Here is a 41,747-nt window from a genome sequence, read left to right as displayed (position 1 = left end):
AATCCCTTATCTTAATTCCTATCTTGATTCGGCAGAGTGACAAAAGAGGGGTATTTCTCACAAAATTTAACGACTAATCCATCATCACTGGCACAGAGCAAAAAACGGTGTTTGGAGATCGCCAGCGTAGAGCGATCTCCAATACTCAATAAACGAGCTTCTTGCCCAAACTGATAAAAACTGGTAAACATCACTTCAGTGTCCATACAAATGGGTGTGAGAGGCTCTGCTGCTGTTGTCTTCGTACCCGCTTCTAGATGATCTGAATCCAACAATTCCTGTGCAATATAGAGAGGAGCATAATAGTTGTTGAGCCAATCCCAATCCTCTAGATATTGGAAATCAATTAAAGCCGTCGCATCCAAAATCATTCCCTTCCAATCCCTGGATTCAGACAAGGCTATAAACCTCCAAATTTCGCCGATCTACCCGTAAGGACTCAATGGTTTGACCTAACAGCTCTGCCGCCTTTAACTCAGATATCTTTTCCTGTTTCAGAGCTTTTCCAATTAACATTTGATATCGTTGATTCAGCGGGAAATCACGATCCTGAAGCTGGGGTTCTAGTTCCATATCTTTGGTTAAAGTATGCCCTTTTTCTTGCTTATACCGCCAGTTTAGTTCTTTGATCATCGATCCATAGTCCTTAATTCCTAGCTCATCAAATCGCTTAAGAATCGTGGCATAGCTCACACGAAAATAAGCTTTCAGCTTCAGTAGATTATAATCCATATTCCGACAAGCTTGCTCAAATGCTAGGGGAGAGATTAACAAATGACTAGCAAAATAATCGGCCACTCTTTCTCGTGCTTTTTGGGCTTCAGTGTTTTCTGCGATCGGAGATGGATCTTGATATTCATCCCGATGAAAAATCAGATGTCCAATTTCATGGGCAAGGGTGAATAATTGACGCTCAATGGTAATCTGGTGAGTATTTACGAGTACAAATGCTCCTTGAGTCAGACTAAAAGCACTCAACCCAAAGAACCCTTTTTCTTCAATGGGTAAGCGTAAAATCTTTAGGCCAAGTTCTTCTACGGATTCAAATAAATTGGCAATGGGAGTATCTCCAATGCCTAAACGGGCGCGAAATGATTGAGCAACCTGTTGAATACGGTTTTCGTTATCTTCTACTCGATCGCAGGGAGTAGTTTCTGGTGCGTAAGGTGGGAGAGAGATCGCCGTTTCTAGGGCAGTATAGGTGGCGAGTAAGTTGTAGATTTTTGTGGCAAACGCCGGATTATTAGTAAAGCTAGAATGGGCACGAAAACAAAAATTACCCAGTTTTGAGGACGTTTCATCAACTGGGTTTAACAAGTCATCCAGAGTAACTCCCAGGTGTTTTGCTAACAAGGACAGGTGTTTACTATGGGGTAGAACTAGCCCTTGTTCATAGCTAACAATAGTTTCCACACTCAAGCCAACCCGTTGGGCTAAAGAGTCTTCTGATATCTGTAAGCCACGGCGATAGCGAGTTAAATTGTGAGCGATCGCTTCTTTCATCGATAACCCTCAGTGCCTCTAGTGTCTACATTGTAAACCTACCTCCAACCCTTCGTAGTGGGAAGAAACCGGGTTTCTACAAAAGTTGAGGCGACGAACGAGAGGATAAGCGAGAAACCCGGTTTCTAGTCATATAAAAAACCCGGTTGCCATAGCAACCGGGGGATGAAGACTAGAAACTATTCAATGTCGTAGACGGGGAATTAGTAATCGAAGTCACCACCCATACCTGCGCCCGCAGCCGCATTATCCTTGGGTTCGGGCTTGTCTACAACAATACATTCGGTAGTCAAGACCATGCCAGCGATAGAAGCCGCATTTTGCATGGCAGAGCGAGTAACCTTAGCGGGGTCAACAATACCGGCTTCAAAGAGATCGCCAAAACTGTTATCCGCAGCATTGTAGCCCACGTTGAAGTCTTTTTCTTTCACCCGTTCAGCGATAACTGCACCGTTTTGACCGGCATTTTCAGCAATCCGCATCAGAGGAGCAACCAGAGCTTGGCTGACGATTAAAGCACCTGTCAGTTCTTCGTTGCTCAGGTTAGCATTCGCCCATTCTTCTAAGCCAGGAGCGAGGTGAGCTAGAGTTGTACCGCCACCAGGAACGATACCTTCTTCAACCGCAGCTTTAGTCGCGTTGATAGCATCTTCGAGGCGCAGTTTGCGGTCTTTCATTTCGGTTTCGGTAGCCGCGCCGACTTTGATTACGGCAACGCCACCAGCGAGTTTCGCTAACCGCTCTTGCAGTTTTTCCTTGTCATAGGAAGAATCGGTTTCATCCATTTGACGGCGGATTTGTTCGCAACGGGCTTTAACGCCTTGTTCGTTGCCTTCAGCCACAATGGTGGTGTTGTCTTTGGTGAGGGTGATGCGGCGTGCTTTACCCAGTTGGTCGAGTTTGGTGCTGTCGATTTTGAGACCAGCATCTTCCGTGATCACTTGACCGCCAGTGAGTACCGCAATGTCTTCGAGCATCGCTTTACGGCGATCGCCGAAACCAGGCGCTTTAACCGCAGCGACATTCAGAATACCACGCAGACGGTTCACCACTAGAGTCGCTAGAGCTTCTTTTTCGATATCTTCAGCAATAATCAGTAGGGGTTTGCCAGAACGAGCCACTTGCTCTAGAACCGGTACGAGGTCTTGAACCAGGGTGATTTTCTTATCGGTTAGCAGGATATAAGGCTCATCAAGAACCGCTTCCATGCGCTCGGTATCGGTGGCGAAGTAGGGAGAGATATAGCCTTTATCGAAGCGCATCCCTTCGGTGATTTCCAGCTCGGTAGTCATGGATTTTCCTTCTTCTAAGGAAATGACCCCTTCTTTACCGACTTTATCCATGGCTTCAGCAATCATGGTGCCCACTTCTTCGTCGTTACCGGCGGAGATAGAGCCAACTTGGGCGATCGCTTTGGAGTCTTCGATTTGACGAGCATGACCAGCAATTCTATCTACCAAGAAACCGGTCGCTTTATCAATACCGCGCTTCAGGGCAATGGGATTAGCGCCAGCCGCCACGTTACGCAGACCCGCTTTGACCATGGCATGGGCTAATACGGTAGCGGTGGTGGTTCCGTCACCAGCAGCATCATTAGTTTTAGAAGCCGCTTGACGGATCAGGGAAACACCTGTGTTTTCCACATGATCTTCGAGTTCGATTTCTTTGGCAATGGTCACCCCATCATTAACGATTTGGGGAGCGCCAAACTTCTTCTCTAGAACCACATTCCGGCCTTTAGGCCCTAGGGTAACGGCTACTGCTTCAGCCAGAGTGTCCATTCCCTTTTCCAGGGCGCGACGAGCGTTTTCGTTATAGATGATGCGTTTTGCCATAGTGTTCTTAGATCCTTGATCGGTGTATAGAAATGGATAGGTTTATGTAGAGTAGGATTAGCAGTGAGCCAGTTAGCTTACTACAGCAAGGATGTCTTTTTCAGACAACAAAACATAGTCATCATTACCGAGTTTAATGTCGGTTCCAGCATATTTGGAGTAGAGAACCTTATCGCCAATTTTGACTTCTGGCTCTTGACGGGAACCATCTTCGTTGCGTTTGCCTGGGCCAACTTGGACAATTTCTCCCACTTGGGGTTTCTCTTTGGCGTTATCAGGCAGAATGATACCACCAGCGGTTTTTTCTTCAGCTTCGCTGACTTTAACAAAGACGCGATCGCCAAGGGGTTTAACTGTAGAAACACTCAGGGATACTGCTGCCATAGGAAAATCTTCTCCGATTTGATTGTAAAAAGTTAATCAGGTTTAAGGAACTGAGGGGCTATGTCAGTCGTTAGCACTCTCAACTCCTGAGTGCTAATGTAATCTGAGGCGAGCAACCCTTGCAACAGGCGAAACAGTACGGGTTACCGTACCCTAGGGTAGGGAGATGGGGGACGCAGGGATGGGGGGACGCGGGGACACGGAGATAGCTTACCTATTGCCTATTGCCTTTTGCCTTGCCGCTTTATTGGGTGAACATCCCGTGATAATCTGAAAGATGACATTCTTAAACTTAAATGCTTTAAGAATTATGCTGGTGAGAAAACAGGAAGCTCAACCGGATTAAGGCCCGATCGCCATCCTCTTAAGTGCCGGGATCAACTCCCTCGCATCCAGAGGAAATTGATTCGTCCCTAAAACCGTCTCTTCCCTTCCTGTACAACTCATAGGAAACCAGCGACTGTCCCCAGTCATATTCTTGAGCAGCAATCACAATAGGCGAAGATATGGTAGCTACATCAGAGCAAACAAGCGTTGGTAAAATTGTTCAAATCATTGGCCCGGTTATTGATGCAGAATTTCCCAGTGGCAAACTGCCCCAGGTCTATAATGCAATCCGAGTCGTTAAACAAAATGCAGATGGACAAGAGCGTTCTGTCACCTGCGAAGTACAACAACTTCTCGGTGGCAACCAAGTCCGTGCTGTGGCGATGAGCGCTACAGATGGACTCACACGAGGTATGGACATTGTTGACTTGGGTGCGCCGATTAGTGTGCCTGTAGGAAATGTCACCCTGGGACGGATCTTCAATGTCCTAGGAGATCCAGTGGATGAGAAAGGCCCGGTTACCAGCGAAGATACTTCTCCTATCCACCGGGAAGCTCCCAAACTCACTGACCTGGAAACTAAGCCCTCTATCTTTGAAACCGGTATTAAGGTGGTAGACCTCCTCGCTCCCTATCGTCGGGGTGGTAAAATCGGCCTCTTCGGTGGAGCGGGTGTGGGCAAAACCGTTATTATCATGGAGCTGATTAACAATATTGCTAAAGCCCATGGTGGTGTATCCGTATTCGGTGGTGTAGGCGAGCGCACCCGTGAAGGAAATGACCTCTACAACGAAATGGTTGAATCTGGGGTAATTAATGCGGAAAACTTGAGCGAGTCTAAGGTAGCTCTGGTTTATGGTCAGATGAATGAACCCCCCGGAGCAAGAATGCGGGTAGGTCTTTCTGCTCTGACGATGGCGGAATATTTCCGTGATGTGAGTAAGCAAGACGTACTGCTGTTTATCGATAACATTTTCCGGTTTGTACAAGCGGGTTCTGAAGTATCAGCGCTGCTCGGTCGGATGCCTTCGGCGGTAGGATATCAGCCGACGTTGGGTACGGAAATGGGTGAATTGCAAGAGCGGATTACTTCGACCCGTGAAGGTTCGATTACTTCGATTCAAGCGGTTTATGTTCCTGCGGATGACTTGACTGACCCTGCTCCAGCAACTACATTTGCTCACTTGGACGCAACCACGGTATTGTCTCGCGGTCTGGCTTCTAAGGGGATTTATCCAGCGGTCGATCCTCTGGGTTCTACCTCGACTATGCTACAACCGAGTGTTGTGGGTGACGATCACTATCAAACGGCTCGTGCAGTTCAGTCTACGCTGCAACGGTATAAAGAACTGCAAGATATTATTGCAATTTTGGGCTTGGATGAGTTGTCTGAAGATGACCGTTTGACGGTTGCTCGTGCCCGTAAAATTGAGCGTTTCCTATCTCAACCGTTCTTTGTGGCTGAGGTATTTACTGGTTCTCCGGGTCAGTATGTGAAGCTTGATGAGACGATCAAAGGCTTCAAGATGATTCTTTCTGGAGAGCTGGATCATATGCCTGAGCAGGCCTTCTATATGGTAGGCGATATTAGCCAGGCGATCGTCAAAGGGGAAAAATTGGCTGCTAAGGGTTAATCTCTAGCTTTCCGATCGTTAGGTTGGGTTGCATCCTGAGTGAACCCAACCTAAAAGTTAACGCTCAAAACTTCAAAAATAAGTTCTCAATCTAGAATTTCAATCAACTCATGACCCTAAAAGTTCGTGTTATTGCTTCTAATAAGACTGTCTGGGATGATGTGGCGGATGAGGTGATTTTACCGAGTACGACTGGACAACTGGGAATTCTCAGTGGTCACGCTCCCCTCTTGTCTGCTCTCGATATTGGTGTAATGCAAGTGCGCCCCCAATCTCAAAAAGAATGGTTACCCATTGCTTTGATGGGTGGCTTTGCTGAGGTAGATGATGATGAAGTGACCATCCTAGTGAATGGGGGAGCCTTGGGTGGCGATATTAATTTGGAAGAGGCTGAAAGTGCTTATCAAAAAGCCCAAGAGCGCCTGAGCAAAGTTAATGTTGATGACCGTCAAGAACAGTTTCAAGCGACCCAAGCCTTAAAGCGGGCGAGGGCAAAATTCCAAGCCGCTGGTGGCATGGTCAAGTTATAGAGAAATATCCTCAACCCTTAGTAAAATCTAAACCCTCCTCGGAACTAGAGGAGGGTTTTATTTTCTGGCGGAACATAAGTTTTAGGCGTTTGCCCCCCCAAGGTGACAGCCGAAAAAAAGCGGACTTTAAGGGAAAAGGGCTGACCCATGCCCCATTACCAGTAGGTTTCAACTGCTACCGGTAAAGACAACTTCTGGGAATTTGGCTTGAGCTTCTGACATCGGTCGTTTTTGACCTTCCTCTTGCCAGTAGTTAATCACTTCTGTTGCTTGGTTGAGGAGTCCAACTCGATCGGGCTCATCAATCCAGTGTTTCTCTTCGAGTTGATCTTTGAGTTGTTGCCAAGCGTCATTACGGGGCCAGAAAAAGTAGCAAGTCAATGGACTCAAGCCTTTCCCTACCACTTGATCGACGGTAATAGCAACGTTATCCTCTAACCAGAGAACTTTTAATTGAAATTTTGACAATCAAACCTCCAACGCTAGATTGGTTCAACAAATGTAATAGTCTATTATATCGCACTTTGAACCGTTCTGTTGAGCTAGGGTAAAATCAGCTAAAACAGGATAAGAGTGGTATGGAGGCAAGGGTATAACACTTCGAGAAGCCGCTTTGCGTCTACGATGTCCCCAAAGTTGGCTAATTCTCACCATTGACAAACAGCAAATTATCAATGAGGTAAAGGTAATGGGTAATTCGATACAGTGTTATAAACCATTGGTGTTGCCGCTTTGCCTTTTGGCATTGACTGTTGGCTCTCCTGGTCTAGCCATTCCCTTATCCTCACCCGTGTATGCGGTTACTCTACGAGATGGAATTACAGCCTTTGCGGGAGTACCTCGGTTAATCTCTGTTACTACCACCAATAACACCATTCGCGCTTGGAGTGCCGCCTATTACTTTACTATCGAACTCCCTGAAGATGCCAGTGAACCCCTCAAGAAGCTAGAAATAACTCAAACTCAAGGGTTTGATGTCCCTCGGTATGAGGCTCAACGGACAAGGGTTTTTGCGGGCGATCGCCGGAATCGGGGTAGATCGTTTAGCATAGAAGAAGTGGCGATCGCCCAGCGGACTCTTACCCTCATGTTAGAGGAACCCATCCCCCCTGGAACAACATTTACTGTTGGATTGTATCCCGTGAGAAATCCCAGTGTAACCGGCGTATATCTATTTGGAGTAACCGCCTTTCCCCACGGAGAAAAACCCCAAAAAGCCTTTCTTGGATTTGGCCGCCTCCATTTTTATCGAACCCCTTGGATTTAAAAGCCCGTTCTTCTAGGACAGCTTTTCTAGTTCTCTCATGTCAGGCTGCTAGTCACGGTGAACGGTCAAGACTCACGGTGGCTTTAGCCTCGTGAGTATATCAACCTCCCTATTTTTAATCCGGGTTAACTCTATCGACAAGTGGGGTGCATCATTAACGCACTCTACTCAAGCGATGGTTTACCTAGCCTTTTGTTAACATTTCTTTAATCATTGGGGATAACAGATGCATTTTCGTCAAAATTCAATCATGATGGAAGAATATGGAGCGGCTTGATATAGCGCTTCGCACTCTAGCAATAGGTAATAGCTTATATGGCTGAGAGTCTTAGGCTTCAAGCTGTACTTCATAGAAGAGAGAATCTGTATATATCCCACGTCTTTAAAACCCTACTTCAACCCTTGTATAATATAAACAGCAAATGACCATTCAAAAACATCAACCTCACCTGGAAGAGTCAAAACACCTGTGGGGGCTAACAGCGACAGAAGTTGAAGCGAGTCGCCAACGGTATGGACTCAACCTCCTCACCCCACCAGAACCAACGCCTTGGTGGAAACTTTATCTAGAAAAGTATGAAGACCCTATTATTCGGATTCTAATTGTGGCGGCACTGTTGGCCATGACCATTGGCTTTGTCGATGGAGAATATTTGGAAGGTCTGGGGATTCTGATCGCGATTTTTTTAGCGACTACAGTTTCGTTTATCAATGAGTTTAAGGCAACCCAAGAATTTAATATTCTCAACCAAGTCAATGATGAAGTCCCCATAACTGTAGTCCGCAATAGCATTTTTACTAAAGTCCCCAAAAAGGAGATTGTCGTTGGAGATGTGGTTTTACTTGAAGCCGGGGATGAAGTTCCTGCTGATGGTTTAGTTATTGGTGCAGTATCGTTTCAGATTAATGAGTCGAGCTTGACTGGGGAAACCCTACCCGTGACTAAGGTGACCTCTAAGCAGTTGGAGAAAGTGACGGTTAGTTCTACCGCCTATCCTCCAGATCGGGTGATGCGAGGAACTATCGTTGTAGATGGCCATGGCATTCTGGAGGTAATTGCCATCGGCGATCAAACAGAAATTGGACGCACTGCACGGGCGGCGGCTGGGCCAACAGAAGAAAAAACGCCCCTGAATCAACAACTCGATCGCCTGAGTCAGTTGATTGGGGTTTGTGGGTTGTTGATTGCTGTTTTAATTGATTCGGCCTTAATTGTACGCGGTATTTTGGCAGATGAATTTAATCTCAGTGGCCAACAGTGGTATGTGACCAGTTTAGTTATTCTGAGCGTGACGATCGCCTTAACTAAGGTTTGGTTACCCATTGTCTATCAAGGATTGAGCTTGATTAAACCCCAGATGAAATCCCCAGAATGGTTAGAAGATGAGGGTTTACTTGCATGGCTCAAAAGTTTGGCCATCGGAGTATTGGTGTTAGCGGGTGGATTGGGCATCGGTTGGTTGTTTAACTGGGTTCCGCCAACACCGCAAACTTGGATAACCGCAGAAGCGGCCACGTCCCTACTGATCTATTTTATGATTGCTGTAGCGGTGATTGTGGTGGCGGTTCCCGAAGGCTTACCCTTAAGTGTGGTTTTGAGTCTGGCTTATAGTATGCGACGCATGACCCGGCAAAATGCCCTGGTGCGGCAAATGCAAGCGTGTGAGACGATTGGGGCAACTACGGTGATCTGTTCTGATAAGACGGGAACCTTGACTCTGAATAAGATGCAAGTGAGTGAGGCTTGTTTTGGAGGAGACTTAGAGCTGATGGCTGAGGCGATCGCTATTAATAGTACCGCTAATTTACAGCGCAGTTGCAACCTTAATTTAGGCCAAGAAGAGGTTATACCGATTGGCGATCCCACTGAAGGAGCGCTGCTCTTATGGTTAGACGATCGGCAGCATAACTATGAACAAGAACGGGAAAGTTTTCGCACTTTAAACCAGTTAACTTTTTCCCCAGAACGGAAATATATGGCCACCTTGGGTTATTCTCGCCATCGCGCCAGCGATGCGGAGCCTTCTCGCCCAATTATTCACATTAAAGGCGCGCCAGAAATTGTGTTAGCCCAATGTAGCCATATTCTGACCGAAAAAGGGGTGCAGCCGATTCCCAGCCATAGCGCGATCGCCCAAAATATGCAAACCTACGAAGCCCATGGCATGAGACTGTTAGGATTTGCCTATCGGGATAACTTAACCCTCCCCTATCCTGAAGCAGAAATTGAGATTGAACGGCTCATGAGCCAACCCATGATTTGGTTAGGCTTTGTGGCTATTGCTGACCCCATTCGCCCCGATGTACCCAGAGCGATTAAAACCTGTCAACGGGCCCATGTGGGCGTTAAAATTGTCACTGGTGATAATCCCAACACCTCCAAATATATCGCTCGTCAAATTGGCTTAGTCACTGATGAGGATGGCCCAGAATGCTTTTTAACGGGTCAAGACTTTGCCCAACTTGACGACGAGGAAGCGCGAAGGGCTGTTCGGGACTTAAAAGTCCTCTCTCGTGCCCGTCCTGCCGACAAACAACGATTGGTAAAACTTTTACAAGAAAATGGCGAAGTCATCGCGGTTACCGGAGATGGCACTAACGACGCACCTGCCCTTAATCAAGCGCAAGTGGGATTAGCAATGGGTCAAGAAAGTACCTCAGTAGCCAAAGAAGCCAGTGATATTATTATCCTGGATCACTCCTTTAAGAGTATCGAAAATGCCGTCATGTGGGGGCGATCGCTCTATCAAAATATTCAAAAATTTATCCTGTTTCAGCTCACCATTAATGTGGCTGCCTGTGGCATTGCCCTACTCGGCCCCTTTATCAACATCAATTTACCCTTAACTGTCACCCAACTGTTATGGGTCAACCTCATTATGGATACCTTTGCCGCTCTCGCTTTGGCCACCGATCCCCCCAACCCGATGGTTATGCGCCATCCTCCTCGCAACCCGAAATCCTTTATCATCACGCCATCAATGGCTAAACAACTCTTATCGGTGGCCTTTGTCTTCCTGATCTTTTTTGTCGCCTTTCTGCTCTATATTCAGCAAGATGGAATGGTTGACCCCTATGAACTCTCCCTCTTCTTTACCACCTTTGTCATGGTCAACTGGTGGAATTTATTTAATGCTAAATGCTTTGGCTTAAAAGATTCCGTCTTCAAAAACTTACCCGATAATCCTGGCTTTTTAATTATTTCTGCGGTAATCCTGTTTGGACAAATTATCATTGTTCAATGGGGCGATGGTTTCTTTAGAACGGTTCCCCTCCATCTCCAGGATTGGTTAGTAATTTGGGGTGGAACCTCCATTATTCTTTGGGTGGGAGAACTCGGGCGATTATTGGCTCGTATCCGTAGCGAAATGGCACAAAATTAGGGGATGACACGGAGAAACGGGGACGCGGGGACGCGGAGAAGGGATAGTTTTATAGAATTTAGGCCTATCTGAAGGTCTCTGGATGCACAATCGGAGAAAATCATTCAATTGTAAGATCCCCCTATCTCCCTATCCCCCCATTACGCATTACCCATTACCGCGCGAAGCAATACATGACTGAAGTAGACGAAAAATTTCCTTTGAATTCTATTCTTCAACCTTTAATGGAAAAGGTGGGTTTAAACTCTTGGACAGCCTTGAGTCAAAGTTCAGGAGTGTCGATAAAACAATTGCGGCGCATCCGTCAAGGTAAAATCGACGATCTGAAAATGAGTACGTTGCGGCAATTAGCGACAGCGTTACACATTGGTGCGCCAGAATTGTTATCTGCTCTTGGACAATTGCCCGATCCAGTAACTGAATTGCGGCAAGAATACGATCGCCTTCAACTACAACTCAAACAACAACATCAAGAGCTAAAAGAGGGTTTTGAGCGAGAAAGTTTAGACCAGTTAGAATCTTGGTTGCGCTATTGGCCGATCGCCGTGGCTAAAGTGGAACAGCAAGCCAATATCAAACCCAGTAATTTGGTGAAACTGGTCAAACCCGTTGAGCATCTCGTGCAAAGTTGGGGGTTAGAAGCAATAGGAGCAGTTGGCGATCGCATTCCCTACGATCCTCAATGGCATCAACTCACCCAGGGAAGAGCCGAGCTAGGAAGCTTAGTTACTGTGGTGATGCCAGGATATCGCTATCAGCAAAAGTTGCTGTTTCGTGCGGAAGTATCCATCAGTTGAAAAGTGTATCGGGAGCATCAGAGTCAACTCTCTAAGTTGAGTTGAGCTACCCTCTCTCTATGTATCAGAAAGATTGATTGATACTAATCTATTGACAGTTTTTATTTACAATTTCAATTCAATCCAGGGATGATGGACACAGGCAATCCTCCCGCCGGGAAAGGGATCGGTTTGGGAGCGGTTGGGCGCGGCGATTAGATGGGTAACTTTTTCGACTTGGGCAAAGTTGGGGGCATGGGGTAGCCATTGCATCAGAAATTGGCGGATGACACGCCGTTGTAAGGATAGGGGCACGTCTGCGAGCAGTTGGCGGTTGAGTTTCGGTAAGTCGGGTTGACTAACTTGGGTATAAAGAGTTGTCGCGATGGATTCGAGATACTCAACATCGGCATCTAGGAGTTCGGCCGTGGTGGCGAGATGGGTTTGGACTTGGGGATTAATGGCTTCTAGGGCAGGGATGAGGTGCAATCTGATCTGGTTACGGGTGTAGCGGGTGTCTTGATTGGTGGAATCTTCCCAGATGGGGAGGTGGAAGTGTTGGCAAAATTGGGCGGTTTGCGATCGCCCAATTTCCAGCATCGGACGCACCAGTTGCACGTTTTCTGTCAGGGGACGCTGCCAAGTCGGAGCTGCGAGTCCATCGAGTCCACTGCCGCGAATCAGGTTATGCAGCAGGGTTTCGGCGCGATCGCTCTTGGTATGACCCGTCACAATCCTGGAAAACCCATGGGTTTCAGCTAGTGCTATCAAGGCATGATAACGCCAGGAACGGGCAGCAGCTTCCCCTTGAAGGGGCTGTTCTGCGGTTTTTTGATAAAATGAAAGGTTCCATTGCCCAGCCATCTCTGAGACCTGCTGGGCGTTGGCCGCCGAATCCGATCGCATTTGATGGTCGCAGTGGGCAACAGCTAAGTGCCATCTCCACTTGGGTTGCAAGTCTAGGAGCAGTTTCAGGAGGCAAACAGAATCTTGACCTCCCGAAACGGCTACCAACAAGGATTCTTGGGGGGGGAGCAGTTGGGGGCGCGATCGCAATGTCCCCTGGAACTTGGCATGTAAATCAGTCCAATCTGGTTTAGAAGAACCAGCCATAGGAATGCAACCCTTTGCCCAATAGATTAACGCCCATGTAGCACACCCAGACGACACAGAAACCAGCAGCGGCAAGAATGGCAGGACGGCGACCTTGCCAGCCTTTGGTAATGCGAGCATGGAGATAGGCAGCGAACACCAGCCAGGCGATCAAGGCCCAGGTTTCTTTGGGGTCCCAACTCCAGTACGATCCCCAAGCTTCATTCGCCCAAACTCCTCCAGCGATGATGCCGATAGTCAGTAAGGGAAAACCCAGTCCGATCATCCGGTAGCTGATATTGTCCAAAACTTGGGCAAGACTCAAGGTTTCTGGCGACCAAGTGGGAGTCGTTTCGAGGGCGATTCGCTCTAAAGTGGTAACCCCTTGACTCCGTTCGGCGATCGCGCTGCCATTGCTGCTGAACTGAACAGCAGGTAGATCGGAGACGGTTTCCATCTGATTCAGAGGCGTTTGGCGACGGTTGCCATTGCCGTAGGAGCTACCGGCAAGGCTCACGGCTTGACCTCGCGTGACGATTAAAAAGGCGATCGCTAACAGGGAACCCACCATCAAACAGGCATAGCTCAGAAGCATGACACTCACATGCATCATCAGCCAATTGGACTGAAGCGCTGGTACAAGGGGTTCCGCCACCTGCATCGTATCCGGTAAAGAGAGGGCAGCAAAGGCGGTAATGCCCATGGCAACGGGTGAAGCCACTGCACCCACCCACCGGGAACGGCTCAGATATTCAGCCAACAGATGGGTGGCGGTGAGTCCCCAAGCAATAAAAAATAGGGATTCGTAGAGGTTACTGAGGGGAAAGTATCCTGCTTCGATCCAACGAGCGCCAAGTAAGGAAGCAATAGAGAGATTGGCGATCGCCATCCCTGCGGTTCCCAAGGCAGGTAAATAGGGGATTCTCGGAAAGGCCATCCCGGACCAATAGAGTAACATGGTCACCAAAAGGACGGCAAAGCTTAGATTATCCAAGCTATTCTGGAGCGCGACCAGATCCATTATGTTGTATTTCTCCCAATATTAAGGTGTTCTCTTCTTTTAGATCCTATCGGAAATGGAGTCAATGATCAGCTCTCAAGCAATACGGTGCTTTCTTTGCCTCGCGCTCTCAGGTATGCGAGGCAATAGAGGAGGAAAAGTTTTCGCACCTACTTGTGTACTAAAGTTGATCGATTTGAGCGACAAGTCCAAATAATTCTTCAAACTCACAAGTATCTGCCAGAGTCTCTAAGGATTTAGCCAGACTTTCGTCGTAGTCTTCCAGTTCAATAATGAGCTGTAACATACAGCGCTTCGCGCTGCTATGAGGTACATTGTTGATCGTAGATTCGAGTTGTCATTGCGACCGCAGGGAAGCAATCGCCAAGATTTGGGGATTTTGCGATTGCTTCATTCCACTTGCGTGACCTTCGCAATGACTTATCTCAATGAAACTGTACTCCGTTACAGCGCTTTGCGCTGTATAGTCTAGATCTCCATTCAGGACAGCTTGTTGGAAGTTTTTGCACCAGCCTTGGGGCAGATGGCGTAACCGCTCCACAGTGAATGAGGAAATGATAGAGGTAGATTGATCGGACGTAGAAGTTTCGACAAATTCAACATGGAGATGTTTTTTTAGACGGTTAATAATGCGATCGGTCTTAAAGGGTTTCCCAATAAAATCATTACAACAGACGATCGACTGGTGTTATAACCCCAATATTGAACCAGGCCAACGATAGGAATTAACTGGAGCAAGCAGGGCACAATTAAAACAACTTGTAGAGGTATTTTTCGAGGTGAAATTTTAGAAACATACTTCACGATCAACTCTCTTCCCTCAGCAACGTTTTGATCGAGGTTTTGACATCCAGAGCGAGCGATATTACTTAGGGCGTAATCATTGGGTTTTAAGCCTATTACTGCCCTGGCTCCATCACCTAAAAAAATCAGGTTTAGATTAACTAAGTTATTCCTTTTGAATTGTTCTATCTATTCTGTCATAATTATGGTAAAATCACGATATGATTAAGAGAGCCACTAGATTCCTTGAGTAGCCCATCAAACCGTCAAGAAAATCATCTTAACCTAGCTCGTGCCAGTATTCGGCGATCGCTGGCCCAGTATAGCCCCTTGCTGCGTCAGAGTGCTACTCTGGCCGTTCAACCGGAACTGAAAATACTCAATGCTAACCTGGAAAAACTCGATCAAAATGTGATTCGGATTGCTGCATTTGGGTTAGTTAGTCGGGGGAAATCTGCGGTTTTGAATGGATTAGTCGGTCAAAAAATTTTGCCTACCGGCCCTATTCATGGGGTGACGCAATGGCCGCGATCGGTGCGCTGGATACCCCAGGGGCAAAGTAAAGTGCAAATTGAGTTAATCGATACACCTGGACTCGATGAAATTGGGGGAGAAGTGCGGGCAGATATGGCCAGGGAAGTAGCCCAACAAGCGGATTTAATTCTGTTTGTGGTAGCGGGAGATATTACCCAAACAGAATATGATGCCCTGCTGTTTTTAGTCCATACCCATAAACCGTTAATTTTAGTTTTTAATAAAATCGATTTATATCCCGATCCGGACTTAGAAGCGATTAGTTATAACCTGCAACAATTGGGGCAACCCCAAGAGTTAACACGACTGCTGACGACTCAGGAAATGGTACGGGTGGCTGCCGAACCGATGCCTAGACAAGTGCGAGTGGAATTACTAGACGGTGAAGTGCGGTATGAATGGGAATATCCTGCACCGCAAATTGAGGAATTGCGGGGAAAAATTTTGCAGGTACTCAATCGTGAAGGGCGATCGCTCCTTGCTCTCAATGCGTTAGTGCAAACCCAAGCAGCAGAAGCTAGAATTGCCCAAAAAACTTTAGATGTTCATCATCAACAGGCAGAAGCTCTGATTTGGCAGTATACCCGCTCCAAAGCCTTAGCTATTGCTGTTAATCCGATCGCCCTGTTAGACATTCCAGGAGGGGCGATCGCCGATTTAGCGCTGATTCGTGCCCTCAGTCGCTTATATGGCTTACCCCTGAACCGACATGAAGCTCGAAAACTCTGGAGAACCATGCTCTTGAGTTCTGGAGGCTTAGTGTTAGGAGAGGTGGCAACCCTCCTCCTGGGAATTGGTAAAGCTGCCGCCACCGTTGCCGGTGCCACTGGAGAAACTGCCAGTTTAATGGCTTGGATTCCTGGAGCGATTCTCCAAGGGGCGATCGCCGGTTATGGCGCGTATCAAGTCGGACAAATTACGCGCGTTTATCTCCAACAAGGCTGTACCTGGGGTAACTTAGGTCCCAGCCGTGTCATCCACCAAATTTTACAAGAACTTGACTCCCAAGCTATCCTCTACCGTCTCCGCCAGGAAATCGAGTCTTCCTTAGACTCCTTGTAGAATCTTGATATTTTCTAATTATATCGTCGATCGCGAAGCGATACTGAGTAATCTTGAAGGGAGCGATCGTTCTTCAGATTTCGCACTTTCTCAATCAGATTAAGGTAAAGCGGCGAATCCTCAGAGTGAGTAAAATCACTGGTAATATCGAGTCCCAACTCTATTGCTACGATCGCAGGGAATTAACCCAGAACAGCTATAAATAACGGTTAAATCTGAACGGTTTGTGTCCAAGTTCGATCGCCATAATTCACCTGAATGCTAACGATTTCTTGGGGTTCTGCGCTAAATTGCAGTTGTAATCCTCGATCTTGGGAACGGGATAGGGCGGTTAACAGAGGATTTTGGCGATCGCCGAGTAAAACAAACTCTACTCCTGGGGGTAATGTAGCTTGCTCTGCACTTGGATACAGTTGCAGACGAATATCCATCGATTCATCCACAGCAGCTTCAATTTCTACCACTAAGATCAGACTCAGATCGCCCACATCAATGGATTTTCCTTGACGAAGGGTTAAGGGAGATTGAGCCGATCTAAAGTTAAATCCCAGGGCTAAATCGGAACTCAAGAACTCTTCTATCGCTTGCCATCCAGGGGGAATAATTCCCGTTAACCACTCTCCTAATCGAATCATGGACGCTAAGGGATTAACTCGAGCGGACGCAGAGCGTAAATCAAATAAATGATCCAGTAAAGCTTCTAAGGATTGCAACTGGTCTAAATTCAGAATTTCATCCGTAACTTGGGGGACAAAACCAAGGATTGTGGCTTGGAGATCGCCCTCTGCTAGTTCCACAATTGCATAACCAATGCGATCGTGCCAAACCTCTAAAGGAATGGGGCAAACGGTATCACCTTTACGCACTGCTCGACATTCTAATTTTCCCACATTTACCACATCTAAATCGGCAAAATCTCCACCATATCGCATCACTGAATTCCAGCTATCACTCGCTTCTCGATCCGTTTCTATGCCCAACATTTGCAAACCATCATCAACCCCTAAAACCGCCAATGTATTCAGATAAACTTGCATCGCTTTTTCCCGTGTGGGTTGTTCCTGAGCAAATTGATGCGCCCATTGGCGATAGCGCTCTGGAATCGGAAGAATTAACAGATTTTCATTAATAATATCAATCATATTACCTATTACCCATGACCAGCGCGAAGCGCTAAAAATACCCTTGAGATTGAGCAAATTCCCGCAAGCGGGGCAAACATTGACGAGAATAAAAACGACTCAGGGTATTTTTATCCATCTTGAATTCTTGCCCTAAGTCTTTCCAAGGTGTTTCTGGGGGTAAACGGCGTAAAATTAACACTTGGCAGTTGACATCGGGGCGATCGCGCATATGAATCCGTCTTAACTTTCCCCCTGCATCAGTTTTAACCCAGTCATATATCTCTTCCAACACTCGAGGAATCGGAGAAGGAGCCGGTAAATCATCGATCGGATTGTATACTTCTCCCTCAAAAGTCCGATAGGCTTGCACTCTAGTTTTTTGTTGCTGAAATCCTTCAATCCGAAGATCTTGCAATCGATGCTTCAAATAAACATTAATCCAGGTAATAATTGTCCCTTTTTCAGCATCGTAAGCTACCCCCGTTGCCGCTTCACAGAGGTTACGACAGACATAAAACCAGGTTTGTTGGAGAGCATCCTCATAGTAAGGAACCGCTTCTTTCCACAATTTGCCAGAATATTGAATCCATTTCACCAGTTTAGCCAATCCTTTTTGCCGTTCTAAACTCAAAGAAGGCTGGGCACAGGTTTCCTGGATTAACTGTTGCAGTTTGGCGAACAAGGGAGCATTCTCCCCCGGCTGATTTTGATCCATTACACACCATCAAGGGTTTATCGTTTATCAAATGTTCCTAGTGTGTCATGAACCCTTCTGTTTATCTGTCATCTGTGTAAGCGCACTCACGGCATTTTGTTACAAATCTTCATATTAAATCCGCTTTCACCCTGGTCAGGCCCTTAAAGCACTCGATACACTAGGATAGAATCAAAATGATTTACTGCACACCTTGACGTTCAATTTAGACACTAATGAGTAGCATCAGTCTGCAAAAAGGCCAACGAATTTCTTTAGATAAAGTCGCCCCCAACTTACAAGCCGTATTTGTGGGTTTAGGATGGGATGTGAAAGCCACCGATACCGGTTATGATTTTGACTTAGATGCCTGCGCATTTCTGTTGGGAGAAAATGAGAAACTCATTTCCGATAAGCACTTCATTTTCTATAATAATAAGGTGAGTCCCGATACCCATAAGTCCATTGAACATATGGGCGATAATTTGACCGGAGAAGGAGAAGGTGATGATGAAGTAATCATTATCAATTTGCAAAAAGTGCCCCCAGAGGTTCATCGAATTGTTTTTACAGTAACCATTCATGAGGCCGAGAAGCGCAAACAGAATTTTGGTCAGGTAGAAAATGCCTATGTGCGCTTAGTGGATGTTTCTACTAAAAATGAATTACTCCGCTATCCTTTAGCCGAAGATTATTCCATTGAAACAGCATTAATTATGGCAGAACTCTATCGCCGTGATGGACAATGGCGCATGAATGCAGTAGGTTCTGGGTATCAAGGCGGTTTGCAAGCTCTGTTGGATCGGTATCTATAACTGAGGCTCGAAATTATGGGGATTAACCTAGAAAAGGGACAACGAATTTCCTTAGAAAAAATTGCTCCAGGCTTGAAAAGTTTGCTTTGTGGATTAGGTTGGGATGTGGCCGAATCCAAGGGGATATTGGGAGTTCTAAAAAGAGTCCCCAATCTGGATTTAGATGCATCGGTAATCTGCTTAGATGGGCAAAATAAGCTTAAGGAAGCTATGGATGTGGTCTATTTTGGAAACTTGCGCCATTCTTCAGGAGCAGTAACCCACTTGGGCGATAATTTGACCGGAAAAGGAGAAGGGGATGATGAACAGATTTTAGTATCGCTAGACCAACTGCCGCCAGGGATTAAAAAGTTGGTATTTGTGGTCAATATTTATGAGTGCTTATCCCGAAAACAGGATTTTTCGCAAGTAAACAATGCGTTTGTGCGCTTGGTTGACCGGTCGAATAATCAGGAGATTGCGCGCTATTATCTTTCGGGTTCCAATTATGCGGGAATGACTGGGATGATTATGGCAGAAGTCTATTTACAAGATGGACAATGGCAAATGGCAGCTAAGGGGGAAGGATTTCGAGCGAAAAATTTACAGGAAATTACCCAACATTACCGGTAATTTCTAGGAGATTGCTACGCGCGGATAATTGGTTAGTATAAGTAGGGAAACTGGGGGCGAAGTGGCGATCGCCCCTTTCCTAACCTTGGGGATGTCATTATCTCCTGTCCACTATCTACTATCGACTGCTATAAGATAGGGTGCAACAGTTTAGAATCACTTCAAGCTCAGGAGGATTTTTAGTTGCATGATGAGTATCTTAGTGTCTATCACATTAGGTTTCGTCTTGATTGGGATTATCATTTACGCGCTGATCGCAGAAGAGTCAAAAGGTGGTGAGTAGGGAGCAACAATGAGAGTTAAATTTGTTAAATTAGGAGCGATCGCCATTCGCTTGAGTTTATTTGCCTTTTTATTGGTGATTCTTTGCCAAACCACCACCCATAGCTTTGTCGCGAATAGACCGAAAATTGTATTTCAGTCCCTGCGGGAAAACAATATGTCCATCTATGTCATGAATGACGATGGCTCCTATCCTAAGCGCCTGACCCATATTTTACGGGATAATGGCTTACCGGCTTGGTCACCGGATCGCCGTAAAATAGCCTTTGTCTCAAACCGGGACTTAAATCGGGAAATTTATGTGATGAATACCGATGGTGGAGATCAGCGACGGTTAACCGTCAATCCCGCTTGGGAATTTTACCCCACTTGGTCGCCCGATGGAGAGAAAATTGCCTTTAGTTCCGATCGCAACGGGAATCAGGATATTTTTGTCATGAATCCTGATGGAACCAGGCAAACCAATATTAGCCATCATCCAGCAGTAGAGCGATCTCCCGATTGGTCTCCCGATGGCAAGCAGATCCTGTTTACCTCGAACCGCTCTGATGGCAAGAGTTTCCAGATTTATGTCATGAATGCAGATGGTTCTAATGTCATTCAATTGAGCGATCGTGAAGGCATTCACCACACCCCCGTTTGGTCTCCTGATGGTCGCAAAATTGCCTTTAGTTTTGAATCTTTTCAACTTAAACCCGGTTACCTTACCCGTGATGCCGATATTTATCTCATGAATGCAGACGGAACCAACCTCGTTAACTTAACCCGCAACCCAGGACGAGACCTCGAACCTACTTGGTCACCCGATGGTTTCAAGCTCGCTTTCCGCTCCACTCGCAATGGTTCCGATCTAATTTTTACAATTAATAGAGATGGATCAAACGTAAAACCTATTACAGAATTACCCCAAACTGGTGCAGCACCCGATTGGTATTAATCTTCAACCCTATGCTATCCTACTTCTATAGATAGCTATTGATCGAATTCACAAACTGTAAAGATTTTATAACTTCAGATAAAAATCTTTATATATCTAGCATAGTTTTTGATTTATACTTAGGAACTGCGTTAAAAAACGCAATCACTCTTTAGAGTGATTAATCCCAACAACTAAGAGTTTTTCTGATTACTAAAGTAGGGTTGAGCCAGAAAAACTTAGGTTGTGATTCGATACTTATAGAAACAAGATGATGGAAAACTTATACAATCTTCTCTTTGTCATCAGTGAGTTAGCAGTCGTTTTAGTTGCCTTTATTGTGCTGCAATGGGCAATAAATTTCTTCTTCAAGAAAAGCTACCACTTATCATGGCTGAAAGACAAAAAAAGCCAAATTGATAGGTTTCGGAAATACTCAAAAAAAATCCTAGCATTTTCTTGGTTTTTCCTTAGTATTGCAATAGTTTTATCCAATGTCTTTTTGATTTATCGAGGAGAAAAAGACTTACTCAAGTACACCTTGAGATTATTTCAAAATGTACCCAAGCAGTTATGGCAAACCACATTGTTTGGACTCTTTATTACCACTGTTCTCGTTATCGTTACCTTAACCCTTATCCGTTATCTTGATCCGGTTCTCAACCCAGCCGGTAAAAAAGTAAAAGAGTTTGCTGTTTTTGCTAAACTGACCGCCGTTTACGATCAAACCGATCCGTTTTTAGCAAATACCAAGTTTCATCTCACCAATACTCTTTGGCTGCTTACCCTATATCTCAGTGGATACTCTTTTAAGTTACCAGAAACACTCATAAGCTACTTAAAAACCCTATTGATTGGGTATCTTATTGTTGCTTCTAGTATCCTTATTTTACAAGCCGCAACTTCAATTATTGATAGTCTCGATAATCTCATTGAATCTTATTTCAAGCCAGACACCTTAGTCAGTCGATATTATGGCAATCTTAAGCATTTAGTCCCCTTCGCTAAACGCTGTTTAGAAGCTGTGATTTATGTGAATATGGTTACCCAAATTATTGGCTTAATTCAAGCCATTACTGGGTTGACTAATATTGGAGAAAAACTGATTAATTTAATTGTCATTATCCTCCTCAGTCGTGTTTTTATTGAGCTGGGGCAACTCCTCCTTGAAGAAGTTATGTTGTCCGATCAAAGCTTATCAGACACGCAGAAGCAGCGACGGATGACGATTACGCCACTGATGCAAAGTTTATCCAAATACTTGATATATTTTGGCGCTGGTATTTTGATTTTAGATGTTTTTGAAATTGACCCCACCCCCATTTTAGCCGCAGCGGGTTTATTGGGTTTAGCCGTAGGTTTAGGGGCACAAAACTTGATTAACGATATGGTCAGTGGCTTCTTTATTTTGTTTGAAAACTATTATTTGGTCGGAGACTTTGTGGAGACAGGAGATGCTTCAGGAGTTGTAGAAGCCATTGAACTCAGAACGACTCGCATTCGCCATCCCAACGGTCAAGTTTATATCATTCGTAATGGAAATATTGAAGAGGTTGTAAACTATTCTAGAGATTATATCTATGCCGTAGTCGATATCCCAATTTCCTATGAAGCAAATGTCAAGAAAATCTATGGAATTTTAGGGCAAGTCAGTGAAGAGTTACAAGCGAATCACCCCGAAGTTTTAGAACCCATTGACTTTAATGGAATTGAAGAATTTACGACCTCTCATATGATGATTCGCACCATGACAAAACTCAAGCCAATCAGTAACCCCAGAGGCATCCATGACGAAATTCAAGGGGTTGTCCGGGATATGATTAAAGAGGCTTTTGATCGGGCAGGAATTCCACCTCTCTTACCTCAACGGATTATTCGGTTTAAGTCACCAGAAGATAGTCAGATTAATTTGCTCAAAGAATAATTAAGTAGGAAGTTGAGGCTCCTTTTGTTTCAGAATTACTAGAGCCATATCATCAAATACTGTATGCTGGCCAATATGATCCTCAACATCAACAATAATTGCCTGGCGAATTTCTTCAGCCGATTGGTGATGATGAGCTTGAACTACTTCACAGAGTTTCTCAATACCATAGAAGACTCTATCTTTATTTTCTGCTTCGGGAATCCCATCTGTATACAAAACAACTACATCTCCAGGGTTAAGTGCGATTTGAGAAGAGGAAATAAATTCACTGATGTTGGCTTCTAAACCTAGGGGCAATCCTAAATCAATCGTATCAATGCGTTCAACTTCTCCATTGTGTCGAACAACAATCGTCTCTTCATGTTGTCCACTGAGTTGGATGATTCCATTGGTATAGTCTAGAAGTGCGAGTGTCATACTTTTATCGGAATTCATGCGCTCAATATTGTGATAGAGGGTACGATTGAGAATCGATAGGAATTCTACGGGATCGGTTTGTTTACTTTCTTGCAGAGTACGGACAGCCGTTTGAGCCATAATCATGATGATACTACTTTCGAGTCCATGGCCAGTAACATCACCAATCCCAATTTTCAGGCGATCGCCCTCCACTAAGACATCATAGTAGTCTCCACCCACGTCTTCCGCCGGTTGCATACATCCAGCAATATCTAAAGTGGCGATCGCCCGCAACTCAGATGTAGAAGGTAATACCATCTCTTGCATCCGGCGAATAATATCCAATTCTGCACTTAAATACAAGTTTTCCGCCTTCAAACGCTTCAAATTGAGCTGAGTCCGCAAACGGGCTAATAATTCATCCTTAGCAATGGGTTTAGTGAGGTAATCATTTGCCCCTACCTTTAAGCCCGTAACAATATCTTGAATTTGGTTTTTTGCCGTCAATAATAAAATGGGCAACTCTGTGATCTTAAACTTTTCCCGTAATCGTCTCGTAACTTCATATCCCGTCATTTTGGGCATCATGACATCTAGCAAAATCAAATCAGGTTTTAATCCATTATCGATTAATTCTAAGGCTTCTTGACCGGTACTTGCTTGGCAGATAGCATAGTTATTCAAAGATAAATGATTGACTAAAACTTGACGATTTACCGGTTCATCATCCACAATCAAAATTCGTGATTTTTCTTCTATCTCTACCCGATGTATATCTTCAAGAGATGTACATTTATCGTCTAATTTTAGTTCACTATTTGGGATCGTCAAGGTTGATAAAATTTTATCTACTTTCCCAGAAGAAATCGGTAGTGTAAAAGTAAATCTTGAGCCTTTATCAACCTGAGAACTAACACAAATTTCACCCTGATGTAATTCTACCAATTGTTTAGTAATTGCCAACCCTAAGCCTGTCCCTCCATATTCTCGCTCTGTTGAACCATCTGCTTGCTCAAAAGATTCAAAAATCTTTTCCAATTTATCTTTAGGAATTCCAATCCCACTATCAGACACTGAAACCGCAATTTGAGAGTTATGACTAGAAGATTTGAGCGCTTCTGCACTAACTTCTACAATTCCCGACTCAGTAAATTTAATGGCATTACCAACCAAGTTATAAAAAATTTGTTGTAGACGATTTTCATCCGCTTCTGCGGGAGGATAATCTTTAGGGATATTATTGATCAATTTCACGTCTTTCTGCGCGACTAATGGTTTCGATAAAGTCAAAACAATTTCAACAATTGAATGCAAATCAACAGGTTTGAGTTGCAACGTAATTGTCTGATGTTGTAACTTAGAAAAGTCTAAAATATCATTGACTAAGTTTGACAATCGACGAGCACTAGCAATAATGGTAAATAAGTTAGAACGAGTGATGGGAGAGAGTTCTCCCGCCACTCCATCCATCAAAGATTCGGCAATCCCAATAATTCCATTTAACGGGGTTCTCAGTTCATGAGATGTATTGGCTAAAAAGCTATCTTTCATTCGATCGAGTTGCTGAAGCCGCACATTGGTTTGATCTAAATCATCTTTTTGTTTTTGCAAAGCTTCAAAAGATGATTTAAGTTTTTCGGACATGAACGTAAAGGATCGAGATAATTCTGTCAACTCATGGGAACGATGAATATTCAAGTGCTGCTCCCAGTCCCCAAGAGATATTTTTTTTGCCGCTTCATTCAAACTTAAGATATCTTGAATAATCCATCGGGAAGTCATAATTCCCAATAGGGTTGCCACACCTAAAGCTATGAAGCAGAGTAAAATAGTCGTGCGATTATTTTCATGAATTTTAGCCATGAAATCAGATTCTGGAATAATCACGACAATTAACCAATCTAATCCATATTCGTCGCGATATGAAGTGACTTGAATTAACTGCCATTCGTCTCCTAGTTTGAATTTTAGCTGTTGGCTCCCTGATATATCTTTAAAATCCGGAAACTCAGTTTCTAAAAATTTTGCAGTTGCTTGAATTAATGGATTATCCATATCTCTTGCTGGCAACCGTTCCGATTTTTTTTCTCCCTGAATTAAGGGTGATGCATCCGTTGAGGAACCAACTAATAATCCATTCCGCTCAATTATAAATGTTTGACCGGTCTTACCAATTTCTAAAGTTTGTAAAAAGGTGCTGATCTCTAGCAAAGATATATCAACTCCTAAAATAGCTTCTAGATTTCCATCTTCATTATAATAGTGGCTTAAGGCGGGTAAAGAGATATTGGGACGATTTGTCCAAACGAAAATTTTTCCCCAACTCGGTTTATCTATATTTTTTCCACCTATATACCAAACCTTACTAAACATATCATAGTTGGGATATTGATCGTATATTTCTGTCCGATATCCTGCCTGATTCACATCCCAAATTTCATAGACTTTTTCCGGATCATCTATAGTCCAATGGGCAATTCTCACTTGACCATCCATGATATTTTCTGAACCACTTAAAAGTCCTGCTGGTGTAGCTAAATAGACATAAGTTATATTAGGAAAAAGTTGTATTTGTTGCCAAAAATGACGTTCTAATAAAGTCAGATTATTGAGGTCTAATTTCCCCATTTCTAAGTCGTAAAGATTAATTCGATTGATTAAATGGGGATTGGCTAAATAAGTATTCAGATGATCGGTGATGCGGCTGGTGGTTTCTTGTCGTAACTGGATCGCTAATTCTTCAATGGCTTGTTGACCATTACGATACGACCAATATCCAATTAATCCTACCACTACAAATATCTGTACCAAGAATGGCACAATTAAAACTATCCTTAAGGGAAGTTTTTCAGATGCTTTATTGATCCATTGATTCAGCCGTATCGCCAATTGGATAAAATCTCCTTGATGAATGAATATTTACTGTCACATCTCATTTTGTCAACTCATTGTTAAAATTGGTAACATTTTACCGCACTTGTTGTCACAAGACAGACAACTTTTGAGTCATTTAATTGGATGCACTCATTATGAAGTTATCTAATCCTCGGTTAGGTTGCTCCCGTTGGGCTAAAATTGGCCTCACTTTGGCTTTAAGTGGCTTGGCTATACTGAGATCTGGATTGGTACTTAAACTCCATTATCTTAGTACTGAGGCTCAAATTCGAGTGTTAGAGGGTATTTATGATCGTGGTAACCGCATTGAAGCGAGTTTATGGATGCTGTTTGCTCTCGGATTGGGTTGGCGATCGCTCCTTCCCTCTCCCCCTCTATACTACACTTTCTCGATGGCTCGTCCCCATTTTTACTCTATTTGGTCTCTCCGATCTAGTAACAGTGCATACCGGAGGATGGGGGGAAGCTATGTATACTACTCCTCCGATTAATTCTGCTTTTTTTACTTCGGTCATATTAAAATAGCGACGCTCAAACTCAGGACGAGTGAGGCGATCGCCATTTTCCAGAGGAGGAATAGAAGGTAGGGCTGTATGGCGATCGGTGGAGGTGGAGGGTAATGTAGAAGTCATAGATCTGAAGCGTTATGGCGTTATGGCTTAAGCGATCATTTTTTATTGTAGATCAGCCCAAATAATAGACTTCTTGGAGAAGTCAGGGAATAGGGAATGGGGGTAAGAATATAGGATACTCTTACACTTCATTTTCTACCGACTGATGGAAGAGGTCTAATGTAGAGTTGAGAGACCCTTTTAAATTCCAGATTTAAATCAATGCTTTAATTTCATCAACGGCTAAATCTTCTACATTTTTAAATACCCTTTGCGCTCCAGCACTTTCCAATCGTTGGGCATAGGCTTGGCTCTGTTCTGGGGTTTCTTGCACATGGGGCGGTAAAACGCCGATCGCCACCCATAACCGATCGGGTTGCTCTGCTCTTGCTCGCTCTACCGTCTTCATATCCGCCACCGTATCCCCCACATAAAACACCGGTAGTGTTGGATCGGAATCTAACTGTTCAATCACCTGAAATAATCCGGTTGGATCGGGTTTTCCTGGAGCATCTTCCATCGCCACTAACGCTAAATTCGACAGCTTTAACCGATACTCTAGAGCATATTTGGCTTCTGCCCGCGTTGCTCCACTAAAAAAGCCCCATAGAATCCCGTGGTTATTCAAGTCATACAGATAATCCGCCGTAACCAAGAGGGGTTCATGGGTAATATATCCATTGAAATTCTGGCGATCGCTGCCTTGATAGCGAGATTGGAAAAATTCCACCAGTTCCTCATAGTTAAGTGCCACGCTCTCCCTCGTGTGACCTTGACTCACCCAATAGCGATACACTAACTCTTGAGACGCTTCCCAATCATTGTTCCAAATTCCCTCATTTTTCAGCTCATCCATATCTGCTAAAGTGGGACGAGACTGGTTATCCGTAAATTTCTCCACTGTATCGGCGATCGCCCGACGATAGGATTGACCCACATCTCGCAAAACCCCATCAATATCAAATACTACCAGTGCTTGTCGATCCATCACCTGATACTCCATGAAATTACCAGTCGATACAGTAGGGTTTTCGCGTTCACCACTACACCTGTAGGACTCCCACTCTTGCCTTGATTATAACATTCAAATTCACTCAAATCATCTCGCCGTACCCATCCCCTAGCCCGACTTTGAAGCAATTCTACTTTTACCCAATTGTTTCCATATTTATCGTTAGCGATCGCCAACCCATCTCGATCGCCTTGTAGAATCGAGACGCGATCGCCAGGACTACCATAATATCTCGTGTAAAATTCTGTGCCAACACCATCGTAGATCCCTAGATCATTTTCCTGGTCTTCTTCCCCTAAAATAGCCGTACAAGCAGAAATGGGTTGAGCTTGCACCGACTGACTTTCCAGTGAGATTACGGACAATAAGAGCAACAGACTAGCGGCGATCGCTTCTATTTTCAGCTTGGATTGTGCGTTCATAGCTCGATCCTGAAATCCCTTAATCCTATTCAATTCACGTCCCTAGATTTTGACTTCCCCCACTTGGGTGATTCATGGCCTTTGGCTGACTTTCTTTACACTTCTCAATATTAACTGAAGTGAATCCTAGAAAAATCGTTCACCCGAATCCCATAGATATAAATAAATATTGCACTCTTACGCAGTTGGGGCAAAAGTTCGGTACAACAAAAAAGTAGAGAGTGTACGAGAGAAACGAAATGGGAACTCTATCTGGAACGAATGGGAAAAACCTCAATTGGCAACAAATCCTCCTAGGCGCTCTAGGATTTTGGTTGAGTGCAACCCTCATCATTGATCTGGTAATTATGCCAGGTTTATATACGGCTGGAATGATGACTCAACCGGGATTTGCCTCGGCTGGTTATTCTATTTTTTGGATTTTCAACCGTGTAGAAACTCTCTGTGCCGCTTTAACTTTAACCGGCTTACTCGTTTTAGAAAATCAACATCAACTCTCAGAGGCAAAACGCCATACTGCCCTTATCTTATCCGTTATTTTATTGGCGATCGCTTTAGTAGACACCTATGGCTTAACTCCTCAAATGAGCGCCATGGGACTCAATTTAACCTTCTTTGAAACCGTACGCTTGGTTCCCTCAGAAATGATGCCCATGCAAATGGGATATTGGATCTTAGAACTGTTAAAAGTAGGTGGTTGTGGCATAATTCTCCACCTCTGTAGCCCTTGGAGTACTGCTAACAACTAAAGCAACAACGACTCAACTTAAAATTTTCCAATCCATGACTCAATTACAAGGCTCTTAAAATGGCCTTGTTTCTTTTTTTGTCCTTATTCCCTGTCCCCTGTTCTCTATTCCCTATGTACAAGCAACGGTGGTTAGACTTACTGCATCATTATCGGGCGATCGCCGTCATCCGTTCTCCCGATCTGAAATTGGGGATGCAACTTGCCCATGCAGTCGCGCAGGGAGGAATGGGTTTAATTGAAATTACCTGGAATAGCGATCGCCCCGCCGATCTGATCGCCTTACTGCGTCAACAGTTACCCCACTGTACCATCGGCGCAGGAACCGTACTCACTAGCAATCAGATGCAAGACGCGATCGCCTGCGGTGCAGAGTTTTTATTTTCACCCCATACCCATCCCCCACTCATTGAACAAGCGATCGAAGTCAATATTCCCATCATTCCCGGCGCTCTCACCCCCACCGAAATTGTTAGCGCTTGGCAAGCAGGAGCCAGTAGTGTCAAAGTCTTTCCCATTCAAGCTCTTGGTGGTAGCCACTATCTTAAAAGTTTACAAGGCCCTTTAGGTCATATTCCCCTCATTCCCACAGGAGGTGTTACTCCAAACAATGCCCTAGGTTTAATTAAAGCCGGGGCGATCGGCGTTGGGTTATCCACCCAACTCTTTCCCTTATCCTTAGTTAAAGCACAAAATTGGCAAGCAATCTCCGAAAACAGTCACCGACTCCTAGCGCAATTACGCAGGGTTGATCGATAGTTCTTCAGGCAAAATAGGAATATATAGCAGTTAAGGAGTGGGTTAGGACGGTTAAGTTATTATTTTAGGTAATAGAAGGCTTCATTCCCATCTAGAGCGTCATTATCTCCACCGGTAAAGCCTACCATGAAACGCCTAGGGGCAGCTTTGCCATCCAATCCAAACATGAAGTAGCACCAATGCGAGGAGATGGTTACGATTTACCCGATGTTCCCTATACCATGTACTATTCTGGTCACTATGCCATCCATGGCGCGTACTGGCATAATCAATTTGGTATACCCATCAGTCATGGTTGTGTGAATGTTGCCGTCGATCATGCCCAATGGCTCTTTAATTGGACAGCCTTGGGAACCCCCGTAATTGTTAAGTAATGGAAATAGAGGAATGGGGCGCTCCCTGAGCGAAGTGGAAGGGAGCAGAGACACGGAGATTACCATTACCCAAAATTTTTAATTTTTAGTCGGACTCCCCTTCGGATGATTGAAATGACTAGGACGTTCCGAACTCCACTGCTGGCGTAAGCGGCGCAATTTCTGACTTTCCACTTGTGCGGCATGAATCTGAGCTTGCCAATTGTATTCGCCACCAATAAACACAGAGGGAAGATGCATCAAGTCTCGATCTTCAAATAGACTCATTAATACCCACCTAACTTAGAATCACTATAGAATCTCAGTCTATCAAGATTCCTCTGCTTGCGGTAGGGTGGGTAAAAGAACATGGATTGTTGTTCCTTCATTGAGAGAACTATCAATCATAAATTTTCCGTCATATAAATTCACCAATTCCTTAACAATCGATAAGCCTAATCCTGAACCTTGTTGTTCATAGATTTTCCGATCGAATTGCTGGTAAGCACCGAAATTAGCGATCTGTTCTGCACTCATTCCTCGTCCGCGATCGCTAATCGCTAAATGATAAAATTCCCCCTCTATTTCACCAAAAACTGTAATTTCAGTGCCCGGTTCTGAAAACTTAAAAGCATTATCCAGCACTTCCTCCAAGAGTTTAATAAAACCGTCCCGATCTATCCGCAGATGAGCATCTTTTACGTTTAATCTCAAATCATCTATACGGGATTTTTGTTGTTTTTTAGAAATCCCTACACTTAATTCCTTAATGATAAGACTTACATATTCTATTGATTTACTTCTCAAAGATAATAACCGTTTTGGATTCGTTTTTATCAACTGCAAATCAGTATAAAGCAAAAAATTTATAATTAATCGATGGAGCCGTTTTGCCGAAACATTAATGTTTTCCAAAAGCTCTAAAATTTCTTGATAATCTAAATTCTCAAAATCGTGCTGTAAGAACTCTGAAGAAACCAAAATTCCGTTTAAAGGAGTGCGGAGTTCATGAGGTAAAGAGAGTGAAATACTATGGCGCAGTTCATCTAGCTTGATTTCGGCTTTTTCGGTTTGAACCTCTTGTTTTTTTAACCGAGTTGTAATGGCACTTAACAACTCAGTGCGCATAAACGGTTTAGTAATATAATCATCTGCTCCTAACTCCATCCCTTGGCGTTGATCAGATTTAGTGGATTTCGCCGTCAAAAAAACAAAGGGAATTGTTGCCGTTTTCGGTTGACTTTGGAGTTCTTTTAAAACGCCATAACCATCCAATTCTGGCATCATAACATCACAAATAATTAAGTCTGGAAGATGGGCGATCGCTAAGTCAACTCCCTCACGTCCATGTTCTGCACCAATGGCCCAATAGCGTTCTGCTTCTAACACATCCAATATAATATCCCGAACATCTGGATCATCTTCAATAACCAGTATTTTTTTCATCACGAAACTATCCTTAATGATATAATGGCAGGGTTACTGAAAACAGACTTCCTTTCTCTGGTGAACTTTCTACCGTAATCTGACCCTGCTGTAAATCCACCGCTTTTTTGACAATGGCCAAGCCTAACCCGGTACCGGGTAAGTTGCCTACATTGTGACCGCGATGAAAGGATTGAAATAAATATGCACGGTCTTCTTCCGGTATGCCAATACCACTATCTTGAATTTGAAAACAAACTTTGTCGGTATTATACTCTATCCTCAACGTGATTTCACCTCCATGGGGAGAATATTTAATGGCATTAGAAAGTAAGTTTTCTAAAATCTGTCTTAATAAGCTTTCATCCAGATAGACTTCCAACGGTTCAGGGGTTCCGTCAGTCAAAAATGTCAAATAGTGTTTTGGGCTTAAACAACTGCTTGTTTCTTCTATCAAATTTTGACACAACTGATATATGTCAACTTTATGAGAATTAATCGGATTTTTGTCAGATTCTGATCTCCCCATGATTAAAATATTATTCAACAAAAAATTCAAGTGATTAACGGTCATTTGAATTCGTTGCAAATATTTAAGTCGTTTAGACGAATCCCACTGGTCTTGGTAATGCTCCAAGGCTTCAGCCGAAGCCAAAATTCGGGTTAATGGCGTGCGAAATTCATGGGAAGCCATGGCAATAAACCGAGATTTTAACTGATTTAACTCTTTTTCTCGTTCCCAATTTTTTCTCATGTCTTCTTCCATGTTTTTGCGCCGCGTAATGTCTTCTACTGTGCCTTCATAGGCAATGATTTCCCCTCGATTATTAGTAATGACTCTGGCATTTTCACAAATCCAAATGATCTGGCGATCGCGCCGATAAATCTGAGATTCAAAGCCGATCGCTTGACCTTGCTCGCGGACGAGTCTCATGAACTCTTGATAGCGATGGGGATCGACATACATTTGGCTAATATCCGTCAGATCGGTCAACTCCTCTGGAGACTCATAACCATAAATATGGGCTAAACTCGGATTAACACTTAAATACTGTCCCTCTGGAGACGATTGAAAAATCCCTTCGATCGCGTTCTCAAAAATACTGCGATATTGGCGCTCGGCTTTCTCCAAATCTTGATAAGCCATTTCCAGTTTGCGACGACCCTTAAATTCGGACTGTTGCAGCCGTTCATAGAGATACACGGAAAAATCGCAAATCAAGCACACCCAAAACAGGATTAAGACCATAGGGACTTGTAAGGAGGCATCTAACACGGAGAAAAAAGAAGCCTCATGCTCCATGGAGTAGAACAGAGCATAAAATCCTACCGTTACCCCTTGAGCGAATAAATGGAGCCGCCAACGTACCGAAATCAAGGTTGCTTGGGTAAAAAAGGTAATAATTAACCCGGAAAAGTCGATTTCAGAGGCTGGATTTACGGTATTGGAGACGAGGGGGAGTAGGGTAAGAGACCAGGAAAATAGTAGAAATAAGACACTCAGATGGCGATTGGTGGACGCTGAGGGAAGCAGATGCAGACTGGTCAACAGGCTTAGGGCGATCGCCACTTGAGTCCCTAGCTGATAATCCCATAAGGGTTCCTCCAGTCGCCAAAACCGCATCCCATTGAGGGTAATCACACTAAAGATGAACCCTAATGCAATCCACAACGCCAACTGCAAGCGCACTTTCATAAACCGCTGTTGCCATTGCTGATAATGACTTAAACCTTCACAACCCGGAGGATTGACTAGCCCCCAGAGGGGTTTCAATTGGATTAAAGAACGTAAGCAATGGAATAAGTTTGGAATCATGCCATAGAAACCAAGAGAAGACTTAAGGAACAAAAGTCGGTACAATCCTAGGAAACACAGGTGGGGTCATACTAATTTTGAGTATCCACGATCGCTGCCCTCAAAAACAACTAGCAATGACTCAGTACAGTTCCTACTTTCATGGTATTACTAACCTACGCTCCCTCTAGAGTGGGCAAATCTTCAACCCAAACTTTAGCTAAACATCCTGGTGTTAGCCCAAAACTCAAGCCTGCTGACAGGGTTCCTCGCAAGGTACGCAGACGATACAGACGACTGTGGCGCTTCAAATCCTTCTGTTTAGGTCTTTCTTTACCTGCGTCTATCCTCGGTACTTATCTATTTGCCACGGAAATCTTGATCCAAGACGCAGAAGTGGCGCAATCTTTGTATGAGTGGGAAATTGCTGCATCCGAACCCACACCAGAACCCCAAGCCACACCCGATCGCTGGCAAGATGTGGAAAATGCGGTTAATCAAGCCACTTCTTTAACGTCCAGCGCACGAACTAAGGCTCAATGGCGTGAAGTAAAATCCTATTGGCAACAGGCGATCTCCACCCTCGACACCCTACCCCCCAATCATCCCCAGTTTACTCAGATTCCTAGCCTCAAAGCAGACTATCAACAGCAACTCGACACCGTTCAACAGACCATCTGGGCCGATTCCAGCCCCATGACGCTCAACCACGTGATTAGTGGGAACCTCTCTCCCAAATCAATCGTACATTCAGGAAATGGTCTATTCTTCGCCCAAAATATGATGTATTCCCATACAGTCACCGTCTATGACCGGGAGTATAATTTAGTCGGAACAATCAGCGATCGCATCGACTTAGAAGCCTTTGGTCATACCGAATATAGCGGACTCTTCCAAGGATCGCCCGTAGAAGCCGCCTTTTCTCATAACGGTCAATATGCCTGGGTATCCAACTATCAAATGTACGGCCCCGGATTTAATCGTCCTGGGGATGATGTCTGTCATCCCGATGCCAACTTTGACCCCTCCACCCTCTATCGTATCAACACCGAAACCCTGCAAATTGAAAACGTCATCTGGGTGGGATCTGTACCCAAATATGTAGCCACCACCCCCAATAACCGCCTGGTTCTGGTTTCCAACTGGTGTAGCTGGGACTTAAGTATCATCGACACCCAACAGAATCAAGAGATTAAGCGCATCCCCCTCGATGCCTATCCACGGGGAATTGAAGTGGATGCCCAATCTCAATTTGCCTATGTTGCCATTATGGGATCGGATGATATTGCCAAAGTCAACCTCAATGACTATTCTGTGCAATGGTTTAACCAGGTTGGAGTCACTCCTCGTCACTTAAATTTAGACCCCTTAGAATCCTATTTGTATGTCAGTTTTAATCTGGATAACGAAGTCGGGAAACTAGACCTCAAAACTGGAGAAATTGTTAGTAAAGTTTCCACTGGGAGTGCCCCCCGCAGCATGGTCTTATCTGATGATGGACAATTTTTATATGTAGTCAATTACAATTCCGATACCCTGAGTAAGATTCGTACTCAGGATATGAAAGTCCTGCAAACGGTTTCCACAGAAGCGGCTCCCATTGGCGTAACCTATGACCCCGAAACCCATCAAGTTTGGGTGGCGTGTTATACGGGAAGTCTGATGATTTTTCAAGATTAGATTAGCACGGTAACCTCGTATGCTAAGGTTACCCAATCAAAAGATGAAATATTTAATGGGAGAAAGGCTAATTCTTATGCTAAGGATTGATCGCTTAAGATTGTAGGCTCAACTCGGGTAAACCAGGAAATAAGACCAACTCAACTTCCGCTAAGGCTCGATCGAAGTCATCATTAACAATTTGCACATCAAACTCGTCTGCGGCAGCAATTTCGATGATGGCACGGTTGAGACGGCGGGTAATTGCCTCTGGAGATTCGCTTTGACGATCGCGTAATCTGCGCTCTAACTCGGACATCGATGGGGGCAAAATAAAGAGTCTCAGAGCTTCGGGAAAGGAGGCGCAAATCTGCCGAGCGCCTTCTAACTCAATCTCTAATAATACCAGTATTCCTTGCTTGATTTTTTCCTCGACCTGTTGGCGAGGCGTGCCATAATAATTACCAGCAAATTGGGCCCATTCCAACAGTTGCTCCGCAGCGATTAAATCTTGAAACTTTTCTGGAGTGACAAAAAAATAATCTTTACCGTTCACTTCTCCAGGGCGAGGAGAACGAGTGGTCATTGAGACTGACAAATAAATATCCGGATGACGCTTGAGCAGCGATCGCACTAAAGTCCCTTTACCTACTCCACTCGGGCCCGTAATAACCACTAATTTTCCTGTCCCAACCGTTTGTATCATTCCCAATATATTCTAAACGTTATCCTCTGCTCCCTTAAGATTCCCGGTTACCCTTTTGAGACATCAGCCGGTGGGAAACGGTTTCTGGTTGAATGGCAGATAGAACAACATGGCCTGAATCCATAATTATCACAGCGCGAGTGCGTCTACCATAGGTGGCATCAATTAATTGTCCGCGATCGCGACATTCGGCGATCGCCCGTTTAATCGGTGCTGACTCTGGAGTGACGATCGCAATGACTCGATTCGCATGAATGATATTACCAAATCCAATATTAATCAGTTGAACCATAGGGGGATGGGGGAATCGGGGACGCGGGGACACGGAGACACGGAGACACGGGGAAATGGATGGGGAGAAAGGGGCTGATGCTCCCTGAGCGAAGCGCCGCAGCGTAGCCGAAGTGTCGAAGGGAGCCGATTGATTCAGGATTCGATTTATTCTACATTGAGGGTAGAGCGTTAAACGCTCCTATGAGGTGCATGGTTACAGACTCAAACCCTGAGTACAATACCCATTCCCTATTCCCCATTCCTTAGCACGAAGCGCCCTATCACCTATGCCTCCACGTTGGCCTCGAAAACCCGACCGTAACAACGATCCAGACTATCGCCGCTTAGATGACCGGATGAACTTTGCGCTCCATGTAGCGATATATGCCGCAACGAACTCCGGACTCTGGTTTGTTCATCAAATTAAGCCGGATACCCTCCTCTGGCTGACTTGGTTTAGCTTAGGCTGGTTGGGACTGTTGGCGATCCATGGAATCTTTATTTTTGCGATCGCCGACTACACGCCTTCTTCCAATCCCAAATAAATCCGCAAATTATTCCCCTCATCCCCCCATCTCCTATGGGATAAGGGGGATTTAGGGCGATCGAAATCCACCGGATAGCACAAGGAAGAGCGATAATCAGTCATTCCCCCTAGCTATATTGATTACTAGAAGCCGCCTCGATCTCCAAATTAAACAACGTCTTCAGAGTTTCCATGGCTTGCTTGCGAGCTTCAATATCCTGTTGGGCCCGCAGTTGTACCATAGGATCGTGTAGAATTTTATTCACAATTCCACGGGTGAGTGCTTCAATCACTTCTTGATGTTTCTCCGCAAACTCAGACCCCAAACGAGAAAGGGCTTTTTCTAGCTCTTGCTCGCGAATCGTCTCCACTTTATGACGTAAACAGTTAATCGTCGGTACAGTTTCCAGACTGCGCCACCATACCTCAAACGCTTCTACTTCTTCTTCTAATAAGCTTTCAGCTTCCATCGCCATTTGACGGCGACTTTCCTGATTTTGGGCAACCACTGCCTTCAAGTCATCCACATTATAGGGTTTGACTGAGGGTAACTCTCTCACATCAGCATCTACATTCCGAGGAACCGAAATATCAATTAAAGTTAAGGGGCGTTCTGGATTAACAATGGGTTCTAAATTGGCACGATTTAATAAGGGTTGGGTTGCTCCAGTACTGGTAAAAACCAAATCGGATGCCTGAACCACCTCCATCATTTCTCCCATGGGATGAAGCGCTAAAGAAGCCTCACTAAATTTATTGGCTAATTCTTCAGCACGCTGCATGGAGCGATTGACAATACTAATTTGAGTACCGCCTTTGGAGAGCAAGTGTTGTACCAACAAACGGGACATTTTACCCGCACCAATAATGGCAATCTTGCATTCTTCTAGGGTTTCTAATTTCATTTGGGCAAGTTCAACCGCGGCTGAACTAATAGAAACTGCACCTGTGCCGATGTTGGTTTCCGTGCGTACCCGTTTCCCCGCAGTAATCGCTTGTTTCATTAAGCGGTTGAGAATCCGACCCACACCTTTATACTGTTGGCCGAGTTTATGACCTTGTTTAACTTGCGATAAAATTTGCCCTTCACCGAGTACCAAGCTGTCTAATCCGGCTGCCACGCGCATTAAATGCATAATTGCATCTTCATGGAGGAGAATAAACAGGTGAGGACGCAATTGGGAGAGGGGCAGTTGGCTATGTTCGGAAAGAAATTGGGTCACTTCCCAAACGCCTTGTTGATTGTCACGAATCACCACATAGATTTCTAAGCGGTTACAGGTGCTTAGAATGGCAACTTCTTCGATATGAGGATAGAGCTTGAGGGTGGTGATGGCTTGTTCGAGTTGGGGTTCAGGAATACTGAGTTTTTCTCGAACTTCAACGGAAGCTGTTTTATGGCTTAAACCGATAACTGCAACATTCATGGGTTAATGTTTGTTAAGACAACTTGCTAAGATTTTGGGCAGATTATAAAGAAAAGATGGCTCCAATTAAACTGAAGACCATATGAGTAGAGAGTGCTAGGGTATTCCTAATTCAGATCAAACAACTCAACGTTTAATCCTAGTAATTAACCCCCTATCTCCCCATCCCCCCATCTCCTTAAAATGGGGGGATCTTTTACAGCAGAAACGACTGTAATTGAAAAGTTATCCTATTTTAATTGGATATTTTTGGGTGCGTCAGCCATATGAACAGTGTCTACAAACCGGGCAGTTTTGGACTGACTGGAAATGACCAAGCTATGGGTTCTGGCTCCACCGTGGAAATAGCGAACGCCTTCCATGAGGGTTCCAGGGGTAATGCCGGACGCGGCAAACAAGACGGTTTCTCCACAGGCAAGTTCTTCTGCATTGTATACCCGGTCTGGGTCTTCGATGCCCATGCTGCGTAGACGTTCGAGATTGCTTTCTTTGCTTTCGCCAATTAAGCCGGTTTTGACGATTTCTGGATCGTAGATGAGTTGACCTTGGAAGTGACCCCCTAAGCAGCGCATGGCAGCAGCGGAAATGACTCCTTCGGGAGCGGCTCCAATTCCCATGAGGGCATGGATATTGGTTCCGGAAAAGGCACAAGAAATGGCGGCGGATACGTCTCCATCGGCAATGAGGCGAACTCTTGCGCCAGCGCTACGAATTTCGTTGATCAGGTTTTTGTGACGAGGCCGATCCATGACGACAACGACTAATTCTTCTACGGAGCGATCGAGACACTCGGAGATGAGTTTTAGGTTTTCGGTCGCTGATTTGCGGATATCTACATGGTTTTTGGCCGCTGGAGGAGCTGCCAGTTTTTTCATGTAGAAGTCGGGAGCAGCGAAGAGTCCGCCTTTTTCAGAAATGGCAAGCACAGCCATGGAACCGGGTTGACCGTAAGCGACGAGGTTGGTTCCTTCGCAGGGGTCAACGGCGATGTCAATTTCGACTAATTCGTCGGGGTTGCAGAAGTCTTTGGCATCTTCACGGGCGCAAATGCCGACTTCTTCACCGATGTAGAGCATGGGAGCGTCATCCCGTTCTCCTTCTCCGATGACGATACGTCCGCGCATGTGGATTTGGTTCATGCGTTCGCGCATCGCTTCTACAGCGACTTGGTCAGCGGTGTTTTTTTCCCCTTTCCCCATCCAACGAGCAGAGGCGATCGCCGCTTGTTCGACCACTTCTATAATTTCTAATCCCAATGTGGTTTCAATCACAGTTTTTCTCCCTAGAGGTAATTCAGTGAAATGCTTATATTTAGCCGGTTTCAGTGTATCAGTCTATCAGAGTCTGGGGACAATGTTCGATCGCAGTCTCTCTGAGATTATGTTAAGTTTTGCATCGTTTATCTCCGATCCACTGCTCTGAGACCAGCCGGAGTTCACAGAAACCAGCTTTTGTGCAAATCTCCTATAATTATCGACAAAGACTCGCTTGAGCTGAAAACTACAGGAGCCATACCATGTCTGAAACTCAAGGAAATTCAGAATTATCTAAACCCGTGGAAACGGTGACTGAACAAAAAGAGGAGACCAGCTTTCTGGAACCTCTGCAAACCAAGGTCGGTAATATATTGGCCAGTTGGCAACTGAAAGTTGGACTGCTGGGGGCGGTTCTAGTGACGATCGCTCTAACGGTTTTCTTTTGGCAACATGAAGTGGCGGCTTTGGGTATGAGGCTCTGGTCAAGACAGGCCGGTGCAACCCCAATTGAATGTATGGTTAAGGATACCAATGGCGATCAGTATGTCAGTTGTAGCGCGATTCTCAACGACCAGGTGGTGCCTTTAGAATGTGGCGCAAGTATTTTTAATGTAGGCTGTCGGATTAATTATGGTGCAGCCGCGATCGGAGCGCGGAAATCGAGAGACTAGAGAGGGAATGGGGAATAGGGAATAGAGAATAGGCAGCAATGGGTCATGTTTCCGCGTTTCCCCCATTCCCCCACTCCCCCGCTCATCAAAGCGCTATCATAGTTACTAAGAAATATAAAGATTTGTAACATGATTGGCTTTTCTTCCCCTGGCTTCCAGAAACTGATTAAAAAACTGCTGTTGGGTAATGAACCCACACCGGAATTACTGGCGATTTTGCTGGTGTATTTTGTCCAAGGGATTTTAAGGCTGGCGCAATTAGCAATTAGCTTTTTTCTCAAAGATGATTTGGGTTTATCTCCTGCGCAAGTTGCTGCCCTAACTGGGGTGGCGACACTGCCTTGGATTGTTAAGCCTTTGTGGGGCTTTATTTCTGATGGTTTACCGATTTTGGGCTACCGTCGCCGTCCCTATCTGATTTTGTCGGGTTTGCTGGGAAGTTTGGCTTGGGGACTGTTGGGGACGGTTGTCGATAGTGCAGTTATGGCAACGGGGGCGATCGCCCTTAGCTCCCTCTCTGTTGCCATCAGTGACGTGATTGCTGACTCCCTCGTAGTTGAACGAGCCAGAACCGAATCCACCAGCCAAGTCGGATCGCTACAATCTCTCTGTTGGGCAACTTCAGCGATCGGAGGACTAATTACAGCCTATTTAAGTGGATGGTTATTGGAAATTCTCACGCCCCAACAAGTCTTTGGCATTACAGCGATGTTTCCCTTAATCGTAGCCATGGGAGCAGGGCTGGTTGTAGAATCCCCTATAACTGACTCTACTCCAGCATGGAAGACCATCAAACACCAGGTATCCCAGCTTAAAGAAGCCATCTTTCTCCCCTCCATCTGGAAACCCACTCTCTTCCTCTTCCTCTGGCAAGCGACTCCTTCCTCAGACTCTGCCTTTTTCTTCTTCGCTACCAACGAATTAGGCTTTCCACCGGAATTTCTGGGTCGTGTGCGCCTATTTACCAGTATTGCTGGATTAATTGGTATTTGGATTTTTCAACGCTTCCTCAAAGCCGTTCCCTTTCGGCAAATCTTTGGCTGGAGTACGCTGATAGCTGTCGTTTTTGGCTTCACTCCTGTTCTCTTGGTTACTCATACGAATCGGCTCTTAGGGATTGGCGATCGCTGGTTTAGCCTCGGAGATAGTGTCATCCTCACCGTCATCGGCGAAATCGCCTTTATGCCCGTTCTCGTTCTCTGTGCCAAACTTTGCCCCCCCGGTATCGAAGCCACCCTGTTCGCTCTCCTCATGTCCATTGCCAACCTCTCCCATGTCGTCTCCCAAGAATTGGGCGCTCTCCTCATGCATAGCTTTGGCATTACTCCCAACACCTTCGACAACCTCGCCCTGTTGGTTACCCTCACTAACCTCTCCTCCCTTCTACCCCTTCCCTTCCTGAAACTCCTACCAAGCGACAACACTCTCAGCACCCCACAAGTGGCAGACAACCCCATCCATCCTCTTCCAGATGAAGAGGGCGATCCAGAAAGCACTAAACCCTTAGCGGGACTCAAACAAATTTCAAGCCCAAACCAAGCGTAAACGTTATTTGTAAGTGGTATTCGAGCGTGGTTTTATTCCCAATTTCTGAACAATTAGAAAAATCTAGAGATGCAATCCTTTATGACCCAGAATATGCTTTGCTCAGAACGATCCTTAAATCTCATTTCCCAAATTTAGGAGATATAGCGTTTCTCAAATAGATGAGGCACAATAAAAACTATGCTTTCATTTACCAGTTTGTTACTCCTCTCTTCTAATGTACCTCACTAATTCGATAAAGGTTATAAAATATTTTTTTTGCACTGGATTCCAGACCCTGACATGGATTTTTATACTTTATTAATTGATGGGGAATACTGGCTTGAAGTTCACATATCAAGAGAGCCTCATGTCAGCAACCCAGTTTTTTTGAAGTTACAACAGTGGTGGATTTTCTAAAACAGAAACCTAAAATGTCTAAAAGGTCACGACGGGAATTTGAGACCGCTATTAAGCTTTCTAAAACAGAATGAGATGGCTGTTTAAGGGGAATTCAAAGCATGTCGCTCGATCTCCAGTTACACCCAACGTTCTCCTCACTGTTGAATAGTCTGTTTTTTCTCCTCAACAGTCACTGTAGCGCGATCTCCTCTTTCTTGTTAGCCTTCTTTGTCTTGACGTTCGCGATCTTTGAGGTGATACGGATCGTTATTGCGCTCGATTGAGCCCTATGAGCCCTCTCCTGCTCCTGCACCGCCACTTCTTCCGGCAAAAATACGAAAAAGTTAAGGTTTCCACAGCAATTGCCGCTCTTGACTCTAATC

The 41,747-nt window shown here is 44.8% G+C and carries 37 protein-coding genes and 2 pseudogenes; 17 read left to right on the top strand and 22 right to left on the bottom strand.

The features are described from left to right. Positions 1 to 11: 11 nt before the first annotated feature. The 4 genes from AC3A14_RS04335 to groES all read right to left on the bottom strand — a co-directional run bounded on the left by AC3A14_RS04335 (position 12) and on the right by groES (position 3,722). Positions 12 to 398 (bottom strand): hypothetical protein, encoded by a 387-nt coding sequence (locus tag AC3A14_RS04335; RefSeq protein WP_318734742.1) that lies wholly within the window; start codon positions 396 to 398, stop codon positions 12 to 14. Next, a complete protein-coding gene (locus AC3A14_RS04330; protein WP_318734744.1) occupies positions 391 to 1,503 on the bottom strand; it encodes a helix-turn-helix domain-containing protein in 1,113 nt (370 codons plus the stop codon). The genes AC3A14_RS04335 and AC3A14_RS04330 overlap by 8 nt, the downstream gene beginning before the upstream one ends. Positions 1,504 to 1,706: 203 nt before the next feature. Further along, positions 1,707 to 3,338 carry a chaperonin GroEL gene (groL, locus tag AC3A14_RS04325; protein ID WP_318698012.1) on the bottom strand — a complete coding sequence of 544 codons (1,632 nt, stop codon included), beginning with the start codon at positions 3,336 to 3,338 and terminating at the stop codon, positions 1,707 to 1,709. A gap of 72 nt (positions 3,339 to 3,410) precedes the next feature. Then, on the bottom strand, positions 3,411 to 3,722 hold the full coding sequence (groES, locus tag AC3A14_RS04320) for a co-chaperone GroES (protein WP_271945269.1): 312 nt from the start codon (positions 3,720 to 3,722) through the stop codon (positions 3,411 to 3,413). 506 nt (positions 3,723 to 4,228) lie between these two features. Here groES and atpD point away from each other — a divergent pair. Both atpD and atpC read left to right on the top strand, forming a co-directional pair. Further along, the gene (gene atpD / locus AC3A14_RS04315) at positions 4,229 to 5,683 is read left to right on the top strand and encodes a F0F1 ATP synthase subunit beta (RefSeq protein WP_318734747.1); all 1,455 of its coding nucleotides are present in this window, start codon (positions 4,229 to 4,231) and stop codon (positions 5,681 to 5,683) included. A 110-nt stretch (positions 5,684 to 5,793) separates the two neighbouring features. Beyond that, entirely contained in the window at positions 5,794 to 6,213 is a 420-nt protein-coding gene (gene atpC, locus AC3A14_RS04310) for an ATP synthase F1 subunit epsilon (protein WP_318698014.1), read from the top strand. Between the two features lie 168 nt (positions 6,214 to 6,381). On the opposite strand, the gene AC3A14_RS04305 is transcribed toward atpC, so the two are convergent. Next, the gene (locus tag AC3A14_RS04305) at positions 6,382 to 6,681 is read right to left on the bottom strand and encodes a 30S ribosomal protein PSRP-3 (protein ID WP_271945277.1); all 300 of its coding nucleotides are present in this window, start codon (positions 6,679 to 6,681) and stop codon (positions 6,382 to 6,384) included. Positions 6,682 to 6,901: 220 nt separating this feature from the next. Between AC3A14_RS04305 and AC3A14_RS04300 the strand changes: the two genes are divergently transcribed. The 3 genes from AC3A14_RS04300 (at position 6,902) to AC3A14_RS04290 (ending at position 11,660) form a co-directional block, all read left to right on the top strand. Further along, positions 6,902 to 7,480, top strand: coding sequence for a DUF2808 domain-containing protein (locus AC3A14_RS04300; protein ID WP_318734751.1), 579 nt, complete (start codon positions 6,902 to 6,904; stop codon positions 7,478 to 7,480). Positions 7,481 to 7,902: 422 nt separating this feature from the next. After that, on the top strand, positions 7,903 to 10,863 hold the full coding sequence (locus AC3A14_RS04295) for a calcium-translocating P-type ATPase, PMCA-type (RefSeq protein ID WP_318734755.1): 2,961 nt from the start codon (positions 7,903 to 7,905) through the stop codon (positions 10,861 to 10,863). A gap of 173 nt (positions 10,864 to 11,036) precedes the next feature. Next, on the top strand, positions 11,037 to 11,660 hold the full coding sequence (locus AC3A14_RS04290; RefSeq protein WP_318734756.1) for a helix-turn-helix domain-containing protein: 624 nt from the start codon (positions 11,037 to 11,039) through the stop codon (positions 11,658 to 11,660). A gap of 105 nt (positions 11,661 to 11,765) precedes the next feature. Here AC3A14_RS04290 and tilS read toward each other — a convergent pair whose 3' ends face one another. The 4 genes from tilS to AC3A14_RS04270 all read right to left on the bottom strand — a co-directional run bounded on the left by tilS (position 11,766) and on the right by AC3A14_RS04270 (position 14,293). Continuing rightward, positions 11,766 to 12,752 carry a tRNA lysidine(34) synthetase TilS gene (gene tilS, locus AC3A14_RS04285; RefSeq protein WP_318734758.1) on the bottom strand — a complete coding sequence of 329 codons (987 nt, stop codon included), beginning with the start codon at positions 12,750 to 12,752 and terminating at the stop codon, positions 11,766 to 11,768. After that, positions 12,736 to 13,752, bottom strand: a complete 1,017-nt coding sequence (gene ccsB / locus AC3A14_RS04280; RefSeq protein ID WP_318734760.1) for a c-type cytochrome biogenesis protein CcsB — start codon at positions 13,750 to 13,752, stop codon at positions 12,736 to 12,738. The genes tilS and ccsB overlap by 17 nt, the downstream gene beginning before the upstream one ends. A gap of 160 nt (positions 13,753 to 13,912) precedes the next feature. Then, positions 13,913 to 14,038 carry a hypothetical protein gene (locus AC3A14_RS04275; protein WP_318734762.1) on the bottom strand — a complete coding sequence of 42 codons (126 nt, stop codon included), beginning with the start codon at positions 14,036 to 14,038 and terminating at the stop codon, positions 13,913 to 13,915. A 51-nt stretch (positions 14,039 to 14,089) separates the two neighbouring features. Beyond that, the gene (locus tag AC3A14_RS04270; protein ID WP_487778913.1) at positions 14,090 to 14,293 is read right to left on the bottom strand and encodes a hypothetical protein; all 204 of its coding nucleotides are present in this window, start codon (positions 14,291 to 14,293) and stop codon (positions 14,090 to 14,092) included. Positions 14,294 to 14,781: 488 nt separating this feature from the next. Here AC3A14_RS04270 and AC3A14_RS04265 point away from each other — a divergent pair, with 488 nt between their 5' ends. Next, on the top strand, positions 14,782 to 16,131 hold the full coding sequence (locus tag AC3A14_RS04265; protein ID WP_318737167.1) for a GTP-binding protein: 1,350 nt from the start codon (positions 14,782 to 14,784) through the stop codon (positions 16,129 to 16,131). Between the two features lie 209 nt (positions 16,132 to 16,340). Here AC3A14_RS04265 and AC3A14_RS04260 read toward each other — a convergent pair whose 3' ends face one another. Beyond that, positions 16,341 to 17,273: a DUF1822 family protein gene (locus AC3A14_RS04260; protein ID WP_318737164.1), complete on the bottom strand. Its 933-nt coding sequence runs from the start codon at positions 17,271 to 17,273 to the stop codon at positions 16,341 to 16,343. Between the two features lie 31 nt (positions 17,274 to 17,304). Continuing rightward, the gene (locus AC3A14_RS04255) at positions 17,305 to 17,970 is read right to left on the bottom strand and encodes a hypothetical protein (RefSeq protein ID WP_318731358.1); all 666 of its coding nucleotides are present in this window, start codon (positions 17,968 to 17,970) and stop codon (positions 17,305 to 17,307) included. 215 nt (positions 17,971 to 18,185) lie between these two features. Here AC3A14_RS04255 and AC3A14_RS04250 point away from each other — a divergent pair, with 215 nt between their 5' ends. The 4 genes from AC3A14_RS04250 (at position 18,186) to AC3A14_RS04235 (ending at position 22,498) form a co-directional block, all read left to right on the top strand. Further along, entirely contained in the window at positions 18,186 to 18,764 is a 579-nt protein-coding gene (locus tag AC3A14_RS04250) for a TerD family protein (protein WP_318731359.1), read from the top strand. Positions 18,765 to 18,779: 15 nt separating this feature from the next. Beyond that, the gene (locus AC3A14_RS04245) at positions 18,780 to 19,376 is read left to right on the top strand and encodes a TerD family protein (RefSeq protein WP_318731360.1); all 597 of its coding nucleotides are present in this window, start codon (positions 18,780 to 18,782) and stop codon (positions 19,374 to 19,376) included. A gap of 292 nt (positions 19,377 to 19,668) precedes the next feature. Next, positions 19,669 to 20,595 (top strand): DUF5050 domain-containing protein, encoded by a 927-nt coding sequence (locus AC3A14_RS04240; protein WP_318731361.1) that lies wholly within the window; start codon positions 19,669 to 19,671, stop codon positions 20,593 to 20,595. A gap of 250 nt (positions 20,596 to 20,845) precedes the next feature. Next, complete coding sequence (locus AC3A14_RS04235) at positions 20,846 to 22,498, top strand: mechanosensitive ion channel family protein (protein WP_318731362.1); 1,653 nt, start codon at positions 20,846 to 20,848, stop codon at positions 22,496 to 22,498. Here the strand turns inward: AC3A14_RS04235 and AC3A14_RS04230 are convergent, their stop codons facing one another. The 4 genes and pseudogenes from AC3A14_RS04230 to AC3A14_RS04215 form a co-directional block, all read right to left on the bottom strand. Next, positions 22,499 to 25,720 (bottom strand): SpoIIE family protein phosphatase, encoded by a 3,222-nt coding sequence (locus AC3A14_RS04230; protein WP_318731363.1) that lies wholly within the window; start codon positions 25,718 to 25,720, stop codon positions 22,499 to 22,501. A gap of 533 nt (positions 25,721 to 26,253) precedes the next feature. Then, a pseudogene (locus tag AC3A14_RS04225) lies at positions 26,254 to 26,427 on the bottom strand (Uma2 family endonuclease); the annotation flags it as partial. 193 nt (positions 26,428 to 26,620) lie between these two features. After that, on the bottom strand, positions 26,621 to 27,394 hold the full coding sequence (locus AC3A14_RS04220) for a TIGR01548 family HAD-type hydrolase (protein WP_318731365.1): 774 nt from the start codon (positions 27,392 to 27,394) through the stop codon (positions 26,621 to 26,623). After that, entirely contained in the window at positions 27,394 to 27,840 is a 447-nt protein-coding gene (locus tag AC3A14_RS04215; protein WP_318731366.1) for a hypothetical protein, read from the bottom strand. The genes AC3A14_RS04220 and AC3A14_RS04215 overlap by 1 nt, the downstream gene beginning before the upstream one ends. A gap of 239 nt (positions 27,841 to 28,079) precedes the next feature. On the opposite strand from AC3A14_RS04215, the gene AC3A14_RS04210 reads away from it, so the two are divergent. From AC3A14_RS04210 to AC3A14_RS04200, 3 genes and pseudogenes are all read left to right on the top strand, one after another. Then, complete coding sequence (locus AC3A14_RS04210) at positions 28,080 to 28,589, top strand: DUF4149 domain-containing protein (protein ID WP_318731367.1); 510 nt, start codon at positions 28,080 to 28,082, stop codon at positions 28,587 to 28,589. 113 nt (positions 28,590 to 28,702) lie between these two features. After that, complete coding sequence (locus AC3A14_RS04205; protein WP_318731368.1) at positions 28,703 to 29,347, top strand: bifunctional 4-hydroxy-2-oxoglutarate aldolase/2-dehydro-3-deoxy-phosphogluconate aldolase; 645 nt, start codon at positions 28,703 to 28,705, stop codon at positions 29,345 to 29,347. 95 nt (positions 29,348 to 29,442) lie between these two features. Further along, positions 29,443 to 29,721: pseudogene (locus AC3A14_RS04200) on the top strand (L,D-transpeptidase); the annotation flags it as partial. Positions 29,722 to 29,799: 78 nt separating this feature from the next. On the opposite strand, the gene AC3A14_RS04195 reads toward AC3A14_RS04200, so the two are convergent. The 3 genes from AC3A14_RS04195 to AC3A14_RS04185 are packed head-to-tail and all read right to left on the bottom strand — an operon-like array spanning position 29,800 to position 32,941. Further along, positions 29,800 to 29,988 (bottom strand): hypothetical protein, encoded by a 189-nt coding sequence (locus AC3A14_RS04195; protein ID WP_271945340.1) that lies wholly within the window; start codon positions 29,986 to 29,988, stop codon positions 29,800 to 29,802. 42 nt (positions 29,989 to 30,030) lie between these two features. Further along, positions 30,031 to 31,146, bottom strand: a complete 1,116-nt coding sequence (locus AC3A14_RS04190; RefSeq protein WP_318731369.1) for a hybrid sensor histidine kinase/response regulator — start codon at positions 31,144 to 31,146, stop codon at positions 30,031 to 30,033. A gap of 13 nt (positions 31,147 to 31,159) precedes the next feature. Continuing rightward, positions 31,160 to 32,941 (bottom strand): PAS domain-containing sensor histidine kinase, encoded by a 1,782-nt coding sequence (locus AC3A14_RS04185; RefSeq protein ID WP_318731370.1) that lies wholly within the window; start codon positions 32,939 to 32,941, stop codon positions 31,160 to 31,162. 141 nt (positions 32,942 to 33,082) lie between these two features. Between AC3A14_RS04185 and AC3A14_RS04180 the strand changes: the two genes are divergently transcribed. Beyond that, positions 33,083 to 34,600, top strand: a complete 1,518-nt coding sequence (locus AC3A14_RS04180; protein WP_318731371.1) for a YncE family protein — start codon at positions 33,083 to 33,085, stop codon at positions 34,598 to 34,600. A 94-nt stretch (positions 34,601 to 34,694) separates the two neighbouring features. Here the strand turns inward: AC3A14_RS04180 and gmk are convergent, their stop codons facing one another. Next, positions 34,695 to 35,285 carry a guanylate kinase gene (gmk, locus tag AC3A14_RS04175; RefSeq protein ID WP_318731372.1) on the bottom strand — a complete coding sequence of 197 codons (591 nt, stop codon included), beginning with the start codon at positions 35,283 to 35,285 and terminating at the stop codon, positions 34,695 to 34,697. 34 nt (positions 35,286 to 35,319) lie between these two features. Beyond that, positions 35,320 to 35,577 carry an extracellular matrix/biofilm regulator RemA gene (remA, locus tag AC3A14_RS04170; protein WP_318700019.1) on the bottom strand — a complete coding sequence of 86 codons (258 nt, stop codon included), beginning with the start codon at positions 35,575 to 35,577 and terminating at the stop codon, positions 35,320 to 35,322. Positions 35,578 to 35,845: 268 nt separating this feature from the next. Here remA and AC3A14_RS04165 point away from each other — a divergent pair, with 268 nt between their 5' ends. Next, positions 35,846 to 36,103, top strand: coding sequence for a 2TM domain-containing protein (locus AC3A14_RS04165; protein WP_271945350.1), 258 nt, complete (start codon positions 35,846 to 35,848; stop codon positions 36,101 to 36,103). A 109-nt stretch (positions 36,104 to 36,212) separates the two neighbouring features. Here AC3A14_RS04165 and AC3A14_RS04160 read toward each other — a convergent pair whose 3' ends face one another. Both AC3A14_RS04160 and glpX read right to left on the bottom strand, forming a co-directional pair. Further along, positions 36,213 to 37,511, bottom strand: a complete 1,299-nt coding sequence (locus AC3A14_RS04160) for a glutamyl-tRNA reductase (RefSeq protein ID WP_271945352.1) — start codon at positions 37,509 to 37,511, stop codon at positions 36,213 to 36,215. Between the two features lie 230 nt (positions 37,512 to 37,741). Beyond that, entirely contained in the window at positions 37,742 to 38,779 is a 1,038-nt protein-coding gene (gene glpX, locus AC3A14_RS04155) for a class II fructose-bisphosphatase (protein ID WP_413038722.1), read from the bottom strand. 248 nt (positions 38,780 to 39,027) lie between these two features. Between glpX and AC3A14_RS04150 the strand changes: the two genes are divergently transcribed. Beyond that, positions 39,028 to 39,438 carry a hypothetical protein gene (locus AC3A14_RS04150; protein ID WP_318731373.1) on the top strand — a complete coding sequence of 137 codons (411 nt, stop codon included), beginning with the start codon at positions 39,028 to 39,030 and terminating at the stop codon, positions 39,436 to 39,438. 129 nt (positions 39,439 to 39,567) lie between these two features. Then, the gene (locus AC3A14_RS04145) at positions 39,568 to 40,983 is read left to right on the top strand and encodes a folate/biopterin family MFS transporter (RefSeq protein ID WP_318731374.1); all 1,416 of its coding nucleotides are present in this window, start codon (positions 39,568 to 39,570) and stop codon (positions 40,981 to 40,983) included. Positions 40,984 to 41,747: the final 764 nt, after the last annotated feature.

The organism is Roseofilum sp., assembly GCF_982964205.1.
The sequence above is the reverse complement of the archived record's forward strand: the minus strand, read 5'-3'. Positions and strand labels throughout refer to the sequence as shown.

Coding starts and splice junctions, on each gene's coding strand:
- AC3A14_RS04260 (WP_318737164.1), bottom strand. CDS start 17,273: ATGATTGATATTATTAATGAAAATCTGTTAATTCTTCCGATTCCAGAG.
- AC3A14_RS04250 (WP_318731359.1), top strand. CDS start 18,186: ATGAGTAGCATCAGTCTGCAAAAAGGCCAACGAATTTCTTTAGATAAA.
- AC3A14_RS04300 (WP_318734751.1), top strand. CDS start 6,902: ATGGGTAATTCGATACAGTGTTATAAACCATTGGTGTTGCCGCTTTGC.
- AC3A14_RS04190 (WP_318731369.1), bottom strand. CDS start 31,146: ATGAAAAAAATACTGGTTATTGAAGATGATCCAGATGTTCGGGATATT.
- AC3A14_RS04165 (WP_271945350.1), top strand. CDS start 35,846: ATGCCTCCACGTTGGCCTCGAAAACCCGACCGTAACAACGATCCAGAC.
- groL (WP_318698012.1), bottom strand. CDS start 3,338: ATGGCAAAACGCATCATCTATAACGAAAACGCTCGTCGCGCCCTGGAA.
- AC3A14_RS04240 (WP_318731361.1), top strand. CDS start 19,669: ATGAGAGTTAAATTTGTTAAATTAGGAGCGATCGCCATTCGCTTGAGT.
- remA (WP_318700019.1), bottom strand. CDS start 35,577: ATGGTTCAACTGATTAATATTGGATTTGGTAATATCATTCATGCGAAT.
- groES (WP_271945269.1), bottom strand. CDS start 3,722: ATGGCAGCAGTATCCCTGAGTGTTTCTACAGTTAAACCCCTTGGCGAT.
- AC3A14_RS04220 (WP_318731365.1), bottom strand. CDS start 27,394: ATGGATCGACAAGCACTGGTAGTATTTGATATTGATGGGGTTTTGCGA.
- tilS (WP_318734758.1), bottom strand. CDS start 12,752: ATGGCTGGTTCTTCTAAACCAGATTGGACTGATTTACATGCCAAGTTC.
- atpD (WP_318734747.1), top strand. CDS start 4,229: ATGGTAGCTACATCAGAGCAAACAAGCGTTGGTAAAATTGTTCAAATC.
- AC3A14_RS04295 (WP_318734755.1), top strand. CDS start 7,903: ATGACCATTCAAAAACATCAACCTCACCTGGAAGAGTCAAAACACCTG.
- AC3A14_RS04210 (WP_318731367.1), top strand. CDS start 28,080: ATGGGAACTCTATCTGGAACGAATGGGAAAAACCTCAATTGGCAACAA.
- atpC (WP_318698014.1), top strand. CDS start 5,794: ATGACCCTAAAAGTTCGTGTTATTGCTTCTAATAAGACTGTCTGGGAT.
- AC3A14_RS04215 (WP_318731366.1), bottom strand. CDS start 27,840: ATGAACGCACAATCCAAGCTGAAAATAGAAGCGATCGCCGCTAGTCTG.
- AC3A14_RS04235 (WP_318731362.1), top strand. CDS start 20,846: ATGATGGAAAACTTATACAATCTTCTCTTTGTCATCAGTGAGTTAGCA.
- AC3A14_RS04255 (WP_318731358.1), bottom strand. CDS start 17,970: ATGGATCAAAATCAGCCGGGGGAGAATGCTCCCTTGTTCGCCAAACTG.
- AC3A14_RS04275 (WP_318734762.1), bottom strand. CDS start 14,038: ATGTTACAGCTCATTATTGAACTGGAAGACTACGACGAAAGTCTGGCT.
- AC3A14_RS04145 (WP_318731374.1), top strand. CDS start 39,568: ATGATTGGCTTTTCTTCCCCTGGCTTCCAGAAACTGATTAAAAAACTG.
- AC3A14_RS04205 (WP_318731368.1), top strand. CDS start 28,703: ATGTACAAGCAACGGTGGTTAGACTTACTGCATCATTATCGGGCGATC.
- AC3A14_RS04245 (WP_318731360.1), top strand. CDS start 18,780: ATGGGGATTAACCTAGAAAAGGGACAACGAATTTCCTTAGAAAAAATT.
- AC3A14_RS04185 (WP_318731370.1), bottom strand. CDS start 32,941: ATGATTCCAAACTTATTCCATTGCTTACGTTCTTTAATCCAATTGAAA.
- ccsB (WP_318734760.1), bottom strand. CDS start 13,752: ATGGATCTGGTCGCGCTCCAGAATAGCTTGGATAATCTAAGCTTTGCC.
- AC3A14_RS04150 (WP_318731373.1), top strand. CDS start 39,028: ATGTCTGAAACTCAAGGAAATTCAGAATTATCTAAACCCGTGGAAACG.
- gmk (WP_318731372.1), bottom strand. CDS start 35,285: ATGATACAAACGGTTGGGACAGGAAAATTAGTGGTTATTACGGGCCCG.
- AC3A14_RS04330 (WP_318734744.1), bottom strand. CDS start 1,503: ATGAAAGAAGCGATCGCTCACAATTTAACTCGCTATCGCCGTGGCTTA.
- AC3A14_RS04290 (WP_318734756.1), top strand. CDS start 11,037: ATGACTGAAGTAGACGAAAAATTTCCTTTGAATTCTATTCTTCAACCT.
- AC3A14_RS04160 (WP_271945352.1), bottom strand. CDS start 37,511: ATGAATGTTGCAGTTATCGGTTTAAGCCATAAAACAGCTTCCGTTGAA.
- AC3A14_RS04180 (WP_318731371.1), top strand. CDS start 33,083: ATGGTATTACTAACCTACGCTCCCTCTAGAGTGGGCAAATCTTCAACC.
- AC3A14_RS04195 (WP_271945340.1), bottom strand. CDS start 29,988: ATGAGTCTATTTGAAGATCGAGACTTGATGCATCTTCCCTCTGTGTTT.